A 56,573-nucleotide genomic window follows, 5' to 3' on the forward strand; every position below is an offset into this window, starting at 1 on the left:
CCGCGTCGTTGGTGGAGCCCCAGCCGCGCAGGAACCCGAGCGGGCGGGCGCCGCGGCGCCGCGCGGACTCCAGCCGTTCGAGGACGACGCAGCCCGCGCCGTCCCCGGGCAGCATCCCGGACCGGTCGGCGTCGAACGCGCGGTGCGTCGAGGGGGACAGCGTGCCGAGCAGCGAATGCCCGAGCCGCTTGCCCTTGGTCAGCAGGTCGACGCCCCCGGCGACGACGACGTCGGCGTAGCCGGCCTCCAGCAGCTCGCCCGCGACGGCGATTGCGTCGGAGCCCGACGAGCACGCCGTGGACAGCGACACCGGCGGCCGGCTCAGCCCCAGCCGCTTGCCGGCCTCGGCGACCCAGTCGTGCAGCGACCCGGGGTCCGCGTCGTCGATGTGCGGCCCCAGGCTGGTGCCGAGGACCAGGACCGGGTCGGCGGCCTCGGCGCGCAGCCCGGCGTCGCGCAACGCGGCTTCGGCCGTGGCCGTGGCGAGCTCGACGTGCCGCTCGCGCGGGCTCCCCGGCGCCGGCCCGCCCGGCAGCAGGCCGGCGACGAAGCTGCGCAGCACGTTCGCGCCGGGCACCACCCGCAGGCCGGACCGCCCGGCGAGCAGGCCGGTCCACACCTCGTCCAGGCCGGCGCCGAGCGAGGTGTGCCAGGCGGCCCCGGTCACGCAGAGCGTCCCGGCCCGGCGGCGGTCCGACGTCAGCACGGGACCTGCTCGACGACCGCGAACGCGTTGGTGCCCCCGATCCCGGCCGACATGACCCCGGCGCGGCGCGGCCCGGCGGTCGCCCAGTCCCGGCCCTCGGGCAGGATCGAGAACCGGTCGCCGCCCGCGGTCAGCTCCTCGATCGCCTCGGTGGTGTTCGGGGTGGCGGGCAGGAACCCGTGCTCCACGGCGAACGCCGTCTTGATCAGCGCGGCCAGCCCGGCGGCGGTGTCGGTGTGCCCGATGCTGGCCTTGACCGACCCGACGGCCAGGGGCTGCCCGGCGGACCCGAGCGCCTCGGTCAGCGCGGTGGCCTCGATCTGGTCGTTGACCGGGATGCCGACGCCGTGCGCCTCGACGTACCCGAGGTCCGCGCCGGTCACCCCCGCGCCCGCCAAGGCCTGGTCGACCACGCGAATCTTGCCTTCGACGCCGGGGATCGTGAAGCCGGCCTTCTGCTTGCCGTCGTTGTCGACGGCGGTCGAGCGGATCACGGCGTGGATCGGGTCGCCGTCGGCCAGCGCGTCCTCGAGCCGGCGCAGCAGCACCGCGCCGACGCCGTCGCCGGGGACGGTGCCGGTGGAGGCGCGGTCGAACGGCCGGCAGACGCCTTCGCTCGAGTAGATGCCGTTCGGGGTGTACCCGTAGGTGCCGTCGGTGTCCATCACGGCGACGCCGCCCGCGAAGGCGTAGTCGCTGGCGCCGAGGCGCAGGCTCTGGCAGGCCAGGTGCACCACGACGAGCCCGGTCGCGCACGAGGCGTCCACCATGATGCTTTCGGCGCGCAGGTCGTGGAAGTAGGAGAAGTGCGGGCCCGCGAACGTGGCGTCACGGTCCACAGTGGACTCGAAACTGCCCCGCTCGACGTGCTTGGTGCGCGCCACCCCGGCGTAGACGGCGGTCGTGTCGCCGATGTCCGAGAGCCGCACACCGGCGTCCTCGGCCGCGGCCCACATCGCCTCGTAGAGCATGCCGTGCTGCGGGTCGCGCTCGGCGGTCTCGCTCGTGTAGCCGACCAGGCCTGCGTCGTAGAGGTCGCGGTCGGGGATGAAGCCCCACGCGGCGATGTCGCGCGGGCCGTCCCCCGGCGGCACGGGCGCGCCGCGGGTGAAGCGGTCGCGCCCGGCGCGCAGGTTGTTCCAGAACTGCGTGGCGCTCGCGGCCCCGGCGTAGCGGCAGCCCACCCCGACGATCGCGATCGCGTCGGATCCCTGTGTCCGGCTCATGCGGCGCTCTCCATTTCGTCGACGGTCTCGGGCGCGGGTGCCGCCTGCTGCGCGGGCAGCGTCCGGCGCAAGGTCAGCACCAGCAGCGTCGCGACGGCGCTGAGCACGATCATCACGACGACGAACACGGCCCCGGTCCCGAACGACAGCAGCGCGCCGGCCAGCGCGGGGCCGATCACGGCGCTGGTGGACAGCGTGATCGAGAACAGGGCGTTCGCCCGGCCGCGCAGGTCTTCGCTGACCGCGTTGTTCAGCAACGTCGTCAGCAGCGGGACGACCAGGGACTCGCCGATGGACAGCAGGATCACCGCGACCGTGGCCAGCACCAGCGCCGTCGTGCCGTCGTGGCGCCCGGCCAGCAGCACGAACACCCAGCAGGCCGCGAACATCACGCCGCTGGCGCCGACCAGCAGCGTCCGGGAGAACCGTTCGAGGTGCGGCATCACGGCGAACTGCACGACCGCGCAGAGGATGATGTTGACGGCGAAGGCGAACGACAGCCCGCTCGCGGTGATGGCGCCGGTCTGGGTCAGGTAACCCGGGAGGCCGGCGCGGAACTGGCCGAAGGACACCAGCGCGGACAGCAGCAGCACGGCCAGCAGCGCCAGCAGGCTCGGCGAGCGCAGGACGGCCCGGTAGGTGCCGCGGACGGCGCCGGCCAGCTTCCGCTCGGCCTGGTGCGCCCGGTTCGGCAGCACCTTCACGGTCGCGACGGCCATCACGAAGAACGTCGCCGCGTCGATGGAGTACATCAGGAAGTACCGGCCGACCGGGCTGAGGAACGCCAGCGCGGCGAACACCCCGCCGAGGATCACGCCGATCCCCATCGCGACGTTCAGCACGCCGTAGTCCGCCGAGTACGCGGTTTCGCGCTGGTCGGTGCTCGTGGTCGCGCCGTACGCCGCGCGCACGGCGGTGCCGACGCCGCTGATGCCGAAGCCGAACACCACCGCGGCGGCGACGGCGACCCAGGCCTGCCCGGCGAAGGCGAACAGGAGCGTGCCGACGCCGGCGTTGACGTTGGCCAGCGGCACGACGACGTTGTAGGGCAGCCGGTCGAGCAGCGCGCCGTAGGCCAGGCCGCCGAACACCGCGGCGAACGCCTGGATGGCGAGCGTCGCGGCGGGCACCCAGGTGGGCAGGTGCCGGACCTCGGTGAGGTAGATCCAGAGGAACGGCATCACCATGCCCGCGCCGAGCGCGCTGATCCCGTTGGTGGCGATCAGCCAGCGCGCGGCCCGCGGCAACGCGGCGATCCGGCTCAGCCCCTTCATGCCGCGTTCGCCTCCAGCCGGGCGGCCAGCGCGGCGACCAGCGTCGACACGGTCTGGTGGTCGAAGAGCATCCGGACGGGCAGCCGGGTGCCGACCTCGCGGCCGAGCGCCGCCATGACCCGCGTCGCGCCCAGCGAGTTGCCGCCGACCGAGAAGTAGAAGTCGTCGTCGGTGAACCGGTCGTGGCCCAGCACGCGGACCCAGGTCCGGCGGACCAGGTCGGTGAGGTCGGGCTGCGGGTGCGGTGTGGTCACGGCTGGGCTTCCTTCTCTTCGGGCTCTTCGGGCTCTTCGGACTTCTCGGCGAGGTGGGCGGCGAGACGGCGCGGCGTGGGGTGGCCGTAGAGGTCACGGATGCCGACCTTCAGACCGGCGTCCCGCAGCGCGGCCAGGGTCTTCGCGGCGAGCAGGGAGTTGCCGCCGGAGTCGAAGAAGTGGTCGTCGGGGCCGATCGCGGCCCCGAGCACCGCCCGCCACGCACGCAGCACGACGTCTCCGTCTCCGTCTTCGGCCGGCGCCGCGGCCGGGGTGCCGCCCAGGACGGGGGCGGGCAGCGCCGCTTCGTCGAGCTTTCCGTTGACCGTCAAGGGAAGCGCGGGCACGGCGGTGAACGTCGAAGGGACCATGTACTCGGGCAGCAGAGCCGCCGCCCGGGTCCGCAGGCCCGCCGGGGTGCCGTCGGTGAGGACGACGTAGGCGTCGAGACGGGCCTCGGCCGTGCCCGGGGCGGCGAGCACGACCGCGGCCGCGACGACGCCGGTCTCGGCCAGCAGGACCCTGCGGATCTCGTCCAGCTCGATCCGGTAGCCGCGCAGCTTGACCTGGCTGTCGAGGCGGCCGAGGTGCTCCAGACGCCCGTCCGGCAGCAGGCGGCCGAGGTCGCCGCTGAGGTAACGCCGACGTCCGCTGCCGGTGACGAACCGTTCGGCCGTCAGGTCTTCCCGGCCCAGGTAGCCGTGGGCCAGGCCGGCGCCGCCGACGGCGATCTCACCCGGCACGCCCGGGGGCAGCGGCCGGTGGCGCGCGTCGACGACCTCGATCGCCCAGCCGGGGATGGCGTGACCGACCGAGCGCGACCCGGCCAGCGCGGCCGCGCGGGTGACGGTCTGCGCGGTGACGTGCACCGTGGTTTCGGTGATGCCGAACATGTTCACCAGCCGGCAGCGCGTCTCCGGGTACCGGTCGAACCACGGCAGCAGCGCGAAGGCGTCGAGGGGCTCGCCGCCGAAGACGACCAGCCGCAGCGGGAGGTCGTCGAAGTGCCGCAGCTGCGTCTCGGTCACCTGCGCGAAGCTCGACGGCGTCTGGTTGAGGACGGTGACGCGCTCGTCCCGCAGCAGCGCGGCGAACTCGTCCGGCGAGCGCCGCGTCCACTCGGGCACGACGACCAGCCGGCCGCCGGTGAGCAGGCAGCCCCAGATCTCCCAGACGGAGAAGTCGAACGCCACGGAGTGGAACCACGTCCAGACGTCGGTGGCGCCCAGCCCGAACCCGGGCGCGGTGCCCGTGACCAGGTCCACGACGTTGCGGTGCGGGACGACGACGCCCTTGGGCCGCCCGGTCGAGCCGGAGGTGTAGATGACGTAGGCCGGGTCGTCGGGTCCGGCCAAGTCGGCCGGCACTTCGCCGTCGGCGGGCAGGTCCGCCGCGGTCACCGCGGGCCGGCCGGGCAAGCGGGCCACCGCGGCGTCGTCGGTGACGACCAGCGCGAGCCCGGCGTCGTCGGCGATGTAGGCCAGCCGGCCGTCGGGGTAGGCCGGGTCGAGCGGGACGTACACCGCGCCCGCCCGGAGCACGCCGAGCAGCAGCGCGACCAGGTCGGCGCCGCGCTCGTGCACGATCCCGACGCGGTCGCCGGGCCGGATCCCGCGGTCCCGCAGCCCGGCGGCGAACCGCCCGGCCCGCGCGGCCAGTTCCGCGTAGCCGAACCGGCCGTCCTCGCCGGACACGGCGGGCGCGTCACCGCGGCGCGCGACCTGCTCGGCGAAGACGTCCGTGATCGTGCGCGGGCTCGCCGTGGTCACCGGCGGCGGCGTGGCGACGGCTTCGAAGGCGATGTCGGCGAGCGGCCGGTCTTGGTCTCCACTACGCAGCTCCGCGAGCACGGCGGTGAGCTGCCGCCCGAGCTGCGCGGCGGCCCACGGCGCGACGGCGTCCGCGGCGAACCAGGCCGTCGCGCGCCCGCCGGTGACCTCGACGGTCAGCGGGTACGGCGTGCCCGGCACCGAACGGATCCGGTGCGGCACCGGCGTTTCCTCGGCCAGGACGCCGACGGTGGGTACGGCACGCGTGGACCCGGCCGGCGCGGTGGCCGCGTGCTTGCGGAACACCGCCACCGGCTGGTCCTCGTCGACGGTGATGAGCGTGGCGCCGCCGGGCACGCCGATGGCCAGCGTCGCGGCACGCGCGTAGCGGCTGAACACGAGGCCGAGCGCGGCGATCACGTCGTCGGCATCAGCCGGGCCCAAGTCCACAGTGGACGGCTTCGACGACCCGGCCAGGTGCGTCAGCGGATCCCGGACGGCCGCGACGTCCGGCAGCGCACTCGCGAGCTGCGGTTCGACAGCGGGCGTGGTCACGACCAGCTCGCGCACACCATCCACATAGGACAGCACCACGAATCGGGGCCTGCCGGCGATCCCGCGGCGCAGCTCCCGCTCGCGCCACGGGTCCGCGTCGGCCGAGGCCAGAGGGACGCGCTGGAACCACACGCTCGCGCCCGCTTCGGTGGCTTGGACGCGGACGGCTTCGTCGCCGAGCCCGGCCGGCAGCCGGTACAGACCGGCGGACGCGAGGATGTTCGACACAGCTCCTCCTTCAGCGGCTCGTGAAGCCGCCGTCGACGGTGACGACGCCGCCGGTGGCGTGCCGGGACTCGCCGGTGGCGAGCCACAGCACGGCCGCGGCGACGTCACCGGCCTCGACGAGCTCGTTGGTCGGCTGGTCACGCACGAACGTCGTCTCGTGCTCGGCGACGTCCAGCCCGAGCGCGCGGGCGATCTCCGACAGCATCCGGCCTTCCAGGGCCGGGTCGTCGCGGACCGAGCCGGGGCACACGGCGTTGACGCGGACCTTGTGCGGGGCCAGGTCGAGCGCGGCGGCCCGGGTCAGCCCGAGCACGCCGTGCTTGGCCGAGACGTAACCGGCGAAGTTGCGGTACCCGACCAGCCCCGCGGTCGACGCGATGTTGACGATGCTCCCGGACCGCTGCGCGATCATCGCCGGCGCCACGGCTTTGATGGCCCGCCACGGCCCGCTGAGGTCGACGTCGACCATCAGGGACCATTCGGCCTCGGTCATCTCGTGCACCGCCTTGCCCGAGGGCGCGGCGATGCCGGCGTTGTTGACCAGGACGTCGATGCGGCCGAAGCGGTCGACGGTCTTGCGCGCCACGGCTTCCAGCGCGCCGAGGTCGCGGACGTCGGCGGCGACGACGAGCGTCGCCGCCCCGTGCTCCGCGCACAACGCGGCGGTGTGGTCGAGCTGACTGGCCGTGCCGGCCGGGTAGCCGAGGCCCTCGATCGGCGCGGCGACGTCGAGCAGCACCAGGTCCGCGCCCTCGGCGGCCAGCGCCGTCGCGCACGCCCGGCCGATCCCCCGCGCCGCGCCCGTGACGAGCGCGATCCGCCCCGCGAGCCGGCCGGTCACGACCGGGCCTGTTCGCCGACCAACGTCCGTTCCAGCAGCGTGACCAGCGGTGCCCAGTGCTCGATCAGGTACATGTGGCCGCCGGGGAACTCCCGCGTCGTGCAGCCCGCGGCCGTCACCTCGCTCCAGCGGGCGGCGGCCGCCGCGGACACCAATTCGTCGACGTCGCCGCGGACCGAGACGACCGGGAACGCGGCCGGGGCCTGTTCCGCGGGCCGGTAGGACTCGTCAACCGCGACGTCGCCGCGCAGCGCCGGCAGGAGCAGTTCCCGCAGGTCCGGGTCGTCCAGCGCGGGGTGCTTGTACCCGGCCAGCTCGGCGACGGCGAGGACGAACTCGTCGTCAGGCAGCCCGCCGATCGGCGAGGACCGCGGCACGCCCGGCCGCGGCGCGCCGCTGGCGAACAGCGTCAGGTCCACCGCAGGCCGCTCGCGCGCGACGAGCCGGGCGACCTCGTAGGCCACCAGGGCACCGAAGGAGTGGCCGAAGACGCCGACGCGGCCGGCCGCGCCCACCTCGCGCAGCACGTCGTCGGCGATCGCGTCGACCAGCTCGGTCATCGTGGTCGCCGGCTCCTCGGCGAAGCGCCGCTCCTTGCCGGGCAGCTCGACCGCGGCGAACCGGAGCGCGGGCGAGGCGTCCGGCCACGCCTGGAAGAAGCTCGGCCCCGCCCCCGCGGGCGGGAAGCACAGCACGGGCACTCGCTCCGTCATCGTCGTCCCCTCACTCGAACCGGTTGCCGTCGGCGACGAACGCGTCCGCGGTGACGAACGCGGCGTGCAGCTCGGCCCCCGTCGCGCCCTCGACCCAGACGTTCTGCAGCCGCCCGTTGGTGCCGGTGCGGTAGTCGGGCGACTCGCCGACCGCGCTGCGGACGTCGACCCGCCACACGCCGGGCTCGCGGACGAGCTCGCCGGGGTCCGCCAGCGCGGTGATCCGCCCGCCGCCCAGCGGGACGTGGGTGAACACGCAGGCCGCGTAACCGGTCGGGACGACCGGACGGCGTTCGGCCTTGCCGACGGCCGCCTCCAGCGCCAGCCGCACCGGGTTCAGGTCGCTGACGTGCGGGACGATCGACGAGAGGAACCCGCCGAGCCGGCCGTTGACCTCGATCAGCCGCGGGCCGGTGGCGGTGAGCTTGAACTCCAGGTGCGTGATCCCGGTCGTGACGCCGAGCGTGGTCAGGATCGCGGCGGCGCGTTCGGAAGCCAGCCGCTGCACGTCCAGGGGCAGCAGCGACGGCCCGGTCATCCCGGTCTCGCGCAGCGGCGGGATCAGCGGGAACCGGTCGGACAGCCAGAACGGCCAGTGCTCGCCTTCGCCCAGCGACAGCACCTCGACGGAGAAGTGGTCGCTGAGCCAGTCGCCCTCGGGGTGCGGGATCCCGATCAGCCGTTCTTCGAGCAGCCACGTCCGCGCGCCCGCGGACCCGTGGCCCAGGTTGAAGTTCGCCCGGACCGACGGCGCGGTGCCGGTCGCCTCGATCAGCGCCGCCCGCAGGCCGGGCTCGTGGTCGACGGTGTAGACGTTGAGGCTTCCGTTGCCCCGCACGGGTTTGAGTACCGCAGGGAACCCGACGGCCTCGATCGCGGCCACCAGCGACGGCTCGTCGGTGAAGGCCGCGGCCCGCACGCCGAGGTCGGTGCCGGCGAGCCGCGCGCGCTGGACGTCCTTGTGCGTCACGGCTTCGGCGGTCGCCTCGTCGTGGTAGGGCAGGTCCAGCCGGGCCGCCACCGCGGCGACGAGCGGGATCCACTCGTCCTCCAGCGTCAGCACGCCGTCGACGTCGAGGGCGGCCAGCCGCTCGGCGACGGTGACGGCGTCCAGCCCGGCGGCCTCGACGACCTCGGCCAGGTCGGCGATCCCCTCCCGCTCGTCGGCGGACCACGGCTGCGGGCCCGCGTTGACGACGACCAGCTCGCACCAGTCCGCCGCCGCGTCGAGCAGATCCGGCAGCCCGGACGCGTCGGCCGATTCGAACACCGCCACCTTGGTCATGACCCGGGCTCCCGCCGCTTCGCGTAGTTGCGGGTTTCGCCGTCGGAACCGAGGAACGCGAACCCGTTCTTCTCCAGCACCCGCCGCGACGGCAGGTGGTCCTCGTCGGTCTCGGCGAGCACGGCGGTGACGCCGGGCTGCTCGAACGTCCAGGCCAGCAGCGCTTCGACGACCTCGGTGGCCAGCCCGCGGCCCCGGAACGCCTCGATCAGGCCGTAGCCGATCTCTACTTCCCCCGCCGCGTCGGGCGCGGCGTGGAAGCCGACGTCGCCGATCGCGAGCCCGGATTCGCCGTCGACGATCTGGTACAGGCCGAACCCCGGCCGGTAGGCGTCGGCGGTGACCATCCGCAGCACGAGCTTCGCGCCGCCGAGCGTGCCGTCGAACGGGTAGCCGGGCGCCCAGGCCCACTTCCCCGCGCCGGGCTCGCCGGCGAGGATCGCGCGGACCTCGTCGAACGGGACCTCGCGCAGCGTGGTCCGCGCCGTCGCCAGGACCGTGAGCGGGGCCGGGGTTTTCGTTTCCTGCGTCATGCCGCCTCTTCTTCAGGGGCCACCGCGCTCGCCGCGCGGTAGACCGCGGTGTTCTGCAACCACAGCTTCGGGAACAGCGGGCGCACGGCCAGCCGTTCCAGGTCGGAGATGGAGCGGCCGCGCATGCTCCGCGGCCGGTCGTCGGCGTCCTCGTCCTCGTCGGCGGCGCGGGGCTGGCCCCCGAGCATCTGCCACACGAGGTTGATGTGGACCTGCTTCCACTCGAGGACCTGCGTGTCGAACCGCTGGAGGCCGGTCATCACCTCGGCGAGCTGCATCGTGGCCGGGGCCGCCGACGTGTCCGGGCCGGTCGCCTCGACCAGGTCGGCCATCGTGACGCCGGCGGCGGTGACGGCGGCCTCGAACTCCGTCCAGACGGCGTGCGCGGCGCGGCGGACGTTGCGCGAGCCGGGCGACGCGAGACCCGAGGCCGCACCGGCCAGGTCCTTGCGCATCTGCAGGAAGGACACCTGCGCGAGGGAGTTCGTCATCACGCGCAGGCATTCGACGGTCAGCCCGGCGGAGTCGGTGCAGCGGACGAGGTGCCGGGTCGCCGTGATCGGGTCGCCCTTCGCCAGCGCCGCGGTCAGGTCGCACAGGCTGTGGTGCACCGCGACCCAGCAGTACTCGGTCAGCAGGTGCACGATCTGGAAGAAGCGGTGGTCGGAGTGCAGGAGCTCGTCTTCGGGAATCAGCGCCGAGAGGGCAGCGGTCAGCCTCAGCTCGGTCTCGTAACCGCTGCCGCGGTCGAATTCGTACCGCAGGCGCGGATTCGATTGGGATGGATTGAGCGTCCGGACCTCACGATCGCCCTCTTCGCCTTCCCGCCGCACCACGAAACGACCCCCAGAGTGTGAATATGACGGGGCCGACCGCCCCTGATGCCTCACAGTGGCAGTCACCGAGCGATCACAGCAACCAAAATGAAAGGTGACTCAAATCACAGCATTTTCGAATATCTTCTCCGCCACGCCGAGCGCCCTTGCGAGAATACGCAGAAATGGAGAAGGGCGGTTCCGGCCGAGTCGCTAACGTCGAATCCGGCAGTGGTCCGGGGGACCCGGACCCGACGTGCGGTGCGTAGTGGGGGCGAGCGAGAAGTGCCGGAGACGAACGAGGCCACGTACATCGCCGTGGTGAACGGCGAAGAGCAGTACTCGGTGTGGCCCGCCGGGCTCGCGCTCCCGGACGGCTGGGCGGCGGCCGGGTTCACCGGCACCGAAGAGGCCTGCCTCGACCACGTCGCCGGCACGTGGCACGACATCACGCCGCGCTCGGTCCGCCGGTCCGCATGAGCCGGCACGCGGTCCTCGGCGCGGGCGGGGTCGGGCTAGCGCTCGCCGCCGCCCTCGCCCGCGGCGGCGAAGACGTCACGCTCCTGCTGCGGCCCGCTTCCCTCGCGCGCTACGGCGGCAGTGTCACGGTGCGGCAGGGCCTCCGCGAGGGCTTCACCGTCGCGGTCCCGGCCGCCGCCCGCCTGACCGGGCCCGCCGACGTGCTGTGGGTCTGCGTCAAGCACCCCGACCTGCCCGGCGCGCTGTCCACTGTGGCCGCCGATGTCGGCGTCGTCGTCCCGCTGCTCAACGGCACCGGGCACCTGCCACCCCTGCGGGAGCGCTTCGGCGACCGGGTGGTCGCGGGTTCGATCCGGATCGAGGCCACCCGCACCGCCGTCGGCGAGGTCCGCCAGGAGTCCCTGTTCACCGAGATCGAGCTGGCCGGGCCGCCCGAGGTCGTCGCCGAAGCGCTGACCGCGGCCGGGATCGGCTGCACGGACGGCGGTTCCGAGGCGGACGTCCTCTGGCGCAAGCTCGCTCTGCTCGCACCGCTCGCGCTCGCCACGACGTGCGCCGGCGGCCCCCTCGACGCGGTCCGCGAAGACGAGGACCTGACCCGGCTGATGCTCGCCTGCGCCGACGAAGCGTGCGCGACCGGCCGGGCCGAAGGCGCCCGGCTCGACCGCGGCCGCGTCCTGCGCGCGCTGACCCGCGCCCCCGGCCGGACCCGCACGTCGCTGCAGCGCGACGTCGAACGCGGCGAGGCGGGCGAGCTCGACGCGATCGCCGGCCCGGTCCGCGAAGCCGGCGCCCGGCACGCCATCCCGACCCCGGCCACCGACGAGCTCGTGCACCGGGCCCGTCACGACGCGGGCACGCCGTTGCCCGCCGGAAACCGAGAGTGAGGACGCGATCATGTCCCCGGAAATCGCCCCGAAGAACACACTGGAAGACACACTGCGCGAGATCCTGGTCGCCGACCTGTACGTCGACGTCCCGGCCGACGGCATCCACGCCGACGACAGCCTGCAGGAGACGCTCGGGCTCGACTCGCTCGGCTTCGTCGAGCTGCGCGCCCGGTGCGAGCAGCAGTTCGGCGTCCCCATCTCCGACACCGACTTCACGCCGGTGAACTTCCGGTCCATCAGCACGATCGCCGACTTCGTCGTGCGGCGCCGGGCGAGCAACTGACCAGGCTTTCCCGACCGTGAAAGGAACCCCGTGACCGAGACGCGCAGGCCCGCGACGGCCGAGCAGACCGAGGTGTGGCTCGCCATGCAGCGGGAACCGGAGTCCGCCCGGTTCACCATCCCGCTCGACCTGGAGTTCACCCCCGGTGTCGACGTCTCGGCGTTGCGGAGCGCGCTCGGCGACCTCGTCGAGCGGCACCCGAACCTGCGCAGCGCGTTCCTCGCCGAGAACGGCGAACTGGTGCAGGTGGTGCACCACCGCCCGCCCGTCCCGTTCGTCGAGCACCGGCGGCCCGGCCGCTACGACCGGGCCGCGGCGCTGGAGTGGGCCGCCGCGATCGCCGCCCAGCCGTTCGACCTCGGTTCCGCGCCGCTCGTGCGGGGCACGCTCCTGCACGCCGACGACGGCGCGTTGTTCGTGCTGGCCGTGCACCACGTCGTGTCCGACGGCTGGTCGCAGGGCATCGTGGCGCGGGACCTGGTGCACGCCTACCGGGAGCGCGTCGGCGGACGGGCGCCGTGGGACGCGCCGCTACCGGCCGTCGAGTCCACTGTGGACGTTCCCGACAGCGAGCTGACCGCGTACTGGTCGGGCCTGCTGGCCGACCAGCCCCCGTCGCTCGCGCCGATCGCGGACCGCAACCGCCCCGGCTCGGCGCCGGGCCCGGCCGGCTTCCACGAGACCCTGCTGACCGCGGACCTCCTCGAGCGCGTCCGCGCGGTGGCCCGGGAACGGCTGGCCTCGCCCGCGTCGGTCGTGCTGAGCGCGTGGCTGACCCTGTTGCACGCGTGGAGCGCCACCGCGGACGGCACCACCGGCATGCTGTTCGCCGCCCGCACGCCCGAGGACGAAGAGCGCGTCGACCTGCTGGCCCGCGTGCTCCCGGTGCGCAGTGCGCTCGACTTCACCGAGCCGTTCGAAGCGCTGGTCGACCGCGTGCGCGACCAGGTGCTCGACTCGCTCGAGCACTCGGCCGTCCCGTCGGCCCGGCTGCGCGACATCCGCCGCGACGGCGGCGCGTCCCTCATCGACAACAGCGTGTTCATGTACTTCCCAGAGCAGGAGCTGTCCTGGACCGCCGGGGACACCACGATCGAGGTCGTCGAGCACGAGACCACCGCGGGCAAGTACGACCTGTCGCTGGCGGCGCTGGAAGGCGAGGCGCACATCCGGCTGCGCGTCGACCACGACACGCTGGTGTACCGCGACAGCACCGCCGAAGTGCTGCTCGCCCAGCTCGTCAAGCTCCTCACCGACGCCGTCGCCGATCCCGCCGCGACCTGCGGCGCGCTCGTCGCCGCCTGCGACCCGTTCGTGCCCGTCCGTCCGGCGACGGAGACCGAGCCGGTCAACCGGGTGCTGCTGCACGACATGGTGCGCCGGCAGGCCGAGCTGCGCCCGGACGCCGTCGCCGTCCGCTACCACGACGAAGTCCTCACCTACGCCGAGCTCGTCACGCGCGCCGGCGCCGTCGCGAACTGGCTGCGTGCCGAAGGCCTCGGCGCCGAGTCGCTCGTGGCGCTGCTGCTGCCGCCGAGCCCGGCGTCGGTCGTGTTCTGGCTGGGCACGCTCATGGCGGGCGCGGCCTACCTGCCGCTCGACCCGGCCTACCCCGACGCCCAGCTGCAGATGGTGCTCGACGACGCCCGGCCGCGGCTGGTCGTCGGCGCGCCCGGGTTCGTCGAGCGCGTGCGGCTGCCCAAGTGCCCGATCTACCTCGTCGACGAGGCCCTCGCGGAAGCCGCGCGCCACCCGGGCACCCCGCCGGAGGTGGTGATCGACCCGGCGACGGCGTTCAACGTGCTCTACACGTCCGGGTCCACGGGCCGGCCGAAGGGCGTCATCTGGCCGCACGCCGGGTTCGTCCGGCTGCTCGACCGCCCCGACTTCGTGCCGCTGCACCACACCGACGTCGTCTCCCAGCTCTCGCCGCTCAACTTCGACGGCGCGACCTACGAGGTCTGGGGCGCCCTCACCCACGGCGCCGAGCTGGTGATCTTCGACAAGGAGCTGACGCTGAGCCCGCCGGAGCTGCGGACGGCGTTCCGCGAGCGCGGGATCACCACGCTCATCGTGTCGTCGCCGCTGCTCAACCGGCTGGTCGAGGACGTGCCGGACCTGTTCACCGGCCTGCGCCGGGTGTACTTCGGCGGCGAGATCGTCTCGGTGCCGCACCTGGAGAAGGCGCTGCGCTGGAGCGCGCCGGGCACCATGCTGCACAGCTACGGGCCGACGGAGAACTCGTTCACCACGACCTGGACGCCGATCACGGAGATCGAGGAGAACACGCGGACGCTGTCGATCGGCCGGGTCGTCCCGGAGACCGACGGCTACGTCGTGTTCGACCACACGACGATGCGCCAGGCGCCCCGCGGCGTGCCGGGCGAGCTGCTGCTGGGCGGCACCGGCGTCACCCGCGGCTACCTCGGCAACCCGCGCGAGACGGCGCGGCGGTTCATCCCCGACCCCTATTCGGGGGTTCCCGGCGCGCGGCTGTACCGCACGGGCGACCGGGTGCGCTGGCTGCCGGACGGCCGGCTGGAGTTCATCGGCCGCAACGACAACCAGGTCAAGATCCGCAGCCAGCGCGTCGAGCTGGGCGAGGTCGAGTCGGCCCTCGCCGCGCACGCGTCGGTCGAGGCCGCGTTCGTGACGGTGTGCTTCAACAGCCGCAAGGAGAAGGAGATCGCGGCGTACGTGGTCCTCGGCGCGGGCGGCACGGTCGAGGAGCTGCGCCGGCACGCACGCGAGGTGCTGCCGGTGTTCGCGGTGCCGCGGTACCTGGTGCCCTTGGACCGGATGCCGTTGACGCCCAACGGAAAGATCGACCGGCGCCGGTTGCCCGAAGCGGTCGACGCTCCTGTGCCGGCCGCTGCGCCTGTTCCCGCCGTGGTCGCTCCTGCCGCTCCTGCCTCTTCGGCCGAGTCCACTGTGGACCTGGTGCGGGCGGCGTGGGCGGAGCTGCTGGAACACGACACGTTCGCCATGGACGACAACTTCTTCGACGTCGGCGGCCATTCGCTGATCCTGGTGAAGCTGCAGGCGGGCTTGAAGTCGCGGTTCACGACGGCCCCGTCGATCGGCGAGCTGCTACGGCACACGACGGTGCGGGCACAGGTGGCACTGCTGGCCAACGTCACGCCGGTGGCCGCCGGTCCCGCGGTCGCCTCCGCTGAAGCGCCGGTCGCGGGTCCTGCGGTCGCTTCCGCAGGGGCGCCGGTGGCCGCTGGTCCCGCAGTCGCCTCCGCTGGGACGCCGGTGGTCGCTGGTCCCGCAGTCGCCTCCGCTGAGGCGCCGGTCGCGGGTTCTGCGGTCGCTTCTTCCGCACCGGCAGCCGTGTCTCTCGGGTCGGGCGGCGCTCGGCCGGACTCCGCGGCTGCACTCGCCACCACTCCCGCGGCCGGATCTGCGGCACCGGAGGCTCCGGCCGAGCCGGTGAGCGGCGGCAGCCAGGTCGTCGCGGTATCGGCGGCGTCCGAGGCGGCGCTCGCCGCGGCGCGGCGGCGGCTGGCCGACCACCTCACTTCCTCCCCCGGCGTCGACCTCGCGCAGGTCGCGGCCACCCTGGAACGCGGCCGCGAACGGTTCCCGCACCGGTTCGCCGTCGTGGCCGCCGATCCCGCCGGCGCGGCCGCCGCGCTGCGGGCCGGCGCGCTGAGCACCGGTCCGGTGGCCGCCGGTGTGGTGGACCGGACCCGGCCGGTGCGGCTGGTGTTCGCGTTCGGCGCCGGCGAGGGCTCCGCGGCACCGGCCTTCGCCGCCCAGCACGCGCTCCTCACGCAGCTCACCGGCCGCGGCGCCGCACCCGACGTCGTCACCGGCTCGGGTGTGGGCCACCTGATCGCCGCCGTGGCCGCCGGCGTCCTGACGCACGCCGACGGCCTGCGCCTGGCCACCGCCCTCGACCACCCCGGCACACTCCCCGAGGCCCTCGAAGCCGTCACATTCACGACGCCCGCGGTCGCCGTGGCCGCCCCGGACGGCGTCACCCCGGCCGGCCGGCCCCTCGACGTCCGGTTATGGGCCAAGCACCTCACGTACCCGGCCGACGCGCCGGAGCTGCTGGTCACCGCGACGGGCGGGCGGGCGGCGGTGGTCGTCGACCTCGGCGGCGGCGAGTTCCTGGCCGCGGCGTCGACCCGCCCGGAGCTGACGGCGGTCCCGGGCACCGGCCCGCAGGCCGTGGCGCAGCTGTGGTGCAGCGGCGTCGAGGTCGAGCTGACCGACCGCCGGATCAGGCGGGTCCGCCTGCCCGGCTACCCGTTCGCGCGCCCCGGCACCACGGATCCTACGGCGGCCGCGTCCCCGGAGCGCATCCGCGCCACCCTGGCGGCGGCCTGGCAGAGTCTCGCCGGCGAGCGGGACACGTTCCCGGCTGACCGCGTACCGCAGCTGCACCACCGCCTGCGGCTGGCCTTCGACCGGGTACCGGACACAGCGACCCTGTCGGCGACCGCAAGCTTCGACGGTCTCGCGAGCCTGCTCACGGAATCCGTGACGGCGTTGTCCCCCACGGTGCTGCCCCTCGACTGAGCAGCGATCACTCCGCCGATTTACGCCGGTTGGCGGTGAAGCGCGCTTTCTTCTGACGATTCCCGCACGTGTTCATGTCACACCACTTGCGGGTGCGGCTCTGGCTGGTGTCGAAGAAGGCGGCTTGGCAGGTCGGTGAGGCGCACAACGCCAGTTTTCCGTCTCGCTCGCCGGCGAGGACGCTGATCGCGTCGGCGGCGATCACGCCGAGGGCGTCCTCCACGCGGGAAGCCGCGCCGAGCTGCCACCGCCGCTTGCCCTCGGGTGTCAGCAAGGCCGCGGCGCGCCCCTGAGCACTGCGGTCGTTGATGATCCGGACGGCTGACGCGGGGAGAGCGTCCTGCAGCGCGGCCGCGGTCGCGGCGGCGTGAATCGACTCCCGCAATTCCCGGGCGAGGTCGAGCTGGGCGTCGGTGCACGAGTCCACGGCGAGGCCGCTCACCGCCAGCCAGTCGACGAGCCGGCGCGGCACGGGAATGCGCTCCACGGATTCGCCGTGACGCTCTGAGAGAGTCCCCGTGAAGCTGGTCGCCAGCACATTACCGAGGCGAAAGTCCGGGAACTCGACACGCATGGAACCACCTTAGCAGGTTGCCGGACGACAAGAAGGCATGTTAGAACCGTCTTAGCCGGTTCCACGATGGCCAGGAGGTCTCATGCCCCGTCCCACCAGCGATGTCCACCCGTTCGAAGCCCACGCGACCGACGCCGACCTCGACGATCTGCGCGCGCGACTGGCCGCGGCGCGGCTGCCGGAGGCCGAGACGGTCCACCACGCCGCGCCCGGCCCCCGGCGGTGGGACCAGGGCGTTCCGCTCGCCGACCTCGTCGACGTCGTGGACTACTGGCGCACCGGGTACGACTGGCGGTCGTTCGAAGAGCGCCTCGACCGGATCGGCCAGTTCCGCACGATCATCGACGATCTGGGCATCCACTTCCTGCACCGCCGATCCGCGCGCGCGGACGCCACGCCGCTGATCCTGACGCACGGCTGGCCGGGCAGCATCGCCGAGTTCGTCGGCGTGGTGGACGAGCTGGCGGACCCGGCGGACGCGGACGCGCCGGCGTTCCACGTCGTGGTTCCCTCGTTGCCGGGCTTCGGTTTCAGCGACAAGCCGGCCACCACCGGGTGGGGCACCGAAAAGATCGCGGCCGCGTGGGTGGAGCTGATGCGGCGGCTCGGCTACCCCGGGTTCCTCGCCCACGGCGGCGACTGGGGCGGCAACATCACCACGGTGCTCGGCGGCCGGTTCCCGGCGCACGTGCTCGGCATCCACACGACGTTCGCGGAAGGGCCGCCCGGGCTGACCACGGACGGCCTGACGGCGACCGAGCGCGCGTGGACCGAGGAAACCCGCGATTTCTGGCGCCACCGCGCGGCGTACGCGAAGCAGCAGGCGACCCGGCCGCAGACCATCGGCTACTCGCTCGTCGACTCACCGGTCGGGCTGCTCGCCTGGATCCTGGACAAGTTCGCCGAGTGGTCGGACACCGGCGACAGCCCGTTCGAGACGTTGTCCCGGGACCGCGTCCTCGACGACGTCACCCTGTACTGGCTGACGCGGACCGGCGCGTCGGCGGCCCGCATCTACTACGAAAGCCACAACTCGCTCGACCCCGGCCTGCGGGTCGACGTCCCGTCGGCCATCACCATGTACCCCCGCGACATCGAGAAGTGCCCGCGCCCCTGGGCGCAGGAACGGTACCGGCGGATCGTCCGGTGGCGGTCGCCCGAATCCGGGGGCCACTTCCCGTCGCTGGAGGTTCCCGGCTACTTCGTCCGAGATCTGCGCGAGGGTCTCGCGGCCGTGCTGGCCGCCGGCTAGCTCTGCTCCGCACCGGGCAGGGCGAAGAGCGTCCGCTGGTCCGGGTCCTCCGGCTCCCCGCCCAGGCGGAGGCACTTGCGGCAGCTGACCCCCAGGTGGGTCGGCGTGACCTCGCCGCCCGCGCCCAGGCCCGACCAGCCCTGGTGGCACGCCGGCGCCGGCAGGGTCAGGCTGTTGAGCCACGGCACCCAGCTGACCCGGTGGGCGACACCGGACCGGCCGATGTGCAGCCGCATGCCGGTGAACTGCCGGTGCTGCTCGGCCGCGAAGCGCGCCGGATCGATGGGCGGGACCGGGAACAGGGGAATCGGCTCGCTCATCCCCCCAGTATGCCGCCCGGCCGGACACCGCGAACGCGGCTGGACGGCGACCGCCGCCGCACTAACGTGGCTCGACCACGCTCCGCACCGCTTCCAGCAACGCCGTCCGGTGCTCCTCCAGCCGATCCGGCTTCGCCGCCGCGGTCAGTGCGGGTGGTGCGCTCAGCCAGCTCTCCGTCATGCGCAGGACGATCGCGAACAGGTCCACCGCCGGGAGGTCCGCGCGGACCCGGCCGTCCTGCTGCGCCGCCGCCACCGCGTCGACGCGGGTGCGGAAGCGGTCGACCTCCGCGGGGGCCGGCTCGATCTGCTCCAGCGTGCGCCACGTGCTGATCCGCCGGGACGCCGCGTTCGCCAGCATGTGGTCGAACCGCGCGGCCGCGAAGGCGCACAGGTCGCCGTCGGTCATCGGGGCGGCCTCGAAGACCGCCCGGGCCTCCTCCTCCACCACCGCGTCGAACAGCTGGTTCTTGTCGCCGAAGTACACGTAGATGAGCCGCTTGTTGGCACCCGCGCGCTCGGCGATGCGGTCGATCCGGCCGCCGGCCAGCCCGTGCTCGGCGAACTCCGCCGTCGCCGCCGCGAGCAGCAGGGCCTTCGTGGCCGCGGCGTCGCGAGGACGGACGGTGGTCACCACGCCACCGGGCCCGCGGCGTCGAAGAAGCCGCCCGTCGGACCGTCGGGGCCGGCCTGGGCCAGCCGGACGGCGGCTTCGGCGCCCTGCTCGACGGTCTGCGTGCCGCTGTTGTGGTTGAGGTCGGTCTTCGTGTAGCCGGGGTCCACGGCGTTGATCCGGAAGCCGGGGAGCGCCTTGGCGTACTGCACGGTGACCATGTTCAGCGCGGCCTTGGACGCCGGGTACGAGATCCCCGGGTAGAAGGCCGTGAACGAGTCCGGGTTCGCCAGGTCCGCGGTCCGCGCCAGGCCGCTGCTCACGTTGACCACCACCGGCGCCGCCGACCGCCGCAGCAGCGGCAGGAACGCGCGGGTGACCCGGACGACCCCGAACACGTTGGTGTCGAACAGATCCCGCACCTGGTCGGCGGTCACGTCGGCGGCGCCGATCACGCCGCCGTCGGCCTGCCGGCCCTCGACGCCGGCGTTGTTCACGAGGACGTCCAAGCCACCGTCGGCCTCGATGGTCTTGACCGCTGTCGCCACGGACGCGTCGTCGGTGACGTCCAGCTGCACGAACCGCGCGCCCAGCCGGCCGGCCGCCGCCTGCCCGCGCTCGGCGTCCCGCGCGCCGACGTACACGGTGTGCCCGGCGGCGACGAGCTGACGTGCCGTTTCGTAGCCGATGCCCTTGTTCGCGCCGGTGACCAGTGTTGTCGTCATGCCTGTTGCTCCCGTCCGGTATCTAACTGGATAGTTACAAGGTAGGCTCGCCCGGCGACGTAAGTCAACAACCAGTTACCTCGCTCACCACGCGGCGGCCCGACGCGGGCGAACCCGGATTTCCCCAGTCTTTTGCGGAAAAGCTTGACAAAGCACCATTCGCCACATTCGAAATGCGTTTCACCTTTTCGCAATGGTGTGCACCTCGCACATTTCCCACCTGGCGAAACGCTGTGAGATACCTTACGGAAACATCGCCGAAACATCCTTCCCCGCTTATCGTTTCCCCATCCCGCAGAGAGCGCCGAAGAACGCCGAGGAAAGACGAAAATGATGAGCACGCGGCAATCCGCACTGACCGTCCACGCCGTACACCTCGACGTGAAAGTGGCCTCACGCTGGGAAGCCGTGGCTCACCTGGGCGCCGAGCTCGAACGGACCGGCGCCGCCCACACCGGGTACGCCGACTCCCTCGTCGCGCGCGAACGCCGCTTTTCCACCTATCTCGGACACGGGATCGCCGTCCCTCACGCACTGCACACACACGACTACCTGGCCACCGGTGAAGGAATTGTGTTCGCCCGCTTCGCCACGCCCATTCCTTGGGACGACGAAGAGGTTTCGATCGCCGTCGCCGTCGCCGCTCCGGCGAGCGCCCAAGTGGAAATCCTCTGCCGGCTGACGGCCACGTTCCTCAACCCCGGGCACCTCGACACGCTCGCCACGTCGGCCGACCCCACGGCGATCGCGCGGATCCTGCAGCACACCTGATCCCGGCTTCGGGCGTGCGCGGGCCACGGCGTCTGGCACGATCAGGCCGTGGCCCGGACCCGGCGAAAACGCGCGCTCGCGATGGCGGCCGCCCTGCTCACGTTCGCCGCGCTGCTGACCGGGTGCTCCTCCGGCTTCGCCGGCCTCCGGCTGCGGATCGCCGCCGGCAACCCGGGCGGCGTCTACGACACGCTCGCGCAGACCCTCGCCACCGCCTGGCAGTCCGGCCTGGACATCGAGCGGCCGCAGGTGCTGCAGACCCAGGGCTCCCCCGACAACGTCGCCAAGGTCCTGTCGGGCGCCGCCGACGTCGGGTTCGTCGCCGCCGACGTCGCGGCCGACACCTACAAGAAGAACCCGGGGCTGCGGACGCTCGCCCGGATCCACGACGACTACCTGCACATCGTCGTGCGCACCGACTCCGCCATCCACTCCGTCACCGACCTGCGTGGCAAGCGGATCGCGATCGGCTTGCCCGCGTCCGGCGTCGAGTACATCGCCAGCCGGCTGCTGCAGGCCGCCGAGCTGAACGGCTCGGTCAGCACAACGACCACACGCGGGCTCGAGGACTCGGTCAAGGCGCTGCTGACCGGCGACGTCGACGCCTTCTTCTGGTCCGGCGGGCTGCCGACGCCGTTGATCGCCGGCCAGAACGACACGAAGTCGCTGCGCCTGCTCGACATCGCCGACCAGATGCCGCGGATGCAGACCCTCAACCAGGTGTACGGGACCGCGTCCATCCCGGCGAGCATGTACAACCAGGACGGCCCGGTCACGACGCTGCTGGTGCCGAACTTCCTGGTGGTGCCGGCCGCGATGTCCGACGACGTCGCCGAGGCACTGGTCCGCGGCCTGTTCGACGCCCGCGCGGAGCTCGCGCGGGCCAATCCGGCGGCACTCTCGATCGACGTCCACCCGGGCATCGAGACGCAGCCGATCCCGCTGCACCCCGGCGCGCTCCGGTACTACCGCGCGCAGAAGGACTGACGCGCTCAGACCGCCGGGAACGTCATGGTGATCCGCAGGCCGCCGCCCTCGGGCAGGTCGAGGGCCAGATTCCCGTAGGAGTGCGCGACGATCTCGCTGACGATCGCCAGGCCGAGCCCCGAACCCGGCACGTTCTGGTGCGCGCTGCTGCGCCAGAACCGGTCGAGCGCCCGGTCGAGCTCGTCGGGCCGCAGGCCGGGGCCGTGGTCGCGGACCGCCAGCCGGACCTCGTCGCCCTCGCGGGTGACGCCGATCCGGATCTCGGTGCCGGCGGCGGTGAACTTCAGCGCGTTGTCCAGCAGCGCGTCCAGGATCGTCTCGGCGCCGCGCGGGGGCATCCGCACCCGGACGCCGTCGCCGGAGACGTCCACCACGAGCCGCACGTCGCGCGCTTCGCCGACCACCGACCAGTCCGCGACGCGCTCGGCGACGGCCTCGCCGAGGTCGAGCGGGTCCAGCTCGCCACCGGAGGCCTCGGCGCGGGCCATCGACAGCAGGCCGTCGAGGATCTGGTGCAGCCGGCCGGCGTCGATCCGGGCGGCTTCGAGGTCCGCGGCCGCGGCCTCGTCGCCGACGTGGCCTTCGAGGTTGCCGAGCCGGATCTTGAGCGCGGTGAGCGGGTTGCGCAGCTGGTGCGACGCGTCGGCGACGAACACCCGCTGCGCCTCCAGCGCACCGGACACGCTCTCGGCCATCCGGTCGAAGGAGCGCCCGAGCTGCCGCAGCTCCGGCGGCCCGCCGCCCTCCCCCACCGGCTCGGCCGCCCGCCCGCCGACCACGGACGCGACCAGCGCGCCGGTCGCGTCGTCGAGCCGCTTCACCGGGCGCAGGATCCACCGGACCACCGGGATCGCCACCGCCAGGGCCAGCACGAACGCGAGCACCCCGCCCGCGGCCAGCAGCAGGAACCACCACAGCACGTCGGTGCGGGAGACGGTGGTGTCCGAGACCGTCACCACCGCGCCCCGCACCTCGCCGTCGGCCAGCACGGGTTCGGCCAGCACCAGCGGGTCGGTGTTCCACGGCAGCAGCATCCCGCCGGGCTGCGACCGGCGGCCGGCGAGCGCCTCGTGGACCGGGCCGGTGATCCGCGCGGTCTTGAGGTCGATCCGGGCGGCGCCGGAGCCGAGCGAGGAGCCGACCACGGTGCCGTCCTGGTTGAACACGACCACCTGCACGCCGTACACCTCGGTGTAGCGGCGCAGGTCGGGGTCGATCAGCTGGGGCTTGTTGTCCAGCAGCGGGCGTTGCGCGAGCGAGGCGAACCGCGCGGTGTCGGTCAGCCGGTCGAGGAACAGGTCCTGCTGGGCGCCCGCGGCGATCGTCGCGGCGAGCGGGATGCCGAGGCCGAACACGAGCAACGCCACCAGCGTCAGCACGATGCCCTGCAGCCGGACGCGCACCCGTCAGCTCCGGGCGGCCTGGCCGCCGAGGCGGTAGCCGACCCCGCGCACCGTCTCGATCAGCGCCGGGCGGCCGAGCTTGGTCCGCAGCGTCGCGACGTGGACGTCGAGCGACCGGCTCTCGGCCGGCCCGCGGTGCCCCCACACCTCGGTGAGCACGTGCTCGCGCGAGCAGACGTTGCCGCGCGCGCCCGCCACCAGGGCGAGCACCTGGAACTCCTTGCGGGACAACGCGATCGCCTGCCCGTCCACCAGCACCTCGTGCCGGGACAGGTCGACGCTGACGTCCCCGGCCCGGATCACCACCGGCTCGGCGGACCCGCCGTGCTCGCCGCGGCGGCGGCGCACCGCCTCGACCCGGGCCATCAGCTCTTCGACGTCGTAGGGCTTGACGAGGTAGTCGTCGGCGCCCGCGCGCAGGCCCTGGATCCGGTCGTCGACCTCGCCGCGGGCCGAGACCACGATGATCGCGACGTCGCTGACCGCGCGGATCTGGCGGCACAGCGTCACGCCGTCGATGTCCGGCAGGCCGAGGTCGAGCAGGACGACGTCGACCTCGTGCACCCGCTCCAGCACCCCGGCGCCGGACGCGAGCCGGGCGATCGCCAGGCCGCGCCGGGTCAGCGCCGGGATGAGCGCACCCGCGACCCGGTCGTCGTCCTCCACCAGCAGCACCCGCACCCGTCCACCCTCCGCGTGACCGGCTTCACCCCAGCCGGTAGCGAAGAACTCTAGGACGTCGCCGCGGCGACCGCACCGGACACCCGGATGGTGACTCTCCGTGAGTTCGACTCGACGGAAGTCACGAAGGCATCAATACTCGCCAAAAGGACATCGATACCCACTTGAAACCCTAAGTATTGGTCAAGCGGCCTTGCCAACCCGGAGGGCGGCGGTAGGTTTCCGCCATCGCGTGGTGACCCACACCCACTTGCCGGTACGAAAACAGCTCTGGAGGCCAGATGACCGCGGAGGTGGCGGCGCCGATGATCAAGGCGTCCGCCGTGAACAAGTACTTCGGCGACCTGCACGTGCTCAGGGAGATCACGCTCGAGGTGCCTCGCGGCCAGGTCGTGGTGGTGCTGGGCCCCTCGGGGTCCGGCAAGTCGACGCTCTGCCGGGCCATCAACCGGCTCGAGCCCATCAACTCGGGCGAGATCGCCGTCGACGGCACGCCGCTGCCGGCGGAGGGCAAGGCGCTGGCCGCCCTGCGCGCCGACGTCGGCATGGTGTTCCAGTCGTTCAACCTGTTCGCGCACAAGACCATCGTCGAGAACGTGATGCTGGCGCCGACGAAGGTCCGCAAGGCCTCGAAGGACGAAGCCCGCAAGACGGCGATGGAGCTGCTGGAGCGCGTCGGGATCGCCAACCAGGCGGACAAGTACCCGGCGCAGCTCTCGGGTGGCCAGCAGCAGCGCGTCGCCATCGCGCGGGCGCTGGCGATGCGGCCGAAGGTCATGCTGTTCGACGAGCCGACCTCGGCCCTGGACCCGGAGATGGTCCAGGAGGTCCTGGACGTCATGACGGGCCTGGCCAAGGACGGCATGACCATGCTGGTCGTCACCCACGAGATGGGCTTCGCCCGCCGGGCAGCCGATCGGGTGATCTTCATGGCCGACGGCGAAATCGTCGAGGACACGACGCCGGAGGAGTTCTTCACCGCGCCCAAGAGCGAGCGCGCGAAGGACTTCCTCGGCAAGATCCTGACCCACTGACAAACCCCACTGAGCACTTTTCCTCCGGCCATCGCCGGACGAGATTCGGAAGGAAACCTGAGAGACGATGCGGTTGAGTCGAGTTCTGCAGACGGGTGCGGTCGTCATGGCCGCCGGTCTGGCCCTGACGGCCTGCGGCGGCGGGTCCGGCAGCAGCGGCGCGAGCGGCGACAAGAACCTGGTCCAGCGGGCCAAGGACAACAAGAAGCTGACCATCGGCATCAAGTTCGACCAGCCGGGCCTCGGCCTGAAGAAGCCGGACGGCTCCTACGCCGGCTTCGACGTCGACGTCGCGAAGTACATCGCGAAGCAGCTCGGCGTGGAAGAGTCGGGGATCACCTGGAAGGAAGCGCAGTCCGCGCAGCGCGAGGACCTGATCAAGAAGGGTGAGGTCGACTTCATCGTCGCCACCTACTCGATCACCGACAAGCGCAAGAACGACGTCTCCTTCGGCGGCCCGTACTTCATCGCGCACCAGGACTTGCTGGTGCGGACGGACAACACCGACATCACCGGCCCCGACTCGCTGACCGGCAACAAGAAGCTCTGCTCGGTCAAGGGCTCGACCCCGGCCCAGAACGTGAAGACGAAGTACGCCAAGGAGGTGCAGCTGCAGGAGGTGGGCAAGTACACCGACTGCGTGACCTCGCTCCTGAACGGCAGCGTCGACGCGATGACCACCGACGACGTCATCCTCGCCGGTTACGCCGCGCAGCAGCCCGGCAAGCTGAAGCTGGTCGGCAAGGGCTTCACCGACGAGAACTACGGCGTCGGCCTGAAGAAGGACGACGCCGACGGCAAGGCCGCCGTCAACAAGGCGATCCAGGCCATGGAGCAGGACGGGTCCTGGGAGAAGTCCCTGCAGGCCAACGTCGGCCCGTCGGGCTACAAGATCCCGGCCGTGCCGGCGATCGCGCCCTGACCCGCATCCGAAGTTGAACGGTGCGCCGCGAGCCGCGGCGCACCGTTCCCGTTCCGAGGCCAGGTTGGACAACAGTGTTCGATTTCCTCAACAATCCTGACTACAACCTCGTCGACGCGTTCTGGACGACGATCCAGCTGACGTTCTTCTCGGCGATCGGCGCGCTGATCTGGGGCACGATCCTGGTGGGCATGCGGGTCAGCCCGGTGCCGATCATGCGCGGGTTCGCCACGGTGTACGTCAACATCTTCCGGAACACCCCGCTGACGGTGATCATCATCTTCACCTCGCTGGGTCTTTCGTCCACCCTCGGCATCAACCTGGCTGCGTCCGACTCGCCCACCTCGCTGGCCGACAACGCGTTCCGGCTGGCCGTGCTGGGCTTCATCGTCTACACCGCGACCTTCGTGTGCGAATCGCTGCGCTCGGGCATCAACACCGTCCCGGTCGGCCAGGCCGAGGCGGCGCGCGCCCTCGGGCTCAACTTCGTGCAGGTGCTGGGCCTGATCGTGCTGCCCCAGGCGTTCCGCGCGGTCATCGCGCCGCTGGCGAACGTCCTGATCGCGCTGCTGAAGAACACCACGGTCGCCTCGGTGATCGGCGTCGCGGAGGCGTCGCTGCTGATGTCGACGATGGTGGAGAACGAGTCCGACTCCCTGTTCTACGTCTTCATCCTGTTCGCACTGGTGTTCGTCGCGCTGGTACTGCCACTCGGCCTGCTGCTCGGCTGGGTCGCCAAGAAAGCCGAGGTCAAGCGATGAGCACGCAGGCCGTCCTCTACGACGCCCCCGGCCCGAAGGCCCGCACCCGCAACTGGCTCTACTCGGTGCTGTTCGTGCTGATCCTGCTGGCCGTGGCGTACTTCGTCTACGACCGCTTCGCCGAGAAGGGCCAGTGGGCGGGTGCCCTCTGGAAGCCGTTCGTCGAAGGGTCGACCTGGACCCAGTTCCTGCTGCCGGGCCTGGTGAAGACCCTCGAAGCGGCCGGGCTGTCCATCGTGATCGCGCTGCCGATCGGCGCCCTGCTGGGCATCGGCCGGCTGTCCGAGCACAAGTGGGTGCGGATCCCGGTCGGCGCCGTGGTCGAGTTCTTCCGGGCCATCCCGGTGCTGCTGCTGATGGTGTTCGGGGCGTCGCTGTACGCCTACTACACCGACATCAGCCCGGACACCCGCCCGCTGTTCGCCGCGGTCACCGGCCTGGTGCTCTACAACGGCTCGGTGATGGCGGAGGTGTTCCGGGCCGGGATCCTGTCGCTGCCGAAGGGGCAGACGGAGGCGTCGTCGGCGCTGGGCCTGCGCAAGACCCAGACGATGGTCAGCGTCCTGCTCCCCCAGGCCGTCACGCTGATGCTCCCGGCGCTGGTCAGCCAGCTGGTGGTCATCCTCAAGGACACGGCGCTGGCCGGCCAGCTGACGATCGGCTACGACGAGCTGATCCGCGGCTCGGGACCGATCACCGGCAACTTCAACAACACGATCCCGACGCTGATCGTCATCGCGCTCATCTTCATCGCGCTCAACCTGCTCCTCTCGTGGTTCGCCTCGTGGCTGGAGCGGAAGCTGTCGCGCCGGAAGAAGGCCCCGCGGGGCGCGAAGCCGATGGAGGGGCCGCCGTCCGTCGTGACGGCGACCGACTTCAACACCGGCCGCTCGCTCTGACGTCGGATCACCGGAAGCGGGTGGGTGCGCGGTTGCGCACCCACCCGCTTTTCGTTTCCCCCGATCGGCTGAGCCGGAGGGTTGTCGTACCCGGGGGTCTCCCCTAGCGTCGGGCGCATGGGTGTCGCACTGGTGACCGGAAGTTCCCGTGGCCTCGGCCGGGTGATCGCGCGGCGCCTGGCCCGCGACGGGTTCGCGGTGGCGGTGAACGCGCCGCACGACGACCCCGACCTGGAGACCGCCGCCGAGGAGGTCCTCGCCGCGGGCGGCAAGGCCGCCGCGTTCGCCGCGGACGTCACCGACCGGCGTCAGGTCGGCGAGCTGATCGACGCGGTGACGGCGCTGCTGGGCCCGATCGAGGTCCTGGTCCTCAACGCGACCGGCCCGCAGCCGGACGGCCTGGTGTCCGAAGTGGACTGGCCGGATCACCTGGCCGAGCTGGACTTCTTCGTGCGCTCGCCGGTGCTGCTCGGCCACGCGGTGCTGCCCGGGATGCGCTCCCGCGGCCACGGCCGGATCGTGCACATCGATTCGGAGCAGGCGGACAAGGCACCGGTCGGCCGCTCGGCGTACGCGACGGCGAAGGCGGCCCAGGTCGGCCTGGCCCGCGCGTGGGCCCGCGAACTCGCACCGGACGGCATCACGGTCAACACGGTGGCCCCGGGCTTCGTCCCGGTGGAACGCCACGCGAACGTCCCGGAAGCCGAGCGCGAGACCTACCGCGCCTCGGTCCCGGCGGGCCGCCTGGGCAAGCCGGAGGACGTGGCGGCCGCGGTGAGCTTCTTCGCCTCGAAGGAGGCGAGCTTCATCACGGGCCAGCGCCTCCGGGTCGACGGCGGCCGCGCCCTCGGCTGACCGGCCGCGGTCTCGCGGTGCGTGGACCGCGAGCGCACCCGCTTTCGCCGCCCGGCAAGGCGGTTCATCACCGGTCGGCGGTGGTCCTGGTACGCGGCCGGTCGAGCTGCAGTGCCGTCAGCACGGCGAGGACCAGCACCAGGGCCAGCGTCAGCGCCGCCCACATCGCGACGTGCAGCTGCAGCATCCCGCCCGCGAAGGCGCCCGCCAGCATCGCCGCCACGGCGACCACCTTCCGCAGCGGGTGCGCACCGTCGCCGCCCGCGGCCTTGGAGTCCGCCGCGAAGCCCGTCAGCGTCATCGTCAGCACCGTGGTCGTCAGGTCGGGGGCGCCGATGCGGCGGACCGCCGCGTTCTGCAGGCCCATCGCCACGCCCAGCACCACGATCAGCAGCTCGCTGCCCAGCCGCGTGCCGCTGCCCAGGGTCGCCGACAGCACGACCGCCACAGCAACCAGCAGCGCCTGGACCGCGGTCGCCTTCCGCAGCGCGCCGTGGTCCTCCTCGACGCGCGCCAGCCGGCCGCCGGCGAGGGCGCCCGCCAGGAACGCCGCGACCGCCGTCAGCGACGCCACCACCGACAACGTCGTCTCGCCCGCCGCCGCGAACCCGAGGAACACGACGTTGCCGGTCATGTTCGCCACGAACACGCGGCCCAGCCCGAGGAAGCTGACCGCGTCGACCACCCCGGTCACGACGGTCAGCGTCAGCAGCAGCACCGCCAGGTCGCGCGGTTTCGTCTCAGCCATCCGGGCAGTCAACCACCCGGCGCGTGAACGCGCGGTCGCCGAGCGCGTCGGTGCTGTCGACGAACTGGTCGATCGCCCCGGCGGGTGACGCCGTCCCGGCGTACAGCGCCGCGGCGAACCGCTCGGCGTGGATCACCCGGAACGGCCGGTCGTGGAACGCGCTCGCCCGCGGCTCCAGCGGCTCGGTGAGCCCGAGGGCGTTGTGCGCCTCGGCGACGGTCTCGAACGCCGTCACGAGGTGCCGTTCCCGCTCCCGCCAAGTCGTCGAGGCGAGGGCCGCGGTCAACGACGGCGTGAGCGTCCCGGCGACCGGCAGCCGCGCGAAGGCGCTGCCGAGCCACTTGCTGTACGGCGGGTACCGGCGCGCCATCAGCAGGCACAGCCGCATCAGGTCCCGCACGAGCCGTGCCGCGACGACGGCCGAGCCCAGCTCGTCCCCGACCTCCCCGCACCGCCCGGCGAACGGCTCCTCCTGCTCGATCCGCCGCCACTGGCACGCGAGGACGTACCGCCAGACGTCGTCCGGGTACCAGGCGACGTTGCGGCGCAGCACTTCCAGCCCGAGGTCGTCGTGGAACACCGTGCCGCCGGTGAACTCGGCGAAGACCTGCGTCGGGGTGGCGAGCCAGTCACGCCGCTGCGGCCGGCGCGGGTCGAAGCCGAGCACGCCGCGCGGCCAGTCGTCGAGCGTCGCGACGATCAGCTTCGCCGGGTGACCGAGGAACGTCTCCGGCACCCGGACCTCGCGGACGCGCGGCAGGAACAGCTGGACGCGCGCGGTCCAGTCGTGGTCGGCCGAGCGTTCCGTGTCGAAGCCGAGGACCTCGGAACCGGGGCCGAGCAACGCGGCGCTGTGCGGCTCGCCGGTGAGCAGCGGACGCACTACGCCGCCGTAGAAGCGGCGCGCGAGTTCGATTCCGGAAATGAACGTCATACGGCCATTCTGGCTTACTAACGTGCGAAGCGCGCTTCATTATGCGAAGCTGCTTCGCAGCGCTTCGCGGGCTAAACCCGTTGTCACACAGGCAGAACACCCCACATCCCTTCCGGTGAATCCTCGCGCGGCACGCGGCATTTTGTCGGTGGTTGCCTTTAGCGTGCGAGCATGACCGAAAAGAGCACGGTGCGCACACGGGAGATGGGCATCGAGTTGAAGACCCAGCGCGAAGCGAAGCAGATGTCGCTGCGCGAGCTGGCCCGGCGCGCGGACTGGTCTGCGTCGAAGGTGTCCGGCTGGGAGAACGGCCGCCGCATCTCCCCGATCGACGCGGCGATCTACCTGGCCAACTGCGGAACCAAGGCCCCGGAACGGAACAGGTTGCTGGAACTGACAAAACCCCCGAGCGACCTCTACTGGGTGCGGCCGTACTTCAGCGCGCTCGTCGATCCCGCGAAGTCCCTCATCGTCCAGGAGAACCTGGCGACCCGGGTGATCTCGAACAGCCCGACGGCCCTGCCCGGCATGCTCCAGACCGAGGACTACGTCCGCACCCTCTACGAGATGTCCGGCCGGTACACCACGGACCGGCTCCAGCTCCTGATCCAGGCGAGAATGGACCGGCAACGGCTGCTGCAGCGGACGAACCCGCCGGACTGCCTGTACTTCGTCTACGAACACACCCTGCGCTCGATCGTGCGCGATCCGGCGCTGATGCACGAACAGCTGCAGTCCCTCGTGCTCGCCACCAACCTGCCCCACTGCACCATCCGCGTCGTGCCCGCCTCGGCGCCGCCCTACCACCTGGTCGGCAGCCGGTTCACGATCATGGAGTTCGCCGAACACCCCGCCGTGGCCTACGAGGAAACCTTCGCCGCGGGGCTGTTCGTCGACGACCGGGTCGCGGTCGAGGCCTTCTACGTCCTGCGCACCCGCCTGGAGCAAGTGGCGTTGTCCGAACGGGACTCGCGCGATTTCCTGATCCGCCTGACCGAGGAGTTCGAACTCATGACGGACTGAACCCACCCCCGCCCACGCCCCCTCCCCGTCATTCCCTTGTGCTGACGGCCTTTCCGTCGTGCCAGACCGCCCGGACCCGACCCGGCAGGTCGGTCACGTCGAGGTCCGTGCCGTCGAGCAGCACCAGGTCGGCCCGCAGGCCCGGCTCGACACGGCCGCGGTCGTCGTCGAGGCGCAACAGCCTCGCCGCTTCGCTGGTGGCCGCCTTCAGGGCCGCCGCGTCGCCGAGGACCGCGGCCAGCAACCGCAGCTCGGTCGTCAAGTCGACATGGGGGCGTGGGGCGAGGTCCGAGCCCGCGGCGATCCGGACACCCGCCTCGGCGGCGAGGCGCACCGACCTCCGGTGGTCCGCGGCGAACTCGCTGTCGTCGATCGGCGCCAGCGTCGGCACGAACCAGGCGTTCCCCAGCGCCGCAACGGCTTCGTCGTCCAGGAAGGTGCCGTGCTCGACGCTCCGCACCCCCGCGCGGGCCGCCGAGACCACGGCGGCGGACGTGTGCGCGTGGGCCATGGCGTCCCGCCCGCACCGGCGGGCCTCGTCGACCAGCGCGACGAGCTCCTCGTCGGTCGGGCGGACGTCCACGCCCGCGCGGACCGCCCGCATCGCCCCGCTCGCCCCCACCTTGATCCAGTCCGCCCCGGCGCGCACCATCCGGCGGACTGCCGCGCGCGCCGCGTCCGGCCCGTCGAACAGCGGGTCCGGCAGCGACGGGTCACCGAAGCGGTCGACGGCGCCGGCGGGCGGCTCCCAGCTGTCCCCGAGGCCGCCGGTCGGGCCGAGCTGGCGCAGGCTGACCAGCAGGTCCGGCCCGGTGATCCAGCCTTCGCGCAAGGCGTGCCTGAGGCCGGCGTCGGCACCCCAGGCGTCACGGACGGTGGTGATCCCGCGCGCGAGCAGCTTCCGCAGCACCGGCACGGCTTCGAGCACCCGGGCGCTGCGCGGCAACGGCTCCGGCCGCGGGAACGCGACGTGCGCGTGGCAGTCGATGAGCCCGGGAATCAGCAGCCCGCCCGCGCAGTCGACGCGCCCGGCACCGTCGAGCCCGGGGCCGACCTCGGTGATCCGGTCGCCGTCGAGCCGGACGTCCGCGCGGGTCGTCTCACCGGTTTCGGGGTCGAGCACCCGCGCGCCGGCGAGCAGCGTCACGCCAGTTCCTTGCGGTAGACGAGAAAGTCGCACGGCGTGGCCAGCGACGACGCGAGGTGCGGGTAGTCCTCGGCGAGGTCGGCGCGGTGGGTCACGCGGTAACCGAGCCGGTCGTACCACTCGGCGAGGAACTGCTTCGACGGGTGCGTCCACTCGCGCGGCACGAGCAGCTCCAGCTGCATCTCGCGACAGCCCGCATCCCGGCTCGCCTGCTCCGCGAACCGCACCAGCTCCCGGCCGACGCCGGCGCCCCGCCGGGCCGGATCGGCGGCGAGCATCCCGAACTCGCCGGTGTGGTCGTCGAGCCGCCGGAGGCGCACGGAACCGGCGAGGTCGCCCTCGACCCGCGCGACGGCGATCTCCCCGGCGCGCACGAACCCGGCCACCTCGCCGGTGGACGTCCGGTCGGTGCTCCCCCGCCACAGGCCCTTCTCGGACTCGGCGTAGACCTGGTTGACCAGCGCGGTGATCCGGTCGATCAGCGGCCGGTCCTCCGCCGCGGACGTCGGCAGCAGTGCGATCTCCATGGCCTCAGCCTGTCACGCCAGCGCGACGATCTCCGCCGCGAACCCCGCCAGGCCCGGCTCCCGCCGCTCGCAGGCCCGCGCCAGCCGGGCGACGTCGGCGGCCCAGTCACCGGTGGCCCGGTCGGCCGAGCCGATCCGCGCGAACCCGCGGTCGAGCAGGCCCCGCGCGTCGTCGAACCGGCCGCGTGCGACGGCCTTCACCGCGCCGAGCGCGTTGGCCAGCGCGCTTTCCGGCCGGGACCACTCGTCGTCCGCGGCCGGCGCGGGAACGTCGTCGGCCGCCGCCGTCCGGACGTCGAGGTCGAGCCGCCAGAACAGCGGCACGCCCGCGAACCGGACGAAGACGAGGCGCTGCACCGGCGAGTGCAGGAAGTCGGGCGAGAACCGCACCGAAGCGACGGGCTGGACCGCCGACAGCACCGGCACCACGTCGAGACACGAAGGGAACGCGGCGTCCGGCACCAGCCACTCGACGTCGATGTCGCTGTAGGCGTCCGCCGTCCCGTGGGCCAGCGACCCACGCAAAGACGCTCGCGAACCGGCTTCGGCCGCCGAAAGAGCGGCCAGCAGACGGTTCGCGAGCGTCGAACGAGAAAGCGTCACTTGTCCCGGCGGAAGAGCTTGTTGCCCAGCCAGACGATCGGGTCGTACTTGCGGTCCGCCACGCGCTCCTTCATCGGGATGAGCGCGTTGTCGGTGATGTGGATGCCTTCCGGGCAGACCTCGCTGCAGCACTTGGTGATGTTGCAGAGGCCGAGGCCGTGCTCCTCCTGGGCCGCGTCACGCCGGTCGGCGACGTCGAGCGGGTGCATCTCCAGCTCGGCGATCCGCATCAGGTACCGCGGCCCCGCGAAGGACTCCTTGTTCTCCTCGTGGTCGCGTACGACGTGGCAGGTGTTCTGGCACAGGAAGCACTCGATGCACTTGCGGAACTCCTGCGAGCGCTCGACGTCCACCTGCTGCATCCGGTAGTCACCCGGCTTGAGGTCGGCGGGCGGGGTGAACGACGGGATCTCCCGCGCCTTCGTGTAGTTGAACGACACGTCGGTGACCAGGTCGCGGATCACCGGGAACGTCCGCATCGGCGTCACCGTGACGACCTCGTCCTCGGTGAACGTCGACATCCGCGTCATGCACAGCAGCCGCGGCTTGCCGTTGATCTCCGCCGAGCACGACCCGCACTTGCCCGCCTTGCAGTTCCAGCGCACCGCGAGGTCCGACGCCTGCGTGGCCTGCAGCCGGTGGATGATGTCGAGGACGACCTCACCCTCGTTCACCTCCACCGTGAAGTCCTGCAGCGCGCCGCCCGTGTCGTCGCCGCGCCAGACCCGGAAACTCGCTTTATAACTCATGGTTTGCTCCCACCGGGGTGCGTTTCGAGTTCTCCGTCGGTGTAGTACTTCCCGAGCTCGCCGAACTCGAACAGCTCCAGCAGGTCCTGGCGCAGCGGCACCTGCTCCTTGACCGTGACGCCGACGTCCGGCACCACCGGGTTCTCCCCCGGCGACGACGCGCACACGAGAAGCTTGTGCCGCCACTCGGGATCCATGCCCGGGTGGTCGTCGCGGGTGTGCCCGCCGCGGCTCTCCGTCCGGGTCAGGGCCGCCTTCGCGACGCACTCGCTGACCATCAGCATGTTGCGCAGGTCGATCGCGAGGTGCCAGCCGGGGTTGAACTGCCGGTGCCCCTCCACGGTGACGTGCAGGATCCGGTGCCGCAGCTCGGCCAGCTTCACCAGCGCCTGCTCGATCTCGCCGGCCTTGCGGATGATGCCGACCAGGTCGTTCATCGACTGCTGCAGCTCGGTGTGCAGGGTGTACGGGTTCTCGGCCGACGCGCCCGCCGGCGGGTCGAACGGCGCGAGCGCCATCTTCGCCGCGGCGTCCACATCGGACTGCGCGACCGCGGGCCGGTCGGTCAGCCCCAGCACGTACTCGGCGGCGCCGAGCCCGGCGCGGCGGCCGAACACCAGCAGGTCCGACAGCGAGTTGCCGCCGAGCCGGTTGGAGCCGTGCATGCCGCCCGAGCACTCGCCCGCGGCGAACAGCCCGGGCACACTCGACGCGGCCGTGTCCGGGTCGACCTCGATGCCGCCCATCACGTAGTGGCAGGTCGGGCCGACCTCCATCGCCTCCGCCGTGATGTCGACGTCCGCCAGCTCCTTGAACTGGTGGTACATCGACGGCAGCCGCTTCTTGATCTCCTCGGTCGGCAGCCGGCTGGCGATGTCGAGGAACACGCCGCCGTGCGGGGAGCCGCGTCCCTCCTTGACCTCGGAGTTGATCGCCCGGGCCACCTCGTCGCGCGGCAGCAGGTCCGGCGTGCGCCGGTTGTTGTCCGCGTCGGCGTACCAGCGGTCGGCTTCCTCTTCGCTTTCCGCGTACTGGCCCTTGAACACCTCGGGCACGTACTCGAACATGAACCGCTTGCCCTCGGAGTTCTTGAGCACGCCGCCGTCACCGCGCACGCCCTCGGTGACGAGGATGCCCTTGACGCTCGGCGGCCAGACCATCCCGGTCGGGTGGAACTGGACGAACTCCATGTTGATCAGCTTCGCGCCCGCCCGCAGCGCCAGCGCGTGGCCGTCGCCGGTGTACTCCCACGAGTTCGACGTCACCTTGAACGACTTGCCGATGCCGCCGGTCGCGAGCACGACCGCCGGCGCGTCGAAGAGGATGAACCGGCCGCTCTCGCGCCAGTAGCCGAACGCGCCGGCGATGGCGCCGTCGCTGGTGAGCAGCTCGGTGACCGTGCACTCGGCGAAGACCTTGATCTTCGCCTCGTAGTCGCCGGTCTCGGCGAAGTCCTCCTGCTGCAGCGAAACGATCTTCTGCTGCATCGTGCGGATCAGCTCGAGCCCGGTCCGGTCGCCGACGTGCGCCAGCCGCGGGTACGTGTGCCCGCCGAAGTTGCGCTGGCTGATCCGGCCGTCCGCGGTGCGGTCGAACAGGGCGCCGTAGGTCTCGAGCTCCCAGACGCGGTCCGGCGCCTCCTGGGCGTGCAGCTCGGCCATCCGCCAGTTGTTGAGGAACTTCCCGCCGCGCATGGTGTCGCGGAAGTGGACCTGCCAGTTGTCGTTCGAGTTCGCGTTGCCCATCGACGCGGCGCAGCCACCTTCGGCCATCACCGTGTGCGCCTTGCCGAACAGGGACTTGCACACGACCGCGACGCGGTAACCGCGTTCGCGCGCTTCGATCACCGCGCGCAGACCGGCACCACCGGCACCGATCACCACCACGTCGTAGCTGTGCCGTTCGACCTCGGTCATGTAGGGATTCCACCTCGGAAAATGGGGACGGTCTTGTCGGGAAGGACGGGTGTCAGTTCACGAATCTCAGGTCCGCGATGGCCCCGCTGGCCACGAGCATGACGTAGAAGTCGGTCAGCACCAGCGTGCCGAGCGTCGTCCAGGCCAGCGCCATGTGGCGGGTGTTGAGTTTCGTCACCTGCGTCCAGATCCAGTACCGCACCGGATGCTTGGAGAAGTGCTTCAGCCGGCCACCGGTCACGTGCCGGCACGAGTGGCAGGACAGCGTGTACGCCCAGAGCAGGACGACGTTGGCGAGCAGGACGACGTTGCCCAGCCCGAAGCCGAAGCCGCCGGTCTTCCCGTGGAACGCCATGATCGCGTCGTAGGTGTTGACCAGCGACACCACCAGCGCCACGTAGAAGAAGTAGCGGTGGACGTTCTGGATGATCAGCGGCAGCCGCGTCTCGCCGGTGTACTTCGCCTTCGGCTCCGCGACGGCGCACGCCGGCGGGGAGAACCACACCGCCCGGTAGTAGGCCTTGCGGTAGTAGTAGCAGGTCAGGCGGAACCCGAGCAGGAACGGCAGCACGACGAAGCCGAGCGGGATGAACCCGGGCAGATCGCCGAACCAGTGGCCGAAGTGGCTCGAGCCCTCGACGCAGGACGTGGACAGGCAGGGTGAGTAGAACGGCGTCAGGTAGTGGTAGTCGGGCACCCAGTAGGCGGTGCGCACGAACGACCGGACCGTCGCGTAGACGATGAAGGCGCCCAGCCCGAGCACGGTGAGCAGGGGCTGGAGCCACCATCGGTCGGTACGCAGGGTGCGTTCGGCGATCCTGGCCCGTTTCGGGGACCGGACGCCGGTGCCGACGCCGTTGTCAGCCGGAGCGCTCACCGCTGGTCGCGCTTGTAGCCGCCGACGCCTTCGTCGTCCGCGCCGTGCCACAGCGCCGGGTCGTACGGCGTGTCGGGAACTTGGACGCGCTCCGCGGCCTTCGCCTGCGTCGGTACCGCGAGCGGGGTGCCGTCGAGGTCGGCCGTGTCGATGTCGAGGCGCTCCACGTCGTTGGCGAGGCGGCGGACGGCCGAAGCGTCGCCGTAGCGCGAGCGCAGTGCGCCGACGCACTGCCTGAGCTGACCGATGGTTCGCCGCAGCTCGGCGATCTCGGAGGTGGACATCATGCCTCCCGTGTGGTGGGGCCGGCCGGGCCGGTTGGCGATCGCGTCGCCAAGACCGACTCTGCCGTTCGTCGTGCAGTGTGACAAGTAGCACATTAGCTAAGTAGGGGCGTGATCGGGGTCACTGGGGTTGATCTTCTGAATCGATTTTGATTCGGTGTTCGCGACAGGTAGTGTGGCCAGCGTCACGACCCAGAGGCGCCAGTGCAGCCGTCCCGCGGACCACCACGAACCAGTGATCCGGAGCCGGACATGAGCAACCCCGCCACCACGCCCCTGCACGAGACCATCGCCGGCGTCACCGCGCGGATCACCGCGCGCAGTGCCGCGACCCGCACCGCGTACCTCGGCCGCATGGCCGCCGCGCACGCCGAAGGCCCGGTCCGCCGCGGCCTCGCGTGCAGCAACCTCGCCCACGGCTTCGCCGCCATGGAGGGCGCCGACAAGGAGGCGCTGCGGGCCGCCCGCGCCCCCGGCGTCGCAATCGTCTCCTCCTACAACGACATGCTCTCGGCGCACCAGCCGATGCAGGAGTACCCGGCCTGGCTGAAGAAGGCCGTGCGCGGCGCGGGCGGTGTCGCCCAGTTCGCCGGCGGCGTGCCCGCGATGTGCGACGGCATCACGCAGGGCCGCGCCGGCATGGAGCTGTCCCTGTTCAGCCGCGAGGTCATCGCGATGTCGACGGCGATCGCGCTGTCGCACGACATGTTCGACGCGAGCCTGCTGCTGGGCGTCTGCGACAAGATCGTGCCCGGCCTGCTGATCGGCGCTCTGTCGTTCGGGCACCTGCCGGCGATCCTCGTGCCCGCCGGGCCGATGAACTCCGGCCTGCCGAACAAGGAGAAGGCGCGGGTCAGGCAGCTGTACGCCGAGGGCCTCGCGACCCGCGAAGACCTGCTCGACGCCGAAGCGGCGTCGTACCACTCGGCCGGGACCTGCACGTTCTACGGCACCGCCAACTCCAACCAGATGGTCGTCGAGGTGATGGGCCTGCACCTGCCCGGCGCCAGCTTCGTCCAGCCCGGGTCCGCGCTGCGGCGCGCGCTGACCGAGGAAGCCGGGCGCCGCGTCGTCACGCTTTCGCGCGGCGAGGAGTACACGCCGGTCTCGCGGATCCTCGACGAGAAGGCGTTCGTCAACGGCGTCGTCGCGCTGCTGGCCACGGGCGGCTCGACCAACCACACGATGCACCTGGTCGCCATCGCCGCGGCCGCCGGTATCCAGCTGACCTGGGACGACTTCTCCGACCTCTCGGCCGTCGTGCCGCAGCTGGCGCGGGTCTACCCGAACGGCAGCGCCGACATCAACCACTTCCACGCCGCCGGCGGCATCCAGTTCCTCGTCGGCACGCTGCTCGACGCCGGGCTGCTGCACGAGGACGTCCACACCGTGGCCGGCTTCGGGCTGCACCGCTACCGGGCCGAGCCGATCCTGTCCGACGGCGAGCTGGTCTGGCGCGACGTGCCGACCCGCAGCCTCGACGAGGAGGTGCTGCGCCCGGCGTGGCGCCCGTTCGCCGCGGACGGCGGGCTACGGATGGTCGCGGGCAACCTCGGCCGCGCCGTGGTCAAGGTGTCCGCCGTGGCGCCCGAGCACCGGATCGTCCAGGCGCCGGCGCGGGTGTTCACCACACAGGAGGCGTTCACGGCCGCGTTCGAGGCCGGCGAGCTGGACCGCGACGTCGTCGTGGTGATCCGGCAGCAGGGTCCGCAGGCCAACGGCATGCCGGAGCTGCACGGCCTCACCCCGGCGCTGGGTGTGCTGATGGACCGCGGGCACCAGGTGGCGCTGCTCACCGACGGCCGCATGTCGGGCGCGTCCGGCAAGATCCCGGCCGCGATCCAGGTGACGCCGGAAGCCGCGGCGGGCGGCCCGATCGCCCGCGTCGCCGACGGTGACGTCGTCCGGCTGGACGCCGCCGCGGGCACGCTCGACGTCTTCGTCGGTGACGAAGAACTCGCCCTCCGTGAACTTGTGGACGGGCCGCCGTCCGAAGCATCCTGGACCGGCACCGGCCGAGAGCTGTTCGCCGCGTTGCGCCGTGCCGTCGGCCCCGCCGACCAGGGCGCTTCGGTGTTCGGCGGTTTGACGCCGGAGCACTTCGGCATTCCCACGCACTCGTTGGAAACCCAGGAGGTTGGTCAGTGACCACCGGTTCGGACCTGCTCGCGCTGTCCCCCGTGATGCCCGTCGTGGTGATCGACGACGCCGACGACGCGGTGCCCACGGCCCGGGCCCTGCTCGCCGGCGGGATCGGGGTCATCGAGCTGACCCTGCGCACGCCGGCGGCGCTGGCCGCGATCGAGCGCGTCGCGACCGAGGTCCCGGACATCGTGATCGGCGCCGGCACGGTCACTTCGCCGGGCCAGGCGAAGCAGGCAGCGGACGCGGGGGCGAAGTTCCTCGTGACGCCGGGCTGCACGGACGCCGTCGTCGACGCGTGCTTCGAGTCCGGGCTGCCGTTCCTGCCCGGCGCGAGCACGGTGTCGGAGGCGATGAAGCTGGCCGAGCGCGGGCTCACGGCGTTGAAGTTCTTCCCGGCCGAGGCGTCCGGCGGGGTCGCGTACCTGAAGTCGATCGCGGGGCCGTTGCCGTCGCTGAAGTTCTGCCCGACGGGCGGGATCACGGTGGCCTCGGCGCCGACGTACCTCGCGCTGCCGAACGTCGGCTGCATCGGCGGTTCGTGGCTGACGTCCTCGCTCGATGTCTCCACGATCGAGAAGCTGGCCGCGGAAGCCGCGAAGCTGTAGCGCAGATCACCTGCAGGAAGTCCCTCCCCGAACGGCGGAACCGGCGTCCGGATTCCGGGAGCACCGTTCCAGTGCGCTGGAACGGTGCTCCGAGAGAGTGTGGCGGCCGTCATGGGTTCCGCCATTCGTTCCAGTCACCGGGCCATTCGCGCCACAGTCGGTGATTCACCGCCTGTTAACGTCCCCCCTCGCAATTTCCAGCGAGGAGAACCGGTGTCCCTGACCAGCGTGGTCGCCCCCAGCACGTCCCCCGAGAACGTCGCCGCACTCGTCGGCGAACGGCTTTCCCTGTCCGCGCTCCACCAGCTGTGCGGCACCCTCGGCGGCTATTCCTTCGTCAAGGTCGTGGTCGATCGCGAACTGCGGACGATCCACTTCCTGAACGACGCGCGTCATTCCTTTCACGCGATCTATATCGGTGAGGAGATCCTCGGCGTCCCCGAAGCCCGGGTGCGCGCCGAGATCGACGGCTACAACGAACGCTTCTACCACGCCCCGGACCGCCGGTTCCTGCTCGGCATCCTCGCCCTGCACACGCGGCAGGAGAAGAAGATCCTCTCGCTGGAGACGGTCGAGGTCGACACCATGCCGGCCGCGCTGATCCGCGAGTTCCACGCCTTCGTGGCGGAGCACGTCGACCCGGCGCTGCCGCTGCTGTTCAAGCCGGCGAACCAGCTGCAGGAACGGCTCGTCCGGGAGATCCCGGCGGCCGAGCTCCCCCGCGTCTTCGCCCACGAGCTGTTCTCGACGGCGCCGTTCGTGGCGCTGAACCCCGGCACGACGACCGGGCGGCTGCGCGCGTTCCGGACCGAAGCCGAGTACCGGGCCGCCACGGCCACAGGCGGGCTGGCCTGGTCGGACATCATCGTGATGGACCGGGTGCCCGACGACATCCCGCGGCTGTCCGGCATCGTCAACGCCCGGCACACGACGCCGTTGTCGCACACCAACGTGCTGGCCACCGGCTGGCAGATCCCGAACGCCGTCCAGCTCGGCGCGCTGGCCGAGATCGAGCGCCGCGGGCTCGACGGCAAGTGGGTCGAGTACACCGTGGACGACCGGTCGCTCACGCTACGGGAGGTCGACGAGCCGGCCGACGCGGCGCCGCCGTCCTGGTACGCCCAGCGCGTCACGCTCGAGGAGCCCGAGTCCGACCACAGCCCGATCGTGAACCTCGCGCGGCTGCGCGCGGCCGACCGCTACCGCTACGGCACCAAGGCGGCGAACCTCGGCGAGCTGCACCACGTCCTGGCCTGCGGCTCGCAGCGGCTGCTGGGCTTCTACCAGGTCCCGCGGCCGCCGCGGGAGAACCTGCTGCCGCACCTGGCCCAGCTGCTGGGCATCCCCGCCGGCGCTTCGGTGGCCGACCTTTCCGACGCGGCCCGCCGGCTGCTGGACGAGCGCATCCGCGTGCCGCGCGGGATCGCCCTGCCGTTCTCGCTGCAGCGGCGGTTCCTCGAGTCGTCGCCGCGGATCCAGCAGGCGATCGGCAAGCTGAAGATGGCGCTGGAGCTGGACGCGCGGGAGATCGAGCCGTTGTGCGTCGAGCTGCAGAGCCTGATCCGCTCGGCGCGGATGCCGGGCGCGCTGGCCGGGGAGATCGACTCCGCGCTGGTGTCGCAGCTGGCCGGGGTGCGCGCGTTCGTCGTGCGCAGCTCGTCGAACGCCGAGGACCTCGCCGGGTTCTCGGCCGCCGGGATCTACGAGTCGATCAACCACGTCACCACCGCCGAGCGGATCTTCGCCAGTGTCAAGGAAGTCTGGGCGTCGCTGGTGTCGGTGCGCAGCGTCCGGCTGCGCCACCAGGCCGGGATCTCACTCGACGAGTGCTACATGGGCGTGGTGATCCAGGAGCAGGTCGCGGCCGACTTCGGCGGCGTGCTGGTGACGACGAACCCGATGAACCGCGCGGACTTCCGCACGGTGTACGTCAACGTCTCGCCGAAGGTCACCGACGTCGTCGACGGCTCGACGCTGCCCATGCAGTACCTGTACTCGACGGTCGAGGGCGGCGGCCGCACGGTGTCCCTGGGCGACGCGGCAGCGGACCTCGACGAGCGCGCCCACGAGCAGCTGCAGCGCCTCGCCGTCGCCGGACGCCTGCTGCAGGCGCACTTCTCGCCCGACTACACGTTCGACTCGCCGGTGGACGTCGAGTGGCTCGCGGACCGCGACCACGTGCACATCGTCCAGCTGCGCCCCTACTCGGCCTGACTTTCCCGGAGACACACATCATGTTGGGCTTCCGCCTGCCCGCGAAGCCGGCCGTGCAGCGCGCCGTCCGGCTGACCTACGGGTTCCAGTTCTTCTTCGGCCTGTTGTTGTGGGTGCCGATCTTCTACCAGTACCAGAAGCTCGTCGGCCTCGACGACAGCCAGATCTTCGGCATCCAGAGCATCTACTACATCGTGTTCTGCCTGCTGGAGATCCCGACTGGGATGATCGCCGACCGGTTCGACTACCGGACGTCGCTGAAGGCCGGCGCCGCGGTGCTCGTGGCCGCGAACCTGGTGCCGGTGTTCCTCGGTTCCTACACCGGGTTCCTGATCCACTTCATCCTGATCGCCCTGGCCAGGTCCCTGGTGTCGGGCGCGCAGAGCGCGTACCTCTACGAGTACCTGCACGCTCACGGCGAAGGTGAGCACTACCTTCGAGTGGAGGGCGTCGGCCGCGCGTACAGCCTGATCGGCAAGATCGTGTACTGGCCGGTGATCGGCCTGCTGATGGCGTGGAACCTCCCCTCTCCGTACTGGCTGACGGCGCTCAACGCGGCCATCGCCCTGGCGTTCGCCTTGAAGCTGCCCCCGATCCCGGGCGGCCGCCGCGCGGCCGGCAAGACGGCGTCCCTCCTCGCGGGCGTCGGCGGCGCACTGTCGGCGCTGCGGTCGTCGCGGTGGTTGTTCTTGCTGATGGTGCAGGGCATCGCGATGTTCACGCTGGTGCGGATCTGCCAGGTGAACCTGTTCCAGCCGATCCTGGAGTCGAAGACGCTCTCGGTGAACTGGTACGGCGCGGTACTGGCCGCCATGACGGTCTTCGAAGCTCTGGGCGCGGCCCGCCCCCACCGGCTGCGGCGCGCCATCGGCCCGGTCGCCTCGGTGTTCACCCTGACGATCGTGATGGCCCTGTGCCTGGGCTTCATCGTCCCGGCCGGCACGGTCCCGACGGTGCTCCTGCTGTGCGTCTTCGCCGTGGCGACGGGCATTTCGTTCCCGATCCAGAAGCAGCTCCTGAACGACTCCATCCCGGACTCCCGCTACCGCGCGACGCTCCTGTCAATGGAGTCCATTGTGGACCGAGCGGTGTGCGCGCTGGTGGCGGTAGCGCTGGGCGCCTACCTGTCGGACGGCCGCCTCGACGAGTTCCTGGTGCTCTCGGCGGCGGTCACGTGCGTGGCGATGGGCCTGCTGGCGGTACTGCTACTGGCGGTCCGCAAACACCGCTCCGACCGCCGCCCACCGACAAAGCGAACGGCACCGGCGGAGCAGGAGGCGGTACCGGCCACCTCGGCATGACGTGCGGCCGGTGCTCGCAACGCGGCAAGCACCGGTGCGCCCGGACGCCCGGCGGCACACCCACACTCCCGGCACAGCCCCACCGCATCCGCCGGGGCGCAATGACCGGCCCTAACCGCAATGGCCTGGTCCAGCCACAGCGCAGCCCGGCGACGATCACATCCGAGTGCTCGATGGGTCGCGCTAAGCCCGTTCCAGGCAAAGCACCTTCACCCGCCGTGGCCTCACCGGGCCCGGTGGCTGTCAGTCGATGTAGGCGTCGTCCAGGAGGGTGGACTCCGCGCCGTACTCGCGGAGTTCCTCCTTGATCACCGTGTACGCCAGCCCTTGCGGGTAGCCCTTGCGCGCCAGGAAGCCGAGCAGGCGCCGCAGCGCCGTCTGCTCGTCGACGTTGCCCAGGGACCCGAGCCGCTTGCGGACCAGCTCCCGGGCCATCTGCTCCTCGGACTCGCGGTCGACCTCGCCCGCCGCCTGCGCCGCGACCTCGTCGTCGACGCCCTTGCGCCGCAGCTCGGCCAGCAGCGCGGTGCGGGACAGCCCCTGGGTCGTGTGCCGGGACTTCACCCACAGCTCCGCGAACTCCGCGTCGTTGACCAGCCCCGCCCGGTCGAGCTTGCCGAGCAGGTTTTCGCTGGTCTCCTCGTCGAAGCCCTTGCGGTGCAAGGCCTGCCGGAGCTCCTCTTGAGTACGCGCCCGCACGGCCAGGAGGTCGTAACAGACCTCTTTGGCCTTCTTGAAGCGCTCCTCCGGGGGCAGTTCCGACGGCGGGATCTTCGGTGCCCTCGCCACCTCGGTCACTCCTCGTCGTTCATGCGCGCCTCACCGTGAACCGCTGCCACGGTGAGGACCAAGGACCCTCTCCTAGAAGTCGACCGGCGCCGGCACGGCTTCGACGGCTTCGGCGTCGAGCTGCGGGCCGATGCCGAGCTTCTCCTTGATGCGCTTCTCGATCTCGTTGGCGATGTCCGGGTTCTCGCGCAGGAACTTCCGCGCGTTCTCCTTGCCCTGGCCGAGCTGGTCGCCCTCGTAGGTGTACCAAGCACCGGACTTGCGCACGATCGCCTGGTCGACGCCCATGTCGATGAGCGAACCCTCGCGGGAGACGCCGTGGCCGTACAGGATGTCGAACTCGGCCTGCTTGAAGGGCGGGGCCATCTTGTTCTTCACGACCTTGACGCGGGTGCGGTTGCCGACCGCCTCGCCGCCGTCCTTGAGCGTCTCGATGCGACGCACGTCGAGCCGGATCGAGGCGTAGAACTTCAGCGCCTTACCACCGGTCGTGGTCTCCGGGGAGCCGAACATGACGCCGATCTTCTCGCGCAGCTGGTTGATGAAGATCGCGGTGGTGCCGGAGTTGTTCATCGCGCCGGTCATCTTGCGCAGTGCCTGGCTCATCAGGCGGGCCTGGAGACCCACGTGCGAGTCACCCATCTCGCCCTCGATCTCGGCGCGCGGCACGAGCGCGGCCACGGAGTCGATGACCAGGATGTCGAGCGCGCCGGAGCGGATCAGCATGTCCGCGATCTCCAGCGCCTGCTCACCGGTGTCCGGCTGGGAGACGAGCAGCGCGTCGGTGTCGACGCCGAGCTTCTTGGCGTACTCCGGGTCCAGCGCGTGCTCCGCGTCGATGAACGCCGCGATGCCGCCGGCCTTCTGCGCGTTCGCCACCGCGTGCAGGGCGACCGTGGTCTTACCGGAGGACTCCGGGCCGTAGACCTCGACGACACGGCCGCGGGGCAGCCCGCCGATGCCGAGTGCGACGTCGAGGGCGATCGAGCCGGTGGGGATCACGGCGATGGGCGCGCGGCCGTCGTCGCCGAGGCGCATGACCGAGCCCTTGCCGTACTGCTTGTCGATCTGCGCAAGGGCGAGTTCGAGCGCCTTGTCCTTGTCGGGTGCTGCAGGCATGGAAGTCCACCTCGCTGGTATGAGCCCGCCGGGGCTCTGTTCGGTTCTTCAGCTGTCCGGTCCGACGCTAGCGGCGGGGTCCGACAATTCCAGGCGCGGCGCCCCATCTGTGGATCGCTGGACCCGTATGTGGACAACACCATAGACGAACACCTGTTCGAGGTCGGCAGCGACACACCCTTGCGCTAGGATTTTCGCCCGCCCGGGTAAGGGCTGGTCGGATCCCCGCAGGTCAGCGCCGTTCCGCCGGGACGTCGAAGGCGTCGCAGACCTCTCGCCAGATCTCTTTCGCCGGGATTCCCGCGGTCAGCGCCTGGTCGACGGTGCGGCCGCCGAGCGCGCTGAGCACGTGATCCCGTGCCAGCACCTGGGCCCGCCCGGGACCGAACTCGTCGGCCATCAGCCGCCGGAAAACCGTGATGCGCATCGGAGCCATGCTATCCGGGCGGTCGTGCCGGGCACGAACGGCCCGTTCGCGCCCTTCCCGGGTCAGCTCCGGGTCAGCTCCCCGGCTGGACGCTCGCCTCGAAGTAGTCGGCCAGCGTGCCCGGCGTGGTCGCCGCGGCCTGGTCGCTCGAGTTCAGCTGGTAGATGAAGCCGGTCAGCGGCCGGTCCGACACGGTGAACACGAGCACCGCCGACGTCTTGCCCGCGGCGGACGCGTAGTGGCCCTTGAGCCCGTTGCCGCCCCAGTCGGCCTCGGTGCGGTCGCCGCCGGCCGAGGTGAGCAGGCCGTCGGTGTACTGCTTCAGCGTGTCGGCGCTGTCGCCGTGGACGTAGGTCACCTGGGTGCCCGCCCGGCCCGGCGCGGAGCAGGTCGACGACGCACCGAGGTTCTCCGCCGGCGCCGCCGGGCCGTTGCCCATGCCCGGCTTGCAGTCGCCGGTGTCGGCGATCTTCCCGGCGAGCTGGCGCAGGCAGCCGGTGAAGCCCTTGTCGTCGGCCTGGCCCGGCGTCTTGCACTGGTCCGCGGTGTAGGTCGTCGCCGCGGACGACGACGTGAGGAAGAACGTCAGCCCCGCCGCGAGCACCACGACCACCGCGACCGCGATCCCGATGACCAGCTTCTTCCGGCCACCGGGCTTCGGCTCGGCCTGCTCGGCCGCGGGCGAGTACGCCGGGAAGTTCGACGGCGCGGGGGCCTGCACCCGCTGCGGCCCGCTGGGCGGGAAGTTCGAAGGCGCGTAACCCGGGTACTGCGGCGGAGGCGGCGGCGCGTACTGCGGGCGGTGCGGCGCGGTGCCGGCGGCCACGGCCCCCTCGACGTTCTGCGTCCGCGCGCCGAGCCCGTCGCGGGCGACGTGCTGGGCGCCGAGCGCGACGGCGGTCTCCGGCTGGTCGAGGCTGCCCGGCACGACGCCGAGCTTCTCCGCGATCATGGCGCCGACCAGCGGCAGCCGGCTCGACCCGCCGACGAGGTAGATCCCCGCGAGCCGGTCCGGCGTCAGCCCGGACGAGCGCAGCGTCCGCGCCAGCAGCTCCACGCTGCGCAGCATCGCCGGGCGGACCAGGCCTTCCAGCTCACCGCGCGTGACCAGGACGTCCTTGAACGGCTCCGGCATCGGCACCTCGGTCTGCGGGTGCCGAGAAAGGGCCTCCTTGGCCGCCTTCACGTCCTCCTGCAGCGCGCGCCGGGTCCGGCGGTCGGCGGTCGACTCGGGCCGCAGCAGCCGCTGCCAGCGCTGCGGGTCGGAGTGCGAGACCTCGCGCCCGACGTGCACCATCAGCGCCTGGTCGACGTCGAGGCCGCCGAGGTCGGGCAGGCCGTCCTCGGCGAGCACGGTGAACCCGGTCTGCGTGGCGCCGACGACGGCGACGTCGAAGGTGCCCGCGCCGAGGTCGTAGACGGCCAGCGCCTGCCCGGGCGCGAGGGCCTTGCCGGGGAACGACGCGAAGTGCGCCGCCGCGGCGACCGGCTCGGGCACCAGCAGGATGTTCCCGCCGATCCCGGCGAGCCGGGCGGCGGACATCAGGACGTTGCGGCGGGTCGGCCCCCACTGCGCGGGGTGGGTCAGCCGGACCTCGTCGGGCTGTTCGCCGCCGAGCTGGCGCGACGTCTCTTCGAGGACGCGGCGGAGGATGGCGGCGAGCGCCTCGTTCACCGGCACGACGTCGGTGCCCAGCAACAGGGTCTGCTCGTCGATGCGGCGCTTGGGGTTCGGCTCGAAGCGGGTCGGGTCGAGGCGGGCGCGGCGTTCGGCGTCGCGGCCGACCATGATCGTGCCCTCTTCGGTGGCGAACACGGCCGACGGCATGTTGGCCGAACCGTCCACTTCGACGACCCTCGGCGGCATGCCGTGCGCCGACAGCACGGCGACGGTGTTGGACGTCCCGAGGTCCACCGACAGGATCCGCACAGCACTCCCCTTCGCGAAAACACGCCTTGACGACGCTGGCCGTGATGCTGCCACGTGCGCGGTCACCGTGCGTGCGGACCCGCGAAAGTCACTGCCGCTCGGCCGAGCTGCGCACTTCGCGCAACCCAGTTGCACACTCCGCGCAAGTCGGCGTACTCTCTACTCCATGACACGCGGCGTGAGTCGCACCCGTTCGACGGACGACCCCGTACCGCAGTGCCGACCAGAAGGAAGCGCCCGTGAACGACCTCCCGATCCTCGCCGTCACCCTCGGCGACCCCGTGGGCATCGGCCCGGAGATCACCCTGAAGACCCTCGCCGAGCCCGAGTCCCTGCAGATGGCGCGCGGGGTCGCGGTCGGTGACGCGATCGTGCTGGAACGCCTGGTCCGGCACCTGGGCCTGCACCTGGAGATCAACCCGATCGCCACGGTCGCCGACGCGCGCTTCACCACCGGCGTGATCGACATCCTCAACCTCGGCGTGGTCCGCGAGGACCTGCCGTGGGGCGAGGTGAACGCGACCGCGGGCGCGGCGGCGGTCGGCGCGATCGAGGTGGCCACCCGGCTCGCGCTGGCCGGCGAGGTCGACGCGGTCGTGACCGCGCCGATCAACAAGGAGGCGATCTGGGCGGCGGGCTCGCAGCACCTCGGGCACACCGAGATGCTCGGCGAGCTGACCGGCTCGACCCGGTTCAACACGATGTTCTGGGTGTCCGGACTGAAGATCTTCTTCGCCACCAGGCACCTTTCGCTGCGCGAGGCGATCGACCGGATCACCCGGGAGAACATCGAGTACGCGATCCGCGAGGCGTACACCGCGCTGGAGGTGTTCGGCACGGAGAAACCGCGGCTCGCCGTGGCGGCGCTGAACCCGCACGGCGGCGAGGGCGGCAAGTTCGGTGACGAGGAGATCGTCGCCATCGCGCCCGCGGTGGCCGCCGCGCGCGCCGCGGGCCTCGACGTGGTCGGCCCGCTCCCCGCGGACTCCGTGTTCCACCAAGGGATCCAGGGCCACTTCGACGGCGTGCTCTCGCTGTACCACGACCAAGGGCACATCGCGTCGAAGACCTACGACTTCGACGGCACGGTGTCGGTCACCGTCGGGCTGCCGATCCTGCGCACGTCGGTGGACCACGGCACGGCGTTCGACATCGCCGGCACCGGCCGGGCCTCGCACGGCACGATGGTCGCGGCGTTCAAGGCGGCGGCGGCACTGGCGCCGTACGCGCGGAAGCTGCCCTCGATCTACCCGCCCGGCCGATGACGTCCCAGCCACGACCGGGCACCCGTGACCGGCGCGCGATGCTGCTGGAAGCCGTCCGCGACGGCTCGGGCGGCATCACGCAGCTGGCCGAGGAGTTCGGCGTCTCCGAGTCGACGATCCGCCGTGACCTCGCTTCGCTCGCCGGGGCCGGGCACGTCGTACGCACCTACGGCGGCGCGCTCGACACCGGGCCCGGGGACCGCGGTCCCCGGGATAAGGACCAGGAGCACGCGGTGGCGAGGGACTCCATCGCCCGCGAAGCCGCTGCCTTGGTGCGGGACGGCGAAATCGTGCTGCTCGACGCCGGGACGATCACCGGGCGGCTCGCCCGTTACCTCGCCCACCGCGAAGGGCTGACGGTGGTCACCAACAGCGTCACCGCGATCCGCGAGCTGGCCGGCTTCCCCGGGATCGACCTGATCGTGCTCGGCGGGCGGCTGCGGCACCCCGGCGAGGCGATCCTCGGCGAGAGCGTCCTCGCGCAACTGCGGCACGTCTCACCCGACCGGGTGTTCCTCGGCACCGACGGCCTGGTGTCCGGACGGGGTCTGTGCTGCCCGTCACTCGAGCAGTCGGTGGTCCGGCACGCGATGCTGCACGCGGGCGCCGAGGCGTACGTGCTGGCCGACCATTCCCAGCTGGGCCAGGCACCTTTCCCCTACTGGACCCCACTGGACCGGGAGTTCCGCCTGGTCACCGACCGCACGAAGGTCGACATCCAGTACTCGCCGTTCGCCGAGAGCGGAGGCGTCCTGCTCGCCGGTGGAACCGAAACTGTCGGAGGGGGCGCGCATCATGGACCACGTGGCAGCTGACGTGCTCGACCTCTTCTCCCCCGCGACCCGGGACTGGTTCGCGGGTGCCTTCGCCGCGCCCACCGCGGCACAGGAAGGGGCCTGGCGGGCCGCGCACGCGGGCGAACACGCCCTCGTCGTCGCACCGACCGGGTCCGGCAAGACCCTGTCCGCGTTCCTCTGGGCGCTGGACCGGCTCTCGGTGGAACCACCGCCGGCCGAAGCCACGAAACGCTGCCGGATCCTCTACGTCTCGCCGTTGAAGGCCCTGGCGGTCGACGTCCAGCGGAACCTGCGGGCCCCGCTCGCCGGGATCTCGCAGGCGACCCGGCGGCTCGGGCTGCCGGTGCCCGACATCACGGTCGGCATGCGCACCGGCGACACCACCGCGGCCGAACGCCGCTCGTTCGGCAAGACCCCGCCGGACGTGCTGGTGACCACCCCCGAGTCGCTGTTCCTGATCCTGACCTCGTCGGCGCGGGAGTCCCTGCGGGGCGTCGAGACGGTGATCGTCGACGAGGTGCACGCGGTCGCCGGCGGCAAGCGCGGCGCGCACCTGGCCCTGTCGCTGGAGCGGCTGGACTCGCTGCTGGCGAAGCCCGCGCAGCGGATCGGCCTGTCGGCGACGGTCCGCCCGGTCGACGAGGTGAGCGCGTTCCTGGCCGGCGGCCGTCCGGTGCGGGTGGTGCAGCCGAAGCTGGCGAAGACCATCGAGGTGCGGGTCGAGGTCCCCGTCGACGACATGAGCAACCTCGACGCGCCGCGCGGTCCGGCGCCGAGCCCGTTCGACGAGCTGGAGTCGATGACCACAGCGTTCCCGCCGGGTGAGGTCGCGCCCGGCGGGCTGGGCACGCTGGAGGAGATCTCCGGCAACCCGGTGCAGCGGCCGTCGATCTGGCCCGCGGTCGAGGAACGGGTGCTGAGCCTGATCCAGTCCCACCGCTCGACCATCGTGTTCGCCAACTCCCGGCGGCTCACCGAGCGGATGACCGCGCGGCTCAACGAGCTCGCCGCCGAACAGACCGAGCTCACCGCCGGCGACACCTTCCCGGCGGAGGCCGTCGGGCAGTCGGGCGTGAGCACCGGCGCGCCGGCGGTGATCGCGCGGGCGCACCACGGGTCGATGTCGCGGGAGCAGCGCACGCACGTCGAAGAGGCGCTCAAGTCCGGGCAGCTGCCGTGCGTGGTGGCGACGTCGTCGCTGGAGCTGGGCATCGACATGGGCGCGGTCGACCTGGTGGTGCAGATCGAGGCGCCGCCGACGGTGGCGTCCGGGCTGCAGCGCGTCGGCCGCGCCGGGCACCAGGTCGGCGCGGTGTCCTCCGGGGTGATGTTCCCGAAGTTCCGCGGGGACCTCGTGTCCTGCGCGGTCGTCGCGGAACGGATGGCGAGCGGGGCGATCGAAGCGGTCCGGTACCCGCGCAACCCGCTCGACGTCCTGGCGCAGCACGTCGTGGCCATGGTGGCGCTCGAGCCGTGGTCGGTCACGGACCTCGCGACACTGGTGCGGCGGGCGGCGCCGTTCGCCGCGCTGCCGGACGACGCGCTGCACGCGGTGCTCGACATGCTCGCCGGCCGGTACCCGAGCGAGGAGTTCGGCGAACTGCGGGCGCGGATCACCTGGGACCGCATCGCCGGCGAACTGCGCGGGCGGCCGGGCTCGCAGCGGCTGGCCGTCACTTCGGGTGGCACCATCCCGGACCGCGGGCTGTTCACCGTCATGACCCCGGGCGGCGACGACAAACCGGGCTCGCGGGTCGGCGAGTTCGACGAAGAGATGGTGTACGAGTCGCGCGTCGGCGACACCATCCTGCTGGGCACGTCGTCGTGGCGGATCACCGACATCACGCACGACCGCGTCATCGTGGTGCCCGCGCCGGGCGAGCCGGCGCGGATGCCGTTCTGGAAGGGCGACGCACCAGGGCGTCCGCTGGAACTGGGCCGGGCGCTGGGGAAGTTCGTCCGCGAACTGTCCACATCGGACGACGAGAAGGCGCGGGAGCGGGCCACCGCGGCGGGCCTGGACCAGCGGGCGTGCGACAACCTGCTCGCCTACCTGGCCGAGCAGAAGGCCGCGACCCGGCACGTCCCGAACGACCGCACGATCCTGCTGGAGCGCTACCGCGACGAGCTGGGCGACTGGCGGATCGTCGTGCACTCGCCGTTCGGCGCGCAGGTCAACGCGCCGTGGGCGCTGGCGATCGCCGCGCGGCTGCGGGAGAACCGCGGGGTCGACGCGCAGATCGCGCACTCCGACGACGGCATCGTGCTGCGCCTGCCCGACGCGCTGGACGCCGAGGGCGCGGACGTCACGATCGGCGCGGACGACATCCTGCTCGACCCCGAAGAGGTCGAGCAGCTGATCGTCGCCGAGGTGGGCGGCTCGGCGGTGTTCGCGGCCCGGTTCCGGGAGTGCGCGGCGCGATCTTTGCTGCTGCCACGCCGGGACCCGCGGCGCCGGACCCCGTTGTGGCAGCAGCGGCAGCGGGCGTCGCAACTGCTGTCAGTCGCGGCGAAGTACGAACGCTTCCCGGTCGTGCTCGAGGCGATGCGCGAGGTCCTGCAGGACGTCTACGACGTGGGCGGGCTGCGCGAGCTGATGGCCGACGTCCGGGCCCGCAAGGTCCGGCTGGTGGAGGTCGAGACGCCGGCCGCGTCACCGTTCGCGCGCAGCCTGCTCTTCGGCTACATCGGCATGTTCCTCTACGAGACCGACGCGCCGCTGGCGGAGCGGCGCGCGGCGGCGCTGTCGCTGGATTCGGGACTGCTGGCCGAACTCCTGGGCACCGAGGCGATCCGGGAACTGCTCGATCCCGAAGCCGTCTCCGAGGTCACGCGGTCGTTGCAGCGCCTCGACCCCGACCGGCACGCGCGTTCGGCCGAGGACGCCGCCGACCTGCTGCGGTTCATCGGCGACCTGACCGTCGCGGAGGCCGGGGAGCGCGGGATCCAGCCGGAGTGGCTCACCGAGCTGGAAGGGGCGCGGCGCGCGCTCCGGGTGCGGATCGGTGGCGAGGAACGGTTCATCGCGATCGAGGACGCGGGCCGGGTGCGGGACGCGCTGGGCACCGCGCTGCCGGTCGGCGTGCCCGAGGCGTTCACCGAACCGGTGGCGGACCCGCTCGGGGACCTGCTGTCGCGCTACGCCCGCAGCCGGGGTCCGTTCGCCGCGGCGGCCGTGGCCGCGCGGTTCGGGCTCGGCACGGCCGTCGTCACCGGCGTCCTCGACCGGCTGACCGGGGAAGGCCGCCTGGTCCGGGGCGAGCTGAGTCCTGTCGGGCACCCGGACACCCACGGTGCCGGGGTCGAGTACTGCGATTCGGCGGTGCTGCGCCGGCTGCGGCGCGCGTCGCTGGCGAAGCTGCGGGCCGAGGTGGAGCCGGTCGAACCGGCGGCGCTGGGGCGGTTCCTGCCGTCGTGGCACGGGTTCGGTGGTCGCGTCCGGGCGGCGCCGACGGCGGACGACGTGCTCTCGGTGGTCGAGCAGCTCGCCGGGGCGCCGTTGCCGGCGAGCGCGGTGGAATCGCTGATCCTGCCGGGGCGGCTGCCGGGCTACTCCCCCGCGTTGCTGGACGAGCTGACGACCGCGGGCGAAGTCACCTGGGCGGGCTGCGGCGCGCTGTCGGGCGGCGACGGCTGGATCGCCCTCGCGCCCACCGACGTCGCCGACCTGCTGCTGCCCGAGGTCGTCGAAGACATCCCGACCGGCCCGCTGCACGACGCCATCGTGTCCACTTTGGAGGGTGGCGCGCTGTTCTTCCGGCAGCTGGTGGACCGCGCGACCGTGCTGGTGGACAAGGCGCCGAGCGACGCCGAAACCGTGGCCGCGCTGTGGGATCTGGTGTGGGCCGGGCTGGTCACCGGCGACACGCTGGGGCCGTTGCGCGCCCAGGTCGCCGGGCACGGCGCGCACAAACCCCGCCGGCAGGCCCCGCGCGGACGGTACGCGCGGCTGCGGGCGGGCCGGCCGCAGATGCCGTCGCGCTCCGGGCCACCGACCGTCGCCGGCCGGTGGGCACTGACCCCCGCTCGCGAGACCGACGCCACCCGGCGGGCCCACGCGCGCACCGAGGCGTTCCTGGAGCGCCACGGCGTCCTGACCCGCGGCGCGCTCGACACCGAACGCGTCACCGGCGGGTTTTCCGGGATCTACAAGGTGTTGCGCGGCATGGAGGACACCGGCCAGGTGATCCGCGGGTACGTCGTGGAAGGCCTCGGCGCGGCCCAGTTCGCGGCGAAGGGCGCGGTGGACCGGCTGCGCGCGCTGTCCGGCCCGGGCCGTCCCGCTCCCGGGCGCGCGGTGGTCCTGGCGGCGGCGGACCCGGCCCAGCCGTACGGTGCGGCGCTGCCCTGGCCCGCCGCGACCGGCGACACGAAGCATCGTCCGGCGCGCAAGGCGGGTGCGCTGGCCGTGCTGGTCGACGGAGTGCCGGCGCTGTACGTCGAGCGAGGCGGCCGATCACTGCTGAGCTTCACGGAGGAACGGCAACCGCTCACGGACGCGGCCCAGGCGTTGTCGGCGGCGGTCCGCGAAGGTTGGCTGGGCCAGTTGTCGGTCCAGCGCGCGGACGGCGAGCAAGCCCTGACCTCCGAACTCGCGCAAGTGCTGACGGAGGCGGGTTTCCGCGCGACACCCTCGGGGCTCCGGCTCCGCGCCTGATCCCCCGGCCAGCCGCGCCGGGTTCGTGGTGATTCCCCGGCGGGGCGATTCACCGCTGGCCTAAGCTGCCAGTCCGACACCGCACGAAGGATGTTCTGCTCATGGCCATGCGCGAGCTGCGCTATTTCGGGGACCCGATCCTCAAGTCCGCCTGCGATCCGGTCAAGGTTTTCGACGAGAAGCTCGAGGCGCTCGTGCGGGACCTGGTCGACTCCGTGAAACCCGACGGGCGGGCCGGGCTGGCCGCGCCGCAGATCGGCGTCGGGCTGCGGATCTTCAGCTACGACGTCGCCGGGCTCACCGGGTACGTCATCAACCCCGAGATCGTCGAGCTGTCCGAAGAGACGCACGAGATCAACGAGGGCTGCCTTTCGGTGCCGGAACTGTGGTTCCCCACCGAACGGGCGGTGCACGCCAAGGTCCGCGGCGTCGACGTGCACAACGAGCCGATCGAGGTGGAGGGCGAAGAAGTGCTGGCGCAGTGCCTGCAACACGAAACCGACCATCTCGACGGCGTGCTCTACCTCGACCGGCTCACGACCGAACGCAAGAAGACCGCTCTGCGCGAAGCGCGGGACAAGGACTGGTTCTGGAAGCGCTGACCGCGCTCAAGCCGGCAGGAACAACCTGAGCTTGGCCCCGTCCTCCGAGCCGCGCTCGGTGCGCAGTCCGGCTCGGGCGGCGGTGCGGGGCAGGACGTCGTCGCCGGCGAGGCAGTCGGCGGTCAGCTCCGTGATGCCCTGGGCCTCGGCCATGACCGCGAGCCGGGCCAGCAGGGCCGTGCCGATGCCCTGGCGCTGCCAGTCGTCCTCGACCAGCAGGGAGATCTCGGCGCCGCCCGCCGCGGACGGGATGAGCTGGGCCAGGCCGATCACCTCCCGGCCGAAGACGGCCAGCACGCTCGTGCCGCGCGGGGGCATCAGCAGGCGGTGCAGCCAGCGGCGCGGCACCGTCCGCACCCCCGTGTGGTAGCGGCGGAACAGCGTCGCCATCGAGCAGCGGCGGTGCAGTTCGGACACCGCGTCGGCGTCGCCGGGGAGGCCCTTGCGCAGGACGATCGCCGCGCCGTCCGGGCGGTCGAGGACCACCGGGCCCGCGACGTTCCGGGCCGCCGCGGTGAGCAGCGTGACGAGCGACTCGGCGCGGGTGAGCTCGAGCTGCACGAACGGCGCCCACTGGCGGCGCGCGACCAGCGCGGTGTCGGCGCCGAGCGCGAACACCGCGCGGTGCCCGCTCTCGGTGCGGGCCGGGTTGGTCTCGGTCGCGGGGACGAGCGTCACGACGTCGGCGGCCAGGACCTCCTTCAGCACCTCGGCGAGGCGGGCCGGATCGTCGATCGCGCGCCGGGCCGCGGCCAGCGTCGAGGACGCCGAGTCGACCAGCTCGTGGACGTCGGCGTCGATGATCGCGGTGCACTCGCAGCCCTCGTCGCGGATGGCGTCGACCAGGAGCCGCCGGGGCAGGCCGATCGCGGGACGCAGCACGATCTCGTCCAGCACGCCACCCGGGACCGGCAGCACGGTCAGGCCGAGGATGTTGCACTCGAGGTCAGCGAGCCGGATGGCGATGCGGGCCAGGGTGCCCGGGTGGTCGTGCATCCGGACGCGCACCCGCCACGCGGACGGCACGGCCGGCTCCTCGACGGCGGCCGGCTGACCGTGCTGGGGCAACGCTCGAGAGGTCTCCATGCCCACCACGGTCCCCCGCGGTTGTTGCCTCACCGGGACGCGAGTGTTTCGCGCAGGTCAGCGTTCGACGCGACCCGGCAACTCCGGCGAAACACACAAGCCCCACACCCCGCCGGCGCAACCACCGACACGACGCCGGACCCAGGCCAGGCACGGCTACGGCCCGGCCCGCCGACCTGGGGAGAAACCCGGTCCCGGAGGTACGCACCGACCCACGGCGGCTCACTTCCGGCTGGGCAACGGTCAGCCCGCCGCGCGCCGACCGGGGAACGGGCACGGCCGGCGGCAGCTCCGCCGCCAACTCGGGAACAGGCACGGCCCGACCGCTGGGCCGCCGGCTGAGCACAAGCCAGTCCGGCGGCAGGTCCGCCGCCAACCTAAGGACGGGCACGGCCTACCGACCGCTGGGTCGCCGGCTGAGGACAAGCCAGTCCAGCGACAGGCCGACCGCCGATCCGAGCACTGGCTCAGCTCGCACCACGAACCAGCCTGCTCGGCCGTCGGCGCGGGAGCCGGCCGCGGCCAGGCGAGACAGGGCTCAGGCCGTCACCTGTGTCAACCAGGTTCGCAGCTCGGTGGCCACCCTGACCGGGGCGTCCAGCTGGATGAGGTGGCCCGCCCTCTCGACCGGGGTCAACGTTGCGCC

At 72.1% G+C, this 56,573-nt stretch carries 52 protein-coding genes (2 of these 52 cut by a window edge); 21 read left to right on the forward strand and 31 right to left on the reverse strand.

All coding sequences use genetic code 11. The features are described from left to right. The 10 genes in view from OG570_RS46865 to OG570_RS46910 are tightly spaced (at most 10 nt apart) and all read right to left on the reverse strand, a layout consistent with a single transcriptional unit that may run on beyond the window. Positions 1-706, reverse strand: partial view of a beta-ketoacyl-[acyl-carrier-protein] synthase family protein gene (locus OG570_RS46865; protein ID WP_326954974.1) — the 5' portion only. The gene continues 452 nt to the left of window position 1, outside the view; the window shows 706 of its 1,158 coding nt (coding positions 1-706); it begins with the start codon at positions 704-706; its stop codon lies off the left edge, out of view. Further along, complete coding sequence (locus OG570_RS46870) at positions 700-1,932, reverse strand: beta-ketoacyl [acyl carrier protein] synthase domain-containing protein (protein WP_326947480.1); 1,233 nt, start codon at positions 1,930-1,932, stop codon at positions 700-702. Before OG570_RS46870 ends, OG570_RS46865 begins: the two co-directional genes overlap by 7 nt. Further along, complete coding sequence (locus tag OG570_RS46875) at positions 1,929-3,206, reverse strand: MFS transporter (protein ID WP_326947479.1); 1,278 nt, start codon at positions 3,204-3,206, stop codon at positions 1,929-1,931. The genes OG570_RS46870 and OG570_RS46875 overlap by 4 nt, the downstream gene beginning before the upstream one ends. Beyond that, positions 3,203-3,460 carry an acyl carrier protein gene (locus tag OG570_RS46880; protein WP_247063063.1) on the reverse strand — a complete coding sequence of 86 codons (258 nt, stop codon included), beginning with the start codon at positions 3,458-3,460 and terminating at the stop codon, positions 3,203-3,205. The genes OG570_RS46875 and OG570_RS46880 overlap by 4 nt, the downstream gene beginning before the upstream one ends. Further along, positions 3,457-6,012: a non-ribosomal peptide synthetase gene (locus OG570_RS46885; protein WP_326954975.1), complete on the reverse strand. Its 2,556-nt coding sequence runs from the start codon at positions 6,010-6,012 to the stop codon at positions 3,457-3,459. Before OG570_RS46885 ends, OG570_RS46880 begins: the two co-directional genes overlap by 4 nt. Positions 6,013-6,022: 10 nt before the next feature. Next, positions 6,023-6,853: an SDR family oxidoreductase gene (locus tag OG570_RS46890; protein WP_326954976.1), complete on the reverse strand. Its 831-nt coding sequence runs from the start codon at positions 6,851-6,853 to the stop codon at positions 6,023-6,025. Then, positions 6,850-7,566, reverse strand: a complete 717-nt coding sequence (locus OG570_RS46895; RefSeq protein WP_326954977.1) for a thioesterase II family protein — start codon at positions 7,564-7,566, stop codon at positions 6,850-6,852. The genes OG570_RS46890 and OG570_RS46895 overlap by 4 nt, the downstream gene beginning before the upstream one ends. Before the next feature lie 10 nt (positions 7,567-7,576). Beyond that, the gene (locus OG570_RS46900; RefSeq protein WP_326954978.1) at positions 7,577-8,851 is read right to left on the reverse strand and encodes an ATP-grasp domain-containing protein; all 1,275 of its coding nucleotides are present in this window, start codon (positions 8,849-8,851) and stop codon (positions 7,577-7,579) included. Further along, on the reverse strand, positions 8,848-9,384 hold the full coding sequence (locus OG570_RS46905) for a GNAT family N-acetyltransferase (RefSeq protein WP_326954979.1): 537 nt from the start codon (positions 9,382-9,384) through the stop codon (positions 8,848-8,850). The genes OG570_RS46900 and OG570_RS46905 overlap by 4 nt, the downstream gene beginning before the upstream one ends. Continuing rightward, entirely contained in the window at positions 9,381-10,220 is an 840-nt protein-coding gene (locus OG570_RS46910) for a hypothetical protein (RefSeq protein WP_247063050.1), read from the reverse strand. The genes OG570_RS46905 and OG570_RS46910 overlap by 4 nt, the downstream gene beginning before the upstream one ends. 264 nt (positions 10,221-10,484) lie before the next feature. Between OG570_RS46910 and OG570_RS46915 the strand changes: the two genes are divergently transcribed. Genes OG570_RS46915 through OG570_RS46930 form a run of 4 tightly spaced genes read left to right on the forward strand, consistent with a single transcriptional unit; the run spans position 10,485 to position 16,385 of the window. After that, a complete protein-coding gene (locus OG570_RS46915; RefSeq protein ID WP_326947472.1) occupies positions 10,485-10,679 on the forward strand; it encodes an MbtH family protein in 195 nt (64 codons plus the stop codon). Next, positions 10,676-11,566, forward strand: coding sequence for a ketopantoate reductase family protein (locus tag OG570_RS46920; RefSeq protein ID WP_326954980.1), 891 nt, complete (start codon positions 10,676-10,678; stop codon positions 11,564-11,566). Before OG570_RS46915 ends, OG570_RS46920 begins: the two co-directional genes overlap by 4 nt. Positions 11,567-11,576: 10 nt before the next feature. After that, positions 11,577-11,852, forward strand: a complete 276-nt coding sequence (locus tag OG570_RS46925; RefSeq protein WP_326947470.1) for an acyl carrier protein — start codon at positions 11,577-11,579, stop codon at positions 11,850-11,852. 30 nt (positions 11,853-11,882) lie between these two features. Continuing rightward, positions 11,883-16,385: an amino acid adenylation domain-containing protein gene (locus tag OG570_RS46930; RefSeq protein WP_326954981.1), complete on the forward strand. Its 4,503-nt coding sequence runs from the start codon at positions 11,883-11,885 to the stop codon at positions 16,383-16,385. Positions 16,386-16,392: 7 nt separating this feature from the next. Here the strand turns inward: OG570_RS46930 and OG570_RS46935 are convergent, their stop codons facing one another. Further along, positions 16,393-16,959 (reverse strand): CGNR zinc finger domain-containing protein, encoded by a 567-nt coding sequence (locus OG570_RS46935; protein WP_326954982.1) that lies wholly within the window; start codon positions 16,957-16,959, stop codon positions 16,393-16,395. Positions 16,960-17,041: 82 nt separating this feature from the next. On the opposite strand from OG570_RS46935, the gene OG570_RS46940 reads away from it, so the two are divergent. Next, positions 17,042-18,211 carry an epoxide hydrolase family protein gene (locus OG570_RS46940; RefSeq protein ID WP_326954983.1) on the forward strand — a complete coding sequence of 390 codons (1,170 nt, stop codon included), beginning with the start codon at positions 17,042-17,044 and terminating at the stop codon, positions 18,209-18,211. Here OG570_RS46940 and OG570_RS46945 read toward each other — a convergent pair. The 3 genes from OG570_RS46945 to OG570_RS46955 all read right to left on the reverse strand — a co-directional run bounded on the left by OG570_RS46945 (position 18,208) and on the right by OG570_RS46955 (position 19,869). Further along, the gene (locus OG570_RS46945) at positions 18,208-18,531 is read right to left on the reverse strand and encodes a hypothetical protein (protein WP_326947466.1); all 324 of its coding nucleotides are present in this window, start codon (positions 18,529-18,531) and stop codon (positions 18,208-18,210) included. The two genes, OG570_RS46940 and OG570_RS46945, sit on opposite strands and share 4 nt — an antisense overlap. A gap of 61 nt (positions 18,532-18,592) precedes the next feature. Further along, positions 18,593-19,165, reverse strand: coding sequence for a TetR family transcriptional regulator (locus OG570_RS46950; RefSeq protein ID WP_326954984.1), 573 nt, complete (start codon positions 19,163-19,165; stop codon positions 18,593-18,595). Further along, positions 19,162-19,869, reverse strand: a complete 708-nt coding sequence (locus tag OG570_RS46955; RefSeq protein ID WP_326947464.1) for an SDR family oxidoreductase — start codon at positions 19,867-19,869, stop codon at positions 19,162-19,164. Before OG570_RS46955 ends, OG570_RS46950 begins: the two co-directional genes overlap by 4 nt. A 330-nt stretch (positions 19,870-20,199) precedes the next feature. Between OG570_RS46955 and OG570_RS46960 the strand changes: the two genes are divergently transcribed. Both OG570_RS46960 and OG570_RS46965 read left to right on the forward strand, forming a co-directional pair. After that, complete coding sequence (locus tag OG570_RS46960; protein ID WP_326954985.1) at positions 20,200-20,640, forward strand: PTS sugar transporter subunit IIA; 441 nt, start codon at positions 20,200-20,202, stop codon at positions 20,638-20,640. 48 nt (positions 20,641-20,688) lie between these two features. Further along, positions 20,689-21,627, forward strand: a complete 939-nt coding sequence (locus tag OG570_RS46965) for a TAXI family TRAP transporter solute-binding subunit (RefSeq protein ID WP_326947462.1) — start codon at positions 20,689-20,691, stop codon at positions 21,625-21,627. A 5-nt stretch (positions 21,628-21,632) separates the two neighbouring features. Here OG570_RS46965 and OG570_RS46970 read toward each other — a convergent pair whose 3' ends face one another. Together OG570_RS46970 and OG570_RS46975 are read right to left on the reverse strand one after the other, a co-directional pair. Continuing rightward, positions 21,633-23,030 (reverse strand): sensor histidine kinase, encoded by a 1,398-nt coding sequence (locus OG570_RS46970; protein ID WP_326954986.1) that lies wholly within the window; start codon positions 23,028-23,030, stop codon positions 21,633-21,635. A gap of 3 nt (positions 23,031-23,033) precedes the next feature. After that, complete coding sequence (locus OG570_RS46975; protein WP_247063026.1) at positions 23,034-23,711, reverse strand: response regulator transcription factor; 678 nt, start codon at positions 23,709-23,711, stop codon at positions 23,034-23,036. A 305-nt stretch (positions 23,712-24,016) separates the two neighbouring features. Between OG570_RS46975 and OG570_RS46980 the strand changes: the two genes are divergently transcribed. The 5 genes from OG570_RS46980 to OG570_RS47000 all read left to right on the forward strand — a co-directional run bounded on the left by OG570_RS46980 (position 24,017) and on the right by OG570_RS47000 (position 28,182). Further along, on the forward strand, positions 24,017-24,745 hold the full coding sequence (locus OG570_RS46980) for an amino acid ABC transporter ATP-binding protein (RefSeq protein WP_247064103.1): 729 nt from the start codon (positions 24,017-24,019) through the stop codon (positions 24,743-24,745). A 67-nt stretch (positions 24,746-24,812) separates the two neighbouring features. Further along, the gene (locus OG570_RS46985; RefSeq protein ID WP_326947460.1) at positions 24,813-25,667 is read left to right on the forward strand and encodes a glutamate ABC transporter substrate-binding protein; all 855 of its coding nucleotides are present in this window, start codon (positions 24,813-24,815) and stop codon (positions 25,665-25,667) included. Between the two features lie 74 nt (positions 25,668-25,741). Beyond that, positions 25,742-26,428 carry an amino acid ABC transporter permease gene (locus OG570_RS46990; RefSeq protein ID WP_247063020.1) on the forward strand — a complete coding sequence of 229 codons (687 nt, stop codon included), beginning with the start codon at positions 25,742-25,744 and terminating at the stop codon, positions 26,426-26,428. Next, positions 26,425-27,327 (forward strand): amino acid ABC transporter permease, encoded by a 903-nt coding sequence (locus OG570_RS46995; protein WP_247063018.1) that lies wholly within the window; start codon positions 26,425-26,427, stop codon positions 27,325-27,327. Before OG570_RS46990 ends, OG570_RS46995 begins: the two co-directional genes overlap by 4 nt. Positions 27,328-27,444: 117 nt before the next feature. Beyond that, positions 27,445-28,182, forward strand: coding sequence for an SDR family NAD(P)-dependent oxidoreductase (locus OG570_RS47000; RefSeq protein ID WP_326954987.1), 738 nt, complete (start codon positions 27,445-27,447; stop codon positions 28,180-28,182). A gap of 67 nt (positions 28,183-28,249) precedes the next feature. Here the strand turns inward: OG570_RS47000 and OG570_RS47005 are convergent, their stop codons facing one another. Beyond that, positions 28,250-28,930, reverse strand: coding sequence for a YoaK family protein (locus OG570_RS47005; RefSeq protein WP_326954988.1), 681 nt, complete (start codon positions 28,928-28,930; stop codon positions 28,250-28,252). After that, positions 28,923-29,864: a DUF4037 domain-containing protein gene (locus tag OG570_RS47010; RefSeq protein ID WP_326954989.1), complete on the reverse strand. Its 942-nt coding sequence runs from the start codon at positions 29,862-29,864 to the stop codon at positions 28,923-28,925. Before OG570_RS47010 ends, OG570_RS47005 begins: the two co-directional genes overlap by 8 nt. A gap of 171 nt (positions 29,865-30,035) precedes the next feature. Between OG570_RS47010 and OG570_RS47015 the strand changes: the two genes are divergently transcribed. After that, positions 30,036-30,887, forward strand: a complete 852-nt coding sequence (locus OG570_RS47015; RefSeq protein WP_326947455.1) for a helix-turn-helix domain-containing protein — start codon at positions 30,036-30,038, stop codon at positions 30,885-30,887. Between the two features lie 28 nt (positions 30,888-30,915). On the opposite strand, the gene OG570_RS47020 is transcribed toward OG570_RS47015, so the two are convergent. From OG570_RS47020 to OG570_RS47050, 7 genes are read right to left on the reverse strand one after another with little or no spacing between them, the layout of a single operon-like run. After that, on the reverse strand, positions 30,916-32,034 hold the full coding sequence (locus OG570_RS47020) for an amidohydrolase family protein (RefSeq protein WP_326954990.1): 1,119 nt from the start codon (positions 32,032-32,034) through the stop codon (positions 30,916-30,918). After that, positions 32,031-32,561, reverse strand: coding sequence for a GNAT family N-acetyltransferase (locus OG570_RS47025; protein ID WP_326954991.1), 531 nt, complete (start codon positions 32,559-32,561; stop codon positions 32,031-32,033). The genes OG570_RS47020 and OG570_RS47025 overlap by 4 nt, the downstream gene beginning before the upstream one ends. A 12-nt stretch (positions 32,562-32,573) precedes the next feature. After that, the gene (locus OG570_RS47030) at positions 32,574-33,164 is read right to left on the reverse strand and encodes a hypothetical protein (RefSeq protein WP_326954992.1); all 591 of its coding nucleotides are present in this window, start codon (positions 33,162-33,164) and stop codon (positions 32,574-32,576) included. Next, a complete protein-coding gene (locus OG570_RS47035) occupies positions 33,161-33,913 on the reverse strand; it encodes a succinate dehydrogenase/fumarate reductase iron-sulfur subunit (protein WP_247063007.1) in 753 nt (250 codons plus the stop codon). The genes OG570_RS47030 and OG570_RS47035 overlap by 4 nt, the downstream gene beginning before the upstream one ends. Beyond that, positions 33,910-35,829, reverse strand: a complete 1,920-nt coding sequence (locus OG570_RS47040; protein WP_326954993.1) for a fumarate reductase/succinate dehydrogenase flavoprotein subunit — start codon at positions 35,827-35,829, stop codon at positions 33,910-33,912. Before OG570_RS47040 ends, OG570_RS47035 begins: the two co-directional genes overlap by 4 nt. Before the next feature lie 52 nt (positions 35,830-35,881). Continuing rightward, positions 35,882-36,706, reverse strand: a complete 825-nt coding sequence (locus OG570_RS47045; RefSeq protein WP_247063003.1) for a hypothetical protein — start codon at positions 36,704-36,706, stop codon at positions 35,882-35,884. Then, entirely contained in the window at positions 36,703-36,990 is a 288-nt protein-coding gene (locus OG570_RS47050) for a hypothetical protein (RefSeq protein ID WP_247063001.1), read from the reverse strand. The genes OG570_RS47045 and OG570_RS47050 overlap by 4 nt, the downstream gene beginning before the upstream one ends. Positions 36,991-37,242: 252 nt before the next feature. On the opposite strand from OG570_RS47050, the gene edd reads away from it, so the two are divergent. The 4 genes from edd (at position 37,243) to OG570_RS47070 (ending at position 43,255) form a co-directional block, all read left to right on the forward strand. Beyond that, complete coding sequence (gene edd / locus OG570_RS47055) at positions 37,243-39,138, forward strand: phosphogluconate dehydratase (RefSeq protein WP_326954994.1); 1,896 nt, start codon at positions 37,243-37,245, stop codon at positions 39,136-39,138. Continuing rightward, positions 39,135-39,740: a bifunctional 4-hydroxy-2-oxoglutarate aldolase/2-dehydro-3-deoxy-phosphogluconate aldolase gene (eda, locus tag OG570_RS47060; RefSeq protein WP_326954995.1), complete on the forward strand. Its 606-nt coding sequence runs from the start codon at positions 39,135-39,137 to the stop codon at positions 39,738-39,740. The genes edd and eda overlap by 4 nt, the downstream gene beginning before the upstream one ends. 213 nt (positions 39,741-39,953) lie before the next feature. Beyond that, positions 39,954-41,954, forward strand: coding sequence for a PEP/pyruvate-binding domain-containing protein (locus tag OG570_RS47065; protein ID WP_326954996.1), 2,001 nt, complete (start codon positions 39,954-39,956; stop codon positions 41,952-41,954). Between the two features lie 20 nt (positions 41,955-41,974). Next, a complete protein-coding gene (locus OG570_RS47070; RefSeq protein WP_326954997.1) occupies positions 41,975-43,255 on the forward strand; it encodes an MFS transporter in 1,281 nt (426 codons plus the stop codon). A gap of 243 nt (positions 43,256-43,498) precedes the next feature. On the opposite strand, the gene OG570_RS47075 is transcribed toward OG570_RS47070, so the two are convergent. The 4 genes from OG570_RS47075 to OG570_RS47090 form a co-directional block, all read right to left on the reverse strand. Next, positions 43,499-44,026: a regulatory protein RecX gene (locus OG570_RS47075; RefSeq protein ID WP_247064101.1), complete on the reverse strand. Its 528-nt coding sequence runs from the start codon at positions 44,024-44,026 to the stop codon at positions 43,499-43,501. Between the two features lie 90 nt (positions 44,027-44,116). After that, the gene (gene recA / locus OG570_RS47080; protein ID WP_247062979.1) at positions 44,117-45,163 is read right to left on the reverse strand and encodes a recombinase RecA; all 1,047 of its coding nucleotides are present in this window, start codon (positions 45,161-45,163) and stop codon (positions 44,117-44,119) included. A gap of 232 nt (positions 45,164-45,395) precedes the next feature. Then, positions 45,396-45,590, reverse strand: a complete 195-nt coding sequence (locus OG570_RS47085) for a DUF3046 domain-containing protein (RefSeq protein ID WP_247062976.1) — start codon at positions 45,588-45,590, stop codon at positions 45,396-45,398. 73 nt (positions 45,591-45,663) lie between these two features. Continuing rightward, positions 45,664-47,520: an Hsp70 family protein gene (locus OG570_RS47090; protein ID WP_326954998.1), complete on the reverse strand. Its 1,857-nt coding sequence runs from the start codon at positions 47,518-47,520 to the stop codon at positions 45,664-45,666. A 239-nt stretch (positions 47,521-47,759) separates the two neighbouring features. Between OG570_RS47090 and pdxA the strand changes: the two genes are divergently transcribed. The 4 genes from pdxA to def all read left to right on the forward strand — a co-directional run bounded on the left by pdxA (position 47,760) and on the right by def (position 54,841). Further along, on the forward strand, positions 47,760-48,785 hold the full coding sequence (gene pdxA / locus OG570_RS47095; protein ID WP_326947441.1) for a 4-hydroxythreonine-4-phosphate dehydrogenase PdxA: 1,026 nt from the start codon (positions 47,760-47,762) through the stop codon (positions 48,783-48,785). Next, positions 48,782-49,600 carry a DeoR/GlpR family DNA-binding transcription regulator gene (locus tag OG570_RS47100; RefSeq protein WP_326954999.1) on the forward strand — a complete coding sequence of 273 codons (819 nt, stop codon included), beginning with the start codon at positions 48,782-48,784 and terminating at the stop codon, positions 49,598-49,600. Before pdxA ends, OG570_RS47100 begins: the two co-directional genes overlap by 4 nt. After that, complete coding sequence (locus OG570_RS47105) at positions 49,581-54,239, forward strand: DEAD/DEAH box helicase (RefSeq protein WP_326955000.1); 4,659 nt, start codon at positions 49,581-49,583, stop codon at positions 54,237-54,239. The genes OG570_RS47100 and OG570_RS47105 overlap by 20 nt, the downstream gene beginning before the upstream one ends. A gap of 101 nt (positions 54,240-54,340) precedes the next feature. Continuing rightward, positions 54,341-54,841: a peptide deformylase gene (gene def, locus OG570_RS47110; RefSeq protein WP_326955001.1), complete on the forward strand. Its 501-nt coding sequence runs from the start codon at positions 54,341-54,343 to the stop codon at positions 54,839-54,841. Between the two features lie 6 nt (positions 54,842-54,847). Here def and OG570_RS47115 read toward each other — a convergent pair whose 3' ends face one another. After that, entirely contained in the window at positions 54,848-55,927 is a 1,080-nt protein-coding gene (locus OG570_RS47115) for a GNAT family N-acetyltransferase (protein ID WP_371827640.1), read from the reverse strand. 538 nt (positions 55,928-56,465) lie between these two features. Further along, positions 56,466-56,573, reverse strand: partial view of an alpha/beta fold hydrolase gene (locus OG570_RS47120; RefSeq protein ID WP_326955002.1) — the end only. It continues 705 nt past the right edge of the window; 108 of the gene's 813 nt are visible here — the last part of the coding sequence; its start codon lies beyond the right edge, outside the window; it ends in the stop codon at positions 56,466-56,468.

The sequence above is a fragment of the Amycolatopsis sp. NBC_01286 genome (assembly GCF_035982555.1).
Taxonomy (GTDB): Bacteria; Actinomycetota; Actinomycetes; order Mycobacteriales; family Pseudonocardiaceae; genus Amycolatopsis.

Excerpts from the sequence above, each read along its gene's own strand:
- OG570_RS47035 (WP_247063007.1), bottom strand. The coding sequence starts at position 33,913 with ATGAGTTATAAAGCGAGTTTCCGGGTCTGGCGCGGCGACGACACGGGC.
- OG570_RS47070 (WP_326954997.1), top strand. The coding sequence starts at position 41,975 with ATGTTGGGCTTCCGCCTGCCCGCGAAGCCGGCCGTGCAGCGCGCCGTC.
- OG570_RS47115 (WP_371827640.1), bottom strand. The coding sequence starts at position 55,927 with ATGGAGACCTCTCGAGCGTTGCCCCAGCACGGTCAGCCGGCCGCCGTC.
- OG570_RS46995 (WP_247063018.1), top strand. The coding sequence starts at position 26,425 with ATGAGCACGCAGGCCGTCCTCTACGACGCCCCCGGCCCGAAGGCCCGC.
- OG570_RS46900 (WP_326954978.1), bottom strand. The coding sequence starts at position 8,851 with ATGACCAAGGTGGCGGTGTTCGAATCGGCCGACGCGTCCGGGCTGCCG.
- OG570_RS46905 (WP_326954979.1), bottom strand. The coding sequence starts at position 9,384 with ATGACGCAGGAAACGAAAACCCCGGCCCCGCTCACGGTCCTGGCGACG.
- OG570_RS46870 (WP_326947480.1), bottom strand. The coding sequence starts at position 1,932 with ATGAGCCGGACACAGGGATCCGACGCGATCGCGATCGTCGGGGTGGGC.
- OG570_RS47085 (WP_247062976.1), bottom strand. The coding sequence starts at position 45,590 with ATGCGCATCACGGTTTTCCGGCGGCTGATGGCCGACGAGTTCGGTCCC.
- OG570_RS46935 (WP_326954982.1), bottom strand. The coding sequence starts at position 16,959 with ATGCGTGTCGAGTTCCCGGACTTTCGCCTCGGTAATGTGCTGGCGACC.
- def (WP_326955001.1), top strand. The coding sequence starts at position 54,341 with ATGGCCATGCGCGAGCTGCGCTATTTCGGGGACCCGATCCTCAAGTCC.
- OG570_RS46920 (WP_326954980.1), top strand. The coding sequence starts at position 10,676 with ATGAGCCGGCACGCGGTCCTCGGCGCGGGCGGGGTCGGGCTAGCGCTC.
- OG570_RS46940 (WP_326954983.1), top strand. The coding sequence starts at position 17,042 with ATGCCCCGTCCCACCAGCGATGTCCACCCGTTCGAAGCCCACGCGACC.
- OG570_RS47050 (WP_247063001.1), bottom strand. The coding sequence starts at position 36,990 with ATGTCCACCTCCGAGATCGCCGAGCTGCGGCGAACCATCGGTCAGCTC.
- OG570_RS46960 (WP_326954985.1), top strand. The coding sequence starts at position 20,200 with ATGATGAGCACGCGGCAATCCGCACTGACCGTCCACGCCGTACACCTC.
- recA (WP_247062979.1), bottom strand. The coding sequence starts at position 45,163 with ATGCCTGCAGCACCCGACAAGGACAAGGCGCTCGAACTCGCCCTTGCG.
- OG570_RS46875 (WP_326947479.1), bottom strand. The coding sequence starts at position 3,206 with ATGAAGGGGCTGAGCCGGATCGCCGCGTTGCCGCGGGCCGCGCGCTGG.
- OG570_RS47100 (WP_326954999.1), top strand. The coding sequence starts at position 48,782 with ATGACGTCCCAGCCACGACCGGGCACCCGTGACCGGCGCGCGATGCTG.
- OG570_RS47015 (WP_326947455.1), top strand. The coding sequence starts at position 30,036 with ATGACCGAAAAGAGCACGGTGCGCACACGGGAGATGGGCATCGAGTTG.
- OG570_RS47005 (WP_326954988.1), bottom strand. The coding sequence starts at position 28,930 with ATGGCTGAGACGAAACCGCGCGACCTGGCGGTGCTGCTGCTGACGCTG.
- OG570_RS47040 (WP_326954993.1), bottom strand. The coding sequence starts at position 35,829 with ATGACCGAGGTCGAACGGCACAGCTACGACGTGGTGGTGATCGGTGCC.
- OG570_RS46980 (WP_247064103.1), top strand. The coding sequence starts at position 24,017 with ATGATCAAGGCGTCCGCCGTGAACAAGTACTTCGGCGACCTGCACGTG.
- OG570_RS46925 (WP_326947470.1), top strand. The coding sequence starts at position 11,577 with ATGTCCCCGGAAATCGCCCCGAAGAACACACTGGAAGACACACTGCGC.
- OG570_RS47010 (WP_326954989.1), bottom strand. The coding sequence starts at position 29,864 with ATGACGTTCATTTCCGGAATCGAACTCGCGCGCCGCTTCTACGGCGGC.
- OG570_RS46955 (WP_326947464.1), bottom strand. The coding sequence starts at position 19,869 with ATGACGACAACACTGGTCACCGGCGCGAACAAGGGCATCGGCTACGAA.
- OG570_RS47000 (WP_326954987.1), top strand. The coding sequence starts at position 27,445 with ATGGGTGTCGCACTGGTGACCGGAAGTTCCCGTGGCCTCGGCCGGGTG.
- edd (WP_326954994.1), top strand. The coding sequence starts at position 37,243 with ATGAGCAACCCCGCCACCACGCCCCTGCACGAGACCATCGCCGGCGTC.
- OG570_RS46895 (WP_326954977.1), bottom strand. The coding sequence starts at position 7,566 with ATGACGGAGCGAGTGCCCGTGCTGTGCTTCCCGCCCGCGGGGGCGGGG.
- OG570_RS47025 (WP_326954991.1), bottom strand. The coding sequence starts at position 32,561 with ATGGAGATCGCACTGCTGCCGACGTCCGCGGCGGAGGACCGGCCGCTG.
- OG570_RS46945 (WP_326947466.1), bottom strand. The coding sequence starts at position 18,531 with ATGAGCGAGCCGATTCCCCTGTTCCCGGTCCCGCCCATCGATCCGGCG.
- OG570_RS47105 (WP_326955000.1), top strand. The coding sequence starts at position 49,581 with ATGGACCACGTGGCAGCTGACGTGCTCGACCTCTTCTCCCCCGCGACC.
- OG570_RS46985 (WP_326947460.1), top strand. The coding sequence starts at position 24,813 with ATGCGGTTGAGTCGAGTTCTGCAGACGGGTGCGGTCGTCATGGCCGCC.